Here is a 57,671-nt window from a genome sequence, read left to right as displayed (position 1 = left end):
GAGATAAAGATCACCGCTGTGCCCGCCGCCCGCAGCTGACCGATGATGCGATACAGCTCGCGTATCTCTCGCTGCGACAAGGCCGCGGTCGGTTCATCCATGATCACGACTTGCGCGCGCTGCGACAAGGCACGGGCGATTTCCACGAAATGGCGCTGAGCGACGCTCAGATCCTTGACGCGTGCACGTACCGGCAGATCGACTTCCAGCCGCGCAAACAGTTGCTCAGCCTCGGCATCGATACGGCGCCAATCGATGCGCGGCGGCACACCGCACAACGGTTGCCGTCCGATACAGATATTCTCCGCCACGGTCAGTTCTTCGAACATGACGGTTTCCTGATGCACGGCAGTGATGCCGGCCTGCATCGCTGCCTGGGCAGTAGCGAACGATACCGGTTTGCCGTCGAGCGTAATCGTGCCTTCGTCGGGTTGATGAATCCCGGTAAGTATCTTGACCAACGTGGATTTGCCTGCACCGTTCTCGCCGAGCAAGGCCATCACCTCGCCCGGACGTACGGAAAACCCGACATCCTTGAGCGCCACGATTCCTTGAAAGCGCTTACCGACACCGGACAACTCAAGCACTGGCGCCCCCGCTTGTGCGGCGACAGGACGCAGCGCCGAGTCTGCCGGGATCGGCGACGAGTGAAACATAGTGCCTTGCGCAGGCAAAACAGAAGAAGACATGGCGACTCAGTCGTAAAAAATTTGAAAAATAAAACCGTCAATATCTGCAGAAAAGAAACGATGCCGACAGAGAACCGGGCTCACTGCAGCATCGCCTCACCTCAGAGAAATCAGAAAATTTTTGCAAATTTGTCGACGTTACTGGCGTCGTAGGTGAAAGGTGGTGCCAACGCCGCTTCACCTGCGGCATCGAGCTTGATCGAACCCATGCGACCAACGCTGATGCTTTCGCCATCCTTGCCTTGCGCCTTACCCTTGACGAACTGGTACGCGGCATAGGTAGCAGCATAGCCAAGATCAATCGGATTCCAGATGGCGAAGCTCTTCACTGCGCCGCTCTTGACGTGACCAGCCATTTCGGATGGCAAGCCGAGTCCGGTGACATAGACCTTGCCGACCAGTTTTTCATCGACGACTGCCTTGCCGGCGGCATTAATGCCTACTGTGGTGGGCGCGATGATCGCCTTCAGATTAGGATTGCTGCGCAACAGCCCGATGGCTTCCCGATAGCTCTTGTCGGACTGATCGTCGCCGTACACAGTCGCAATCAGTTTGATCTTGGCGAACTCAGGCTTTGCGAGCGCTTTCTTCATTTCGCCGATCCAGATATTTTGATTGGTGGCCTGCGCCGTAGCCGACAAGATTGCGACTTCGCCTGCCCCACCGATGGCATCCGAAGCCATTTGAATCTGTTTGACGCCGATCAGCTCTGCATTGGAGGGGTTAAGTTGCATCAGGCGACCGCCCTTCGCAATGCCGCTGTCGAAAGACAAGACCTTGATGCCGCGTTGCATGGCCTTCTTGGTGATCGGCACCAGGGCGTTGGCGTCGTTGGCGGAAATCACGATAGCGTCAACCTTCTGGCTGATCAGGGAATTGACGATCTCGATCTGGCCTTCAGCAGTGGGGGTAGTCGGCCCGGTGTAAATGATGTCGACATCGCCCAACTGCTTGGCGGCTTCCTTCGCACCTTCGTGTGCGGCGTCGAAAAAGCCATTGCCCAGACTCTTGACGACCATGGCGATGCGTACCTTGTCGGCCGCCGCGGCCGGCAGCGCGAAACCGATCGTGGCACTCAATACCAGCGTCAGCGCCAATGCCGCCGAGCGTGTGCGCGAAGCGGCTGCGCCTGTTTTCTGCTTGATCATGCGGTGTCTCCTTGTTGTTGTAGCTTTATAGCTGTTGTTGTTGGGCCTGCGTGCGGGATGCGCGATCGGCCTTTGCTGCTGTTGCGATACCGGGCTGTGCTGCGTTTTTTTGCAGCCAAGCTTCCCGGCAGACTTCATCGGACAAACTCGGGCGGGGTGTCAATCTTCAAGAACCGGTTCCAGCTCCGATTCTGATTCCGGTTCAACGGCAGCTACCTTTACGCCGGCCTGCTCCATCATTTGCACGGCCGCATCGCTGACCCCGGTATCGGTAATCAGGCAACTGACACGATTCAGGCCACAAAGAATCAGTCCGGCTTTGCGCGAGAACTTCGAACTGTCGACCATGACAATCAATTGCTCGGCCTGACTGAGCAAACGCTTTTCAGCCTGGATCAGCAGCGGATCAACCTCCATCAGACCCAGCATCGACAGGCCATAGACGCCCATAAACATCTTTCCGGCGTAGTGATGCTGCGTAATGTCATTGTCGAAGGGACTCAGAATCACGTTTTGCTCGCGATAGACCTGACCGCCCGGGACGATGATTTGATTCTCGCTGGTGGTCAGTAAGCGCTCCGCCATCAGAAAAGAATTGGTCAGAATTTTGAGCTGCTTGTGCGCCAGAAATTCCGCCATCATGAAGGTGGTGGTGCCACCGTTGATGATGATCGTCTCACCGTCTTCGCACATGCTCGCCGCATGGCGGGCAATGGCGCGCTTCTCAGCGGGAAACCGATCGAGGCTGTTTTGAAAGGTTTCACCCGACAAAGCAAACGCATTGCGTTTTGGTGCCAGCCGTTCGGCGCCACCGCGAATGCGGTTGAGCATATTGCGCTCGGCCAGCCAGGAGATATCGCGCCGCACCGTCGCGGCCGAGGCATTGAGCCATTGGCACAACTGCTCGACGCTGGCATTGGAATGTTCCGTCAACAGACCCAACATCCGCTTGCGGCGTTTGTGGTTGATCATGCTTGTCTCCGTGATGTTGCACTGCGTGGCGCGATCACTGCCGCGGCATCGTATTCAGTGCTTTCGTTATGTGGCAAGACTAAGCCATGAGAGAAAAACAAGTCAATCAGCAATCAATCAACTTGATGATTACTTCACAAACAATCATAAAGTTGATTGGAGATCGATTGACTCTGATCGGTAGGTGTTTTCTACTTGAAAACATGCTGTAAAGGCGCGCAAGACATCAGGCTCTGAACCTGAGTTTGCTCTTGTTCGTTTTTTCCTTTACCTGTTTCAAGCTGTACCCAAAATCAAAACCGGAGACCACATGACTACCGCCGTTCTTCCCGACGCCACTGCCAACAATGCCGACACATCGTTTGCGCAAAAAAGCAAACTACGTATCGCCTCCGCCTGGGATGACGCCCACGCCGCCACACTCGATGAAGCCCATCTGCTGCTTTACCGGTCAAACCTGCTCGGTGCCGACAAGGCGATCACCAACTTCGGCGGCGGCAATACCTCGGCAAAAATCAGCATGCAGGATCCGCTCTCGGGTGAACAAGTCGAGGTACTTTGGGTAAAAGGTTCCGGTGGAGATCTCGGCAGCATCAAACTCGACGGTTTCTCGACGCTGTACATGGACAAGTTGCAAGCACTGCGTACCCGCTACCGGGGACTGGAGAATGAGGATGAAATGGTCGGCTATCTGCCGCATTGCACCTTCAATCTGAATCCCCGCGCCGCCAGCATCGACACGCCGCTGCATGCCTACATTCCACGCCGCCATGTCGATCATATGCATCCGGACGCAGTTATCGCCATTGCAGCTTGCAAAAACAGCAAGGCATTGACGGCTAGCGTGTTCAACGGCGAACTCGGCTGGCTGCCGTGGCAACGTCCGGGTTATGACCTCGGCCTGAAGCTGGAAAAGATGGCGCTTGAACAACCTGCACTCAAAGGCATCGTACTTGAAGGCCACGGTCTGTTCACCTGGGGCGACACCGCCAAAGATTGTTACGAGACCACGCTGGACATCATCCGACGCGCAGATGACTGGCTGAGCGATAACAGCAAGGCTGCGGCTTTCGGCGGCAAACGCCACAACGCCTTGCCGGCAAGTGATCGTGCCGCTCTGGCCGCGCGCCTGATGCCACTGTTGCGCGGGAAAATCAGTCAGCAGGAATTCAAACTGGGCCACTTCGACGACAGCGCAGCGGTACTGGAATTCGTCTGCAGCCGCGACCTTGCGCCACTGGCCGCGCTCGGCACATCCTGCCCTGATCACTTCCTGCGTACCAAGATTCGTCCTCTGGTGCTGGACTTCTCTCCCGACGCTCCGGATTTCGAGCGGCTGGTCGGCAGCCTCGATCAAGCGCTGGAAGATTACCGCCAGGACTACAGCGCTTACTATCAGCGCTGCCGCCGCGCCAACAGTCCGGCCATGCGCGATGCCAATCCCATCATCTATCTGATCCCCGGCGTCGGCATGCTGTCCTTCGCCAAAGACAAGGCAACGGCGCGCATCGCGGGTGAGTTTTATATCAACGCCATCAACGTCATGCGCGGCGCCAATAGTGTCGACAGCTACGTCGGCTTGCCAGAACAGGAAGCCTTCGACATCGAATACTGGTTGCTGGAAGAAGCCAAGCTGCAACGCATGCCCAAGCCGAAAAGTCTGGCCGGCCGCATCGCGCTGGTCACCGGCGGCGGCGGCGGCATCGGACAAGCTGTCGCGCGCCAGTTGCTGGCCGAAGGTGCTTGCGTCATGCTGACCGACATCGATCAATCAGCCATCGACAGCGCCTACCAAAGCCTGCTCAAGCAAGCCGGGCCTGACGCTATCGGCGTGGTGCGCGCCGACATCACCAACGAGCAAGACGTTGAAAATATCATCAACAACGTCTCTTTGCGCTTCGGCGGCATCGATCTACTGGTGTCAAATGCCGGCATCGCCTCCGCCTCACCGCTGGAAGACACCAGCCTGGAAGTCTGGCAGCGCAACATGTCGGTACTGGCGACCGGTTATTTTCTTGTCAGCCGGGCGGCCTTCCGCAGCATGACGGCCCAAGCCATGGGCGGCAGCATTGTCTACGTGGCGAGCAAAAATGGCCTGGTGGCGTCGGCAGGCGCATCGGCATATTGCACCGCCAAGGCAGCGGAAATCCATCTGGCGCGCTGCATTGCGCTCGAAGGTGCGCCTCACGGCATCCGCGTGAACGTGGTCAATCCCGATGCGGTGATTCGAGGATCCCGCATCTGGGATGGCAAATGGAAAGAAGAACGCGCCGCCTCAAACAAGATCGACTCCGATAACATCGAGGAATTCTATCGCCAGCGCAGCCTTCTCAAACGCAGCGTGCTTCCGGAAGACATCGCCGAAGCAGTGTATTTTTTCGTCAGCGAAAAATCTGCCAAGAGCACCGGCAATATTCTCAACGTCGATGCCGGGAACGCGGCGGCCTTTACGCGTTGATCATGCGAATGCCGATTGACAGCAACAGCTTCAACTGCAACCGCAGCGACGCATCACGGTCATAACAATAAAGCGCGGCGCACACTGAATGCGCCGCACCATTTATACGGAGACATCATGACTCACCTCATTTCCGACGATTTCGTCGGTCAGCAAAACGCCCGCTCGCTCGCTCAACTGCAAGCCGATTACGATGCCCTGGCAGGTGTACTGCAACGACGCGGCCGCGATATCGAAACGCTCACCGCACAAGCCGCCGGCTTTGCTGTGGCCTTGCCCAGCTGGGGTGTGGGTACCGGCGGCACGCGCTTTGCGCGCTTTCCCGGCATCGGTGAACCGCGCAACGTGTTTGAAAAAATTGACGATTGCGCCACCATCAACCAACTGACGCGCGCAACACCGGGCGTGTCGCTGCATTTCCCTTGGGACCGCACCACCGATCCACGCGCGCTCAAAGAAATCGCAAACAAACATGGCTTGTACTTCGACAGTGTTAACTCCAACACTTTCCAGAATGCGGCCGGACAAGCGCTCAGCTACAAGTACGGCAGCCTGACGGCGCAAGACCCGGCGGTACGTGCGCAAGCAGTCGCACACAATATCGATTGCGTCGAGCTGGGCAATACGCTGGGATCGAAGGGCCTCACCGTCTGGATCGGAGACGGTGCCAACTTCCCCGGCCAGCATAATTTGCGCGGCGCGCTGGAGCGCTATCTGGAAAGCATGCGCGCTATTTATACCGCTCTGCCTTCAGACTGGCTGATGTATATCGAACATAAACTGTTCGAACCGGCCTTCTACGCGACCACCATCGCCGACTGGGGCACCAGCTTTGCCTGCGCCACCGAACTCGGCCCGAAGGCAAAATGCCTGGTCGACCTCGGTCACCACGCACCAAACACCAACATCGAAATGATCGTGGCGCGCCTGACCCAGTTCGGCAAACTCGGTGGCTTCCATTTCAACGACAGCAAATACGGCGATGACGATCTGGATTCCGGCAGCATCAATCCGTTCCAACTTTTCCTGATCTTCAATGAATTGCGCGACGGCGCCGTGCGCGAGGGCGAAAATTTCAAACCTGCTTACATGCTGGATCAATCGCATAACGTCACCGATCCCATAGAAAGCCTGATGAGCAGCGCGGTGGAAGTGCAGCGTGCGTACATCCAGGCGGCGCTGATCGACGCCGAGGCATTGAATCATCATCAGAAAAACAACGACGCCCTGATGGCAGCGCAGACGCTCAAGCAAGCGTTCCGGACCGACGTCAGCCCCATCCTGGCCATGGCCCGGGTACGTGCAGGCGGCGCCGCCGATCCGGTAGCCTGCTATCGTGCCAGCGGCTATCGGGACCATAAGCGCGAAGAGCGTCCACCCGTCGCGGGAGCCAGCGGTAGCGGCATCGTCTGATCCGTCCGCCTTCAAAAAGAAAAAACGCCGGCACATCTGACCGGCGTTTTTTCTTTGAGCTACGACTTCATGTCTTGCGATGAATCAGGTGATGTCTAAGCGCACCACCAAAGCTATCGGAGCATGAACGACATCGCCGACAAACTGTTCAACACGCGCACCGCAAACTCCACCGTCGGCGCGTCGAACTTCAGCGTCACCGCGTCTACGCGCTCCACAATCGGCAGTTGGCAAAACAAGTCCGTCAGCGCCGTTGTCTGCACCTGCAGGCGGCAGGTGAGCGGAACTTCGATGCGGTATTTCGGCATCTGTTTTGAGCGCGCTGCCTGGACGGCTTCCTCCGCCGTCTTTTCCAGCAATACGCAAGCCTGCTGTTGCGACAAGGAGTCGCCGCTGTTGGCGCCGTGGGCTTTCTTGATTTCAGCAAAGCGCGCATGCGGAAACAAGGGCTGCGTCTCTTCCACAAAAGCATCATCGCCGCTGCCAAAAATGACCGGTACGCCATGTTCTCCCGCGAGCGCGCCATAGATGCCGGCTTCACCCAATTCCACGCCGTTGAACGCAACGCGTGAAAATGCGAAGCTGTTGATCGTGTGCGCCAGGATGCCACGCGTTTGCGAGCGCGAGTGATAGCCGACCATCATGACGGCATCGATACTGCCTTCCACACCGCTCATCATGCCCAGTACGCGCGGTTTGCCGAGCACCATGCGCGCAGCTGGATGCAGCAGATCCGGCAACAGATTGCGGAAAGTACCATGGGAATCGTTGACAACGATTTCCTGTGCACCGCCGGCAAGTGCGCCGCGAATGACGGCATTGGCTTCTTCAGTCATCTGACGACGGGCGCGCTCGTACTCACCGTTGCCGGGACGTGTCTGTTCAGGATGGAATACGCCGGCAATGCCTTCGATGTCGACGGAAATCAGTACGTTCATGCGTGCTCCATGGTGGCTAGTTCCGCCAGTAGTTCATTCAATGTCCGGCGCTGGTTTCCGTCCCGTCCCTTGACCGCTTCGGAAGTGAACAAGGCGTTAAGGATCGCTTGCTCGGTACTATCGGCAACCGCGTGGAACAGCGGATCCAGCAAGTTGTCATGCAGGCAGTTGAACTGCATGGCGGGCGATGCGGTGTCCGGCAAGTGCGGCACCGTCTGCGCAGTAGAAAACGCCAGCGCAATATCGCCGCTGCCATGGCCATAGACCGATCCGGTACGCGCCAGACCGGCGCCGGTGCGCGCAGCAAGGCGGCGCAGCTGGCGCGCGTCGAGCGGCGCATCCGTGGCGATCAGCATGATGATGGAGCCCTTCTCCGGTTCGGCATTCTTCTTTTGCATGCCTTTGAGCGTACGCCCCAGCGGCTCCCCTGCAATGATCAGATCAGCCAGTTTGCCAAAATTGGCCAGCACCAGCGCGCCGACGGTGTACTCGGCAGTGCCGATAACGACCTTGCGCGAGGCGCTGCCGATACCGCCCTTGAGCTCGAAGCAGGACATGCCGCGGCCGGCGCCGACGGCACCTTGAACGACCACATCCGACGCATTTTGCAATGCATGCAGGTAGTGCTGCTCTTCCACTGAGAACGCTTGCAGATCATTGAGATAGCCGTCGTTGCATTCGAACACCAAGGGATTCACGCTGGGAAGATTGCGGCCGATCTCAGGGTTGTCTGCCACCGCTGCCCGCGTCTGCGCAGTCGCGACGGCACCCACGGCAAAGGTATTGGTCAATGCAATCGGCGTCTCCAGCACGCCCAGCTCCTCCACCTGCATCAAACCGACACTCTTGCCGAAGCCGTTCAGGGTGACGGCAGCAGCCGGGATCTTCTCGCGAAACAGATCGCCGCCATGCGGGCGCACGACGGTCACGCCGGTCTGGATGCCGCCATAGTTCAACGTACAGTGGCCGACCGTGACGCCGGGTACATCGGCGATGCTGTTGCCTGCGCCGGCAGGCAGCTTGCCGATGTGAGGAGGATATTTGTTGCTCATTGCCTGGAAGGCGGACCTCGTCCGCGCTCTTTCTTATATCAGTTGATTACTTCTGGTCCAGTTTTGGATCCAGCGCATCGCGCAGACCATCACCGAGCAGATTGAACGCCAGCACAGTCAGGAAGATCGCCAGGCTCGGGAAGATCGCAATATGCGGCGACGTCATCATATCGGCGCGCGCTTCATTGAGCATGGCGCCCCACTCCGGCGTCGGCGGCTGAGCGCCCAGCCCGAGGAAGGACAAGCTTGCAGCCGTGATGATCGAGGTGCCGATACGCATCGTGAAATACACCACCACGGAAGAAATCGTGCCTGGGAAAATATGACGCAGAATGATCGTCATATCGTTGGCCCCGATACTGCGCACCGCTTCGATATAGGTCAGTTGCTTGAGCGACAGCGTATTGCCGCGCACCAGCCGCGCAAACGCCGGGATGCTGAAAATCGCCACCGCGATAATCACGTTGGTCATGCCGTTGCCGAGAATCGCCACGATGGCGATCGCCAGCAGGATGCCCGGAAAGGCAAACAGCACGTCGCAGATGCGCATGATGACGCGATCAGCCCAGCCTTCGTAGTAACCGGCTACCAGTCCGAGGAAGGTACCGACAATGGCGCCCACCGCCACCGACGAAAAGCCCACTGCCAGCGACAGCTGCGTGCCGACCAGAATGCGGCTGAAGATGTCATGGCCCAGCGAATCGACGCCGAACCAATGCTGCAGCGACGGCCCGGCATTGAGCGCGTCGTAGTCGAAATAGTTTTCTGCGTCGTAAGGCGAGATGTAAGGCGACAGAATCGCGATCACCACCAGGAACAACACGAAGCCACCGGCCACCAGCGCCAAAGGTTGCTTCTTGAACTTGCGCCAGAACTCGCTCCAGGGCGTACGGATAGGTTTGGACGCAGTTGCGCCCGTCGCTGCGGCGACGGTATTTGTGGCAGGTGTAGTAGAAGTCGACATGCTCTGCCTCACTTGTAACGGATGCTCGGATTGATGACCGCATACAGCACGTCAACAACCAGATTGATGAAAATGAATTCCAGCGAGAACAACAGAATCTCGGCCTGGATAATCGGATAGTCGCGCATCTCGACGGCGTCGATCAGCAAGCGTCCCATGCCGGGCCAGTTGAATACTTTTTCGACCACGATGGAGCCGCCCAGCAAGAAGCCGAACTGCAGGCCCATCATCGTCACCACCGGAATCAGCGCATTGCGCAGGCAATGCTTGGCGATCACGATACGCTCGTTCAGGCCTTTGGCGCGCGCGGTGCGGACGAAGTCTTCCTTCATGATTTCGATGAACGACGAGCGTGTAAAGCGCGCCATGATCGCTGCCACACCGGCGCCCAGCGTCAGCGACGGCAGGATGTAATGGCGCCAGCTGTCGGCGCCGACGGTCGGCAGCCAACCCAGCTGCACCGAGAACACTTCCATGGCCACCATGCCGAGGGCAAACGGCGGAAACGAGATGCCGGAAACCGCCAGCGTCATGCCGACGCGGTCAGGCCATTCGTTACGCCACACCGCTGAAAATACACCGATGAACAAACCGAAGATCACTGCCCAGACCATGCTGGTCACGGTCAGCCACAAGGTAGGCCAGAAACGCTCCATGATTTCCTGGCTGACCGGCAGCTTGCTGCGCAGCGAGGTGCCGAAATCGCCATGCGCGGCATTCACGAAGAAGCGCACAAATTGCTTGTGAATGGGCTGATCAAGACCGAGATCGGCACGAATCAGCGCCACGGTGGTCTCGTCGGCTTCAGGACCGGCGGCCAGTCGCGCCGGATCGCCGGGCAACAGGTGGACGAACAGGAACACCATCACCGCGACCAGCAACAAGGTCGGGATGAGGCCCAGAAGACGTTTTAGAACATAAGAAAACATGGCGCGTCCTGCAATGATTCAACAACTTGGAGAGCGATGGTCACGTGTCCTGCATGTGTCCATCGCTGAAAGATTCTGTACTGCGTGACTACTGATACAACAACAACCGTCGTCCCGGCGATGCGGGACGACGGCACAAGCGATTACTTCAGCTCGATGTCATCAAAGTTGAACGATGCATCAGGCATCACATACACGCCCTTCAGGTTCTTGCTGCGTGCATACAGGACTTTTTCCGTCACCAGGAAGGCCCATGGCGCATCCTTCCAGATTTCGGTTTGTGCATCCTTGTACAGCGCGGCCTTCTGTGCGCGGTCAGTGACGGTCAGCGCCTGAGCGATATCGCCATCAACCTTGTCGCTCTTGTAGTAAGCGGTGTTGTACAGCTTTGGCGGAAAGGCTTCGGAAGCCAACAACGGACGCAGGCCCCAGTCAGCTTCACCGGTGGACGACGACCAGCCGCTGTAGTACAGACGTACCGGCGCAGTATCCGGATTCTGTGCAGTTTCGACCTTCTCTACGCGTTGACCGGCTTCCAGCGCCTGCACCTTGACCTTGATGCCGACTTGCGCCAATTGCTGTTGCAGGAACTGGATGATCTTCAGCGCTGTAGTGTGGGTATAGGCAGACCACAATTCAGTTTCAAAACCATTTGGATAGCCTGCTTCAGCCAGCAGCGCCTTGGCCTTCTTCACGTCATACGGCCATGGACCGGTCTTGACAGCGTAGTCGACGCCTTGTGGCAACACGCCATCCATCGGCACTGCATAGCCGCTGAAAGCGACCTTGACCAGCGCATCCTTGTTGATTGCGTAGTTGATGGCCTGACGCACCTTGACGTTATCGAACGGCTTTTGCTTCACGTTCATCGACATGTAGCGCTGGATGATCGACGGGCCGCTGACGATGTCCAGTGCGCCCTTGCCCTTCAGCAGTTCAGCCTGCTCATACGGCAGCGGGAAAGTGAATTGCGCCTCACCGGTCTGCATCATGGCGGCGCGCGAGTTGTTGTCGACCACCGGTTTCCAAATCACTTCGTCAACCTTCGGATAGCCGGCCTTCCAGTAGCCGGAGAATTTCTCCGCCTTCATGTAGTCGGTTTGCTTCCATTCGACGAACTTGAAAGGACCTGTGCCGACCGGATGGAAAGCGATGTCCTTGTTGCCGTACTGCTTCAATGCCGTCGGCGAGATAATCACAGCCGATGGGTGAGCCAGAACGTTGATGAAGGCCGAGAACGGCTCTTTCAGGACGATCTTGACGGTGTAGTCGTTCAGCACTTCGGTGCGGGCGACGCGGTTGAACAGGTTGTAGCGTTTGAGCTTGTTGTCGGGATTGGTGACACGATCCATCACGGCTTTCACGGCATCTGCCTTGAACACAGTGCCGTCGTGGAACTTCACGCCCTGACGCAGACGAATGGTGTATTCCAGGCCGTCCTTGCTGACCAGATAGCCTTCAGCCAGCACGTTGACCAGCTTCAGGTCCTTGTCGAACGCGAACAGGCCTTGATAGAAGGACTTGGTCACGGCCAGCGACAAGGTGTCGTTGGCATCATACGGATCCATGGTCGTGAAGGTGGAAGCAACTGCGAGCGTAACGCTCTTGGCTGCCCATGCATGCACGGCGGCAAATTGCATGGTGGTGCCGATGGCGCCGAGCGCGAGCCATCGGATGACAGTTGTGCCGCGACGGGAAGATTGAGTAGTCATGGTTAGGCTCCTGAGTTTCTAAATGATCTAAGTGATTAATGAGGCGACGACAAACTAAAAAGCAGCAGAAATACGATGTGTTGCAACAAAATGGCCGGGGCCGACTTGCTTCAGAGGTTCGACCAGCGGATCGTCTCCGATGGCGCGAATGGGGCTTGGAATCTCATCATTTTGCAAACCTTTCTTCAGATGGCGCAGCTCGGGATCCGCCACCGGGACGGCGGCCATGAGCTTGCGCGTGTAAGGATGCTGAGGATTTTCAAAAATCGCGCGGCGCGGACCGATCTCGACAATCTGGCCCAGGTACATCACGGCAACGCGGTGGCTGATGCGTTCCACCACCGCCATGTCGTGCGAAATAAAGATAAACGAAATGCCCAGTTCAGCCTGCAGATCCAGCATCAGGTTGACGATCTGCGCCTGGATGGATACGTCCAGCGCGGATACCGATTCGTCGGCGATGACGATCTTCGGATTCAGCGCCAGTGCGCGTGCGATACAGATGCGCTGGCGTTGGCCGCCGGAGAATTCGTGCGGATAGCGCTGCGCATGTTCCGGCAGCAAACCGACGCGGGTGAGCAATGCATCGACACGTTCCTGCGCGCCCTCTTTCATGCCGTGCACCAACATCGGCTCCATGATGGAATAGCCGACCGTCATGCGCGGATCGAGCGAGGCGAACGGATCCTGAAAAATGAACTGGATGTCGCGGCGCAGCTCGCGCAACTCTTTGCGCGGCAGCTCCGCCAGATTGCGGCCGCCGAATTCGACCTTGCCGCCACTGATCTCGACCAGACGCAACAGGGAACGGCCGGTGGTCGACTTGCCGCAGCCTGACTCGCCGACGATCGCCAGCGTCTCGCCGGAATACAGATCAAAGCTGACGCGCTCGACGGCGTGGACGCGCTGTTTGACACGACCGAAGATGCCGCTCTTGACGTCAAAACGTGTAGTCAGGTCGGTGACCTTGAGAATAGGCTGACGCTGCTGAGCGATTTCCGATGCGGCCTGCAATTCTTCTGCGATGGCTTCCGGCTTGGCTTCGGCACTGGCGGCGATACCGAATCGCGACGGCGTGTCGGTGCCCTTCATCGCCCCCAGGCGCGGCACCGCTGCCAGCAAGCCTTGCGTGTAAGGATGTGCAGGCGCAGCGAAGATGCTGCGCACGTCGTTTTCTTCCACTTTGTCGCCGCGGCACATGACGACGACGCGGTCGGCGATTTCCGCCACGACGCCCATGTCATGGGTGATAAAGACCACCGCCATGTGCATTTCTTTCTGCAGGGAGCGGATCAGTTGCAGGATCTGCGCCTGGATCGTCACATCCAGCGCCGTGGTCGGCTCATCGGCGATCAGCAGCGACGGCTTGCAGGACAAGGCCATGGCGATCATCACGCGCTGGCGCATGCCACCCGACAATTGATGCGGGTGACGGCCGAGCACGCGCTTGGCTTCCGGGATGCGTACCATTTCCAGCATGCGCAGCGCTTCTGCACTGGCGGCGCTGTGGCTCATGTTCTGATGCAGGCGAATCGATTCGGCGATCTGCTCACCGACGGTGAAGACCGGATTGAGCGAGGTCATCGGCTCCTGAAAAATCATCGCGATCTCTGCGCCACGAATGCTGCGCATGGTTGACTGCGGCGCCTTGACCAGATCCAGCGTGCTATCGCCACCATTACTGCGACGCTGGAATTGCATGCTGCCGGACACGATACGGCCGCCGCCATGTTCGATCAGGCGCATGATCGCCAGCGACGACACGGACTTGCCGGAACCCGACTCGCCGACGATGGCCAGTGTTTCGCCCTTGTCGACGTGGAAGGACAAACCACGCACGGCTTCCACCGTCCGCTCGGAACCGGTGAAGGTGACGCCGAGATTGTCGACGGTCAGCACGCGTTTTGCGGCCTGCGAATTCATAGAATTCAGCGATGATTGATCTTGCGTTGCCATTTCTGTTGCGTCCTTCACTACTTGTAGATTGCCGTGACAGGCGTGTCGCCGCCACGGGCATAACCGCGATACATACCTTCGGTGTTGAACGTCAACGCCACGTTGCCGTCAGCGTCAACGGCGATCAGGCCGCCCCGCCCTTCATAGGCCGGCAGCACGTCCATGACGACTTGCTCCATGGCTTCTTGCAGCGTCGCGCCGGCATATGCCATGCGTGCCGCCACATCGTAAGCGGCAACGGTGCGCATGAATACCTCGCCGGTGCCGGTGGCCGAGATGGCGGCCGTCGCATTGGCGGCGTAGCAGCCTGCGCCGATCAATGGCGTATCGCCGACACGGCCGACTTGCTTGTTGGTGATACCGCCGGTGGACGTCGCTGCGGCGACGTTGCCATGCATGTCGAGCGCAACCGCGCCGACCGTGCCGAACTTGTTGTCGGGATCGATGGGATCGACAGCGCCAGCCAAACCAGCGCTGTGCGCCGATTCCTTGAAGGTGAACGACGCCGCGTCGTGATCCAGCATCATGCCGCTCTGCTCGCGCACGCGCAGCCATTGCTGATGGCGCGCTTCGGTCTGGTAATACGTCGGGTCGACGATATCCAGTCCCTGCTGACGCGCAAAGGCATCGGCGCCGCAACCGGCCAGCAGCACGTGTGCACTCTTTTCCATCACAGCGCGCGCCGCGACCACAGGATTGCGCACGCAGGTAACGTTGGCGACAGCACCCGCTTTCAAGGTGGCGCCGTCCATGATGGCTGCATCAAGTTCATGCGTGCCGGCGCGCGTGTAGACCGCGCCCTTGCCGGCGTTGAACAGCGGACAATCTTCCAGCAGGCGCACCGCCTCGGTCACCGCATCCAGCGCCGATCCGCCCGCCGTCAATACGGCCTGCGCCGATGTCAGAATCGCTTTGAGTTCACGATGGTAATTCGCTTCATCCGCCTCGCTCAGCGCGCTGCGCGTGATAGTCCCTGCGCCGCCGTGTATGGCAATGACTGGAGTGTTCATGCTTTGTTTGTTCCTGATGCAGCGATCTTTTTGACCGCATTGCTTTTAACTGCGTTGTTCTTGATCGCCTTGCCGCTTGCGCGTGCCAAGCTCTTGCCTTGTTCGTACTGTTCCGCCTGGTATAACCAGGGCAAAACGAATTCTGTCATTTCGGATGCCGCCTGCACCGAGCGCTTGGCGCGATGCGCAACGGCGTCGCACAGGGCTTGAATCAGCACCAGCGCCGCAGCATCGGAAGTCGGCGACATCTGTCTTTCGGTCTGCGAATAAATCGTCACGTCGGCCAGCGGCACCAGCGGCGAATGCGGCAGATCGGTAAAAGCGATCAGCTTGGCGCCCTTCTCGACAGCACGGCGTGCCAGCCGCACCGTGTCGGTGGCGTAGCGCGGATACGCCATGGCGATGACCACATCGCGCTCGTCCAGCTTGAAGAACTGCCGGCCAGTCTGCGACGGGCCGCCCGGATGCACACCGGACAAGACGGTACGGCAGAACGGCTCCAGCGCATGCACCATGATCCCGGCCAGGAAAGCACTGGCGCCGAAGCCGATGACGAAAATACGCTCGGCTTTCAGAATCATCTCCACCGCCTGGTCGCAATGCTCTGCGACCAGCGCCTGGCGTGTCGCTTCGATGTTGCGGATGTCGTTGTTCAAGGCGGCGTAAATGATTTCCGCGCTGGTGGCGCTCTTCTGGACTTCATGACGCATCTTTTCCACCGGCGCCAGCGAAGAAGCAAAATCGGCGACCAGTGCATTGCGAAACGGCGCATAACCGTCAAAACCCAGCGCATGCGCAAAGCGGTTTGCGGTCGCCAGCGAAATCCCCGCCGCTTCCGACAGCTCGTCGATGGTCATGGTGGCGGCACGGAAAGTGTTCGCCAGCACGTAGTCGGCGGTCTTGCGATGCGCCTTCGACAGATTCGGATACAGCTTGCCCAGCACGCGCGCTACTGCGCCGCCGCCCTGCAAGGATGTGTTTTTTGAATTGTGCATACGACGTTGCGATGAAACCCGGTTCGTGAAACTGAAGTAAAACGGAAGTTAGCTAGAAACGACTCCGCCTCAAAAAATGTAAATATATTTTCATTATTTTGAAAAGTAAAGAAAAAATCCTTTCAAAAATGAAAGTAAAAACAGATGCACCTTTATCACGCGAGCGCAAGGTGAAAATGCACCTCAATAGAGAGGAAATTGGCTGCACTGCACCAAAGCGGAATGCGCCAATTCACGACGGGTACGCCGCGAGAGTCACGTTGAAGATCGCAGAAATCAGGATGATTTTTTGGAGGAAGCAGGCACGTCCAGTCACCGCATTTTTGCTGCAGCGAAGCAGAAACGGCGGATGAAACGCCGGTGAGATGTCGGAATGGGGAGAAAAAAGAAATGCAGTCCGCGATGCGCTATTTCAGCAACAGTGCGGACAGCATGGATGAAACTGGACAGCAGCTCAACGCGGCACGATTTCCCGTAGTTCGATCAGATTGCCGAACGGGTCTGCCGTATAGATACGGATGAAACCGGGAATCGGCGCGTCTTCCTGCACCGGGAAACCGCCCGCCTTGAGTTCAGCCAGCATCGGTGCCAGCTTGTCGACGATCAGCCCGGGATGGGCATTGAGCGCCGGTTGAAACTCTTTGTCGACGCCCAGATGCAGCTGCAACACGCCGCACTGAAACCACAAACCACCACGTGCCTGCAAGGCCGCAGGCTTAGGCAACTCGGGCATGCCGAGAATAGTGCCGAAAAAGCGCCGGGCGGCGTCTTCGCCACCGACGGGCATGGCGAGTTGGATGTGATCGATAGCGGTGACTGGCATGAGTATCCTCTGGCTGGCTTGGCTTGCGCTGAGCAGGTATCCGCAGATACGAACATCTGCAGATGTGCAGCGCGACGTGCGGAGGATTCTATCCCTTCGCTACGAACGGCGCTGGCGGTGCCAAAAAACGCTGACTAAATGCTGAATGACGCTGACTAAACGCTGAATGAGCGCTGCCCCGGCACACCTGGACAACGTCGGGAAATGGCGAACCTGCGCGCGATGCCGTATCCTCTCGGCTATATACCTATCTCTGCCGCAATCGTTCCAGACCGCATCAACCGATATCCATCATGAACATCCGCTTTCTCGAAACCTTCGTCTGGCTGGCCAAGCTGAAAAATTTTCGCCTGACCGCCGAGCGCTTGCACACGACACAGGCGGCGGTGTCCAGCCGCATCGCCACGCTGGAGCAGGATTTCGGCGTGCGTCTGTTCGACCGCGGCGCGCGCGAAGTGACGCTGACCACCGATGGCAGCAAGGCGCTGGTGTATGCCGAACGCATGGTCAAGCTGATGCGCGAGATGAAGGACGATATGTCGGACAAGCAGGTCTACGCCGGCGTGATCCGTATCGGCGTGATCGAATCGATCGTGCATAGCTGGTTTCCGGACTTCATCGGGCGCGTGCACAAGATGTTTCCGCGTCTGCAAATCGAAATCGCCAGCGACACCACCATTCATCTGCGCGAACAGTTCAGCAAAGGTGCGCTGGACATCGTGCTGCAGGCCGAACCGGTCATCGGCACGCACATCACCAATCTCAACCTGTGCGAATTTCCGATGCGCTGGGTTGGCAGTCCCAAGCTCAACATCGGCAGCGAGACCCTGAGCCTGTCCGATCTGGCGACCTTTCCCATCATCAGCTTTGCGCGCAACTCGGGACCGCATGCGGCGATTGAGCGCATCTTTTCCGACAGCGAGCGCGGTGCGCTGCATATCAATTGCATCGCTTCGGTGGCCACAATGATCCGGCTGGTGACTGACGGCTTCGGCGTGGCGGCGGTGCCGCCTGCGATCATCCAGCGCGAACTGAATGAAGAAATCCTGCACACGCTGCGCGTCGATGTGGAGTTTCCGGCGCTGGTGATGCTGGCCTGCTTCCGCTCCGACAACGAGAACCCGCTGACCGAAACAGTGGCCCGTATTGCGCAGGAAACCGCCGCCGACTTCGCACTCAATTGGGGACACGAGATTGCACGTTTGCCATCGCAGGCGCAATAGAACTCCTCGAAGCGTCAATGCCGGCAAGGCTCAGGCGTATTTGCAGAGGCTTGCAACTGAGCACCATAAACGCGCAGCGACCGGCCCACTTTTGCTCATAAGATTTTCCAATCATTCGCGCCAACAATTTCTTGTTGGACAGCGTCAGACCTACTGCGCATACTGAATTTACACAAGATCAGTAGATCGTTCATGGCCCCGGATGCAAACTCCGGCGCAAAAACAAACGACAGATTTCCGCCAGGCATTTTTCCAGCTTCGATTTCCATCCCAACATTCCCGACGTACGGAGTGTTCTCGTGCTGTGAGAATGACTGTGGCCGCTCAATCAATCTCAAAGCAGGAGAAGGCAAGCATGACCAATTCAACCTCAGCACTCGACTCCCTACCGCGCTCGGACGCCAACGCCGCCGTGGACCTGGAAGTCACCTACAAGAAAATCGCCTGGCGATTGATCCCCTTCCTGGTTTTTCTGTTCGTACTGGCATGGATCGACCGCGTCAACGTCGGTTTCGCCAAGCTGCAGATGCTGCAGGACTTGCAATTCTCCGAAGCGATCTACGGCCTCGGCGCCGGCATCTTCTTCATCGGCTACTTTCTGTTTGAAGTCCCGAGCAATCTGCTGCTGGAAAAAATCGGCGCCCGCAAGACGCTGGCGCGCATCACCATCCTCTGGGGCCTGGCCTCGATGGCGATGGCGTATGTAACCTCGCCGACTTCCTTTTACATCCTGCGCTTTTTGCTGGGTGTGTTCGAAGCCGGCTTCTTCCCGGGCGTGGTGCTGTATCTGACCTACTGGTTTCCGGCGCAACGCCGCGCCCGCGTAAACGGCCTGTTCATGACGTCGTTCGCGATTGCCGGCGCCGTCGGCGGTCCGATCGCCGGCACTATCATGAGTCAGATGGAAGGCGTTGGTCATCTGGCCAACTGGCAATGGCTGTTCATCCTCGAAGGCATTCCGTCGCTGATCGCCGGTATCTTCGTGCTGATGTACCTGCCGGAAAAACCAGCCAACGCAAAATGGTTGTCGACTGCGGAACAGCAAGCCGTCACCCATGCGCTGATCGCAGAGAACAAGTCCGCCGGCAAGCATCTGTCCTTCAAGGATGCCTGTAGCAACTACCGTGTCTGGCTGTGTGCCGCCGTGTACTTCTGCGTGGTCAGCGGCAATGCCACCATCGCTTTCTGGACACCATCGATCATCAAGGAAATCGGCATCAAGGGTAACCTGCAGATCGGCCTGATCTCCGCCATCCCTTTCATCGCCGGCACATTGGCCATGATCTGGAACGGCATCCACTCCGACAAGACCGGCGAACGCCGCATGCATAGCGCCATCGCCACCCTGATCGCCAGCATCGGCCTGATCCTGACCGGCCTGACGCTGGGCAACGCAGTCATGGCGCTGTGCGCACTGACACTGGCGGCAATCGGTATCCTGGCCGCCTTCCCGGTGTTCTGGTCAATCCCTGCTGCCTTCCTGGCGAGCACGGCTGCAGCAGGCGGCATCGCGCTGATCAACTCAATCGGCAACCTGGCAGGCTTCGTCGCGCCGTACATGATCGGTGCACTCAAGACCAGCACCGGCTCGCTATCCTCCGGCCTGTACTTTGTTGCTGCGCTGGAGTTTACCGCGAGCTTCCTGGTGATCGTCTTCATCAAGAAAGTCTGATCTCTGATATTGCAAATCAAGTTTCCCCGCGCCGCCATCCTTCGCTGTTCGTTTCTGCAATTCGTTCCTGCGCGGCGGCGCACCTTTTTTCTCCGTACCTGAAGTGGCCTTATGAAACTCTCATTCCAAACTGAATCAACATCGCTGAACGTCGACATCCATACGCTGATCATCGCCGGCTGGGCCGGTCGCGACATCGCCGCCATCGAACATCACATCGAAGAACTGGCTGCCCTCGGCATCCAGCGTCCAAGCGCCGTCCCGCTGTATTACCGCGTGTCGAGCAACCAGCTGACGCAATCGTCGGCGGTGCAAGTGCTGGGCGGGGAATCGTCGGGTGAAGTGGAAACTTTCGTCTTCAATGCCGGCGGAGAACTGTACGTCAGCATCGCGTCGGATCACACCGACCGCAAACTCGAAGCACACAGCGTGGCCTTCTCCAAACAAGCCTGCGTCAAACCCGTGGCCTCTGCCGCATGGAAGCTGGCCGACGTCGCCGACTACTGGGACGAGCTGGTGATCCGTTCGTGGATCAAGGAAGACGGCAAGGAAGTGCTGTATCAGGAAGGCACGCTGGCCAGCCTGCGCACGCCGCAAGATCTGATCGCGCGCTTCACCGACGGCAAGCAGATCCTGCCGGAAGGCTGCGGCATGACCTGCGGCACGGTCGGCGCCATCGGCGGCATTCGTCCTGCGACGTCGTTCACGATGGAGTTGTTCGATCCGCGTCGTCAACGCGCGTTGCGTCATTCGTATGAAGCCGAAATCCTCGCCGAAGTCGCTTGATTCCGACTCACTCTTCCGACTCATTCTCCCCTGATCAAGACATGATTCCAAGCCTGCATCAACAAAGCGAAGAACTGCGCAACAACAACAGCTCCTCGCTTGAACTGACTGAGCTCGCACTGCAACGCGCCGCTGCCGCCGATGGCGAAGGCGCGCGCGTTTTTACGCGTCTGTACGCCGACTCCGCACGCGCTGCCGCAACGGCTTCCGACACGCTGCGCAACGCAGGTATCGTGCGCTCGCCGATTGAGGGTCTGCCGGTGTCGATCAAGGATTTGTTCGACGTCGCCGGTGAAACCACGCAGGCCGGCTCGGTCGCCTTGCGCGGCTATCCGGTCGCCACCGAAAGCGCTGTCGTCGTCAAACGCCTGATCGCTGCCGGCGCCGTGATTGTCGGCCGTACCAACATGACCGAATTTGCCTATTCCGGCCTCGGCATCAATCCGCACTACGGCACGCCGCGCAATCCATGGCAGCGCGAAGTTGGTGGCGTCGATGGTGGACGCATTCCCGGCGGCTCGTCATCGGGTGCAGCAATTTCCGTCACCGACGGCATGGCGGTGGCCGGTGTCGGCTCGGACACCGGCGGCTCGATTCGTATCCCGGCGGCATTCTGCGGCATCACCGGCTTCAAGCCGACCGCACGCCGCGTATCGATGCAGGGCGTGTTGCCACTGTCCGAAAATCTCGACTCCATCGGCGCCATGGCGCCAACCGTCCTGTGCTGCGCCATGATGGACGCGGTGTTATCAGGCGAAGAGTTCGTCGCGCCGGTGGCGCATCCGTTGCGCGGCTTGCGCCTGCTCTACCCGACCAACATCGTGCGCGACGGCATGGATGAACATGTCGCCGCCAGCATGCAGGCAGCCATTGGAAAATTGTCCGCAGCCGGCGCCGTGATCGTCGAACAAGAGGTACCGGCCTTCAATGAACTGGCGGCCATCAATGCCAAGGGCGGCTTCACCGCCGCCGAAGCATGGACCTGGCACCGCCAACTGATCGCCGAACGCAAGGATCATTACGACCAGCGCGTGGTCTCGCGCATCATGCGCGGCAAGGATATGAGCGCCGCCGACCTGCTCGACGTGCTGCACAGCCGCCGCAAGTGGATCGCGAAGGTTGAACAACAGCTTGCTGGTTACGATGCCCTGCTGATGCCGACCGTACCGATCATCGCGCCGAAGATCGCCGACTTGCAGGCCAGCGACGATGCCTACTACGCCGCCAATGGTTTGATCCTGCGCAATCCGACCCTGATCAATTTCCTCGATGGCTGTGCGGTGTCCCTGCCTTGTCATGCGGCAGGAACAGCACCGGTCGGCCTGGGGCTCGCGGCTGCCGGTGGCAATGATCGCCGTTTGTTGTCGATTGCTTTGGCGGTGGAGACGTTGCTGAAGCAGTGAGGCTGATGATTTAATCTGAAATATGGCGTCACCATAAAAATGGCTTGCAGCGATGCAAGCCATTTTTTATTTCAGGATTAACAGTTTCGCCTGATGATGTTTGCAGCAAAGACGCGGTTGTCGCACGACGGACAGCCGCTGCCATTGGAAATCTGTCTCGGCCACAGTGTCGTTCCCGCGCAGACGCAGCGATGCATGGTTGCCGACTTGTAAAGAAAAATACATCCCCTTGCGCACCTGCAGTTCAACGGCTATATTACGCACGTCGAAAAAGGCAGACTTGGTGTGGTCCAGCCCAGGTCCTTCTGAAAGCTGAAGCTCTGTCCATGCCCGTGCATGAGTCCCACGACGAATATCAACGCCATCAAGGCGTTCTTTGTTCGTCCGTGCGGTTCTCAAAGACAACGAACCGTCCTGGTCGAATGACCACTAAGGAGTTTTCATGCACGATGCTTTTATCTACGATGTCGCCATTGCCGGCGGCGGTCCTGTTGGTCTATTTTTGGCTTGCGAGTTACGCCTTGCCGGTCTCTCCGTGTTGGTGCTGGAGCAAGCCGAAGATCTACATTCTCTGTTGAAACAGCTCCCTTTCGGGATGCGCGGCCTGTCCATCCCTACCGTCGAATCCTTTTATCGGCGCGGCTTGTTGGACGATATCAAAGCGCAGCAAGATGCCGCCGGCGCTTCGGCTCCATCACGCCGTGGCAACGCGGGCGCTGCGCACTGGATGCAACAGCCGCGTCTTTCAGGCGGCCATTTTGCCGGTATCCAGTTCTACCGCGACAACATCGACGACTCAAAGTGGCCCTATCGTTTGCCGGGGCAGACCGACGCGATCTTGGTCAGCAATATGGCGCATATCGAATCCGTATTGGCAGCCCGGGCCGACGCCATGGGCGTAGAGATCAGGCGTGGCTTTGCAGTAGAAGCCTTCGAGCAATCAGAGGAAGAGGTGAGCGTTCGCGCTGGCGGCCAGGCTTTTCGTGCGCGCTGGCTGATCGGATGCGATGGCGGCCGCAGTACCGTGCGCAAGCTTGCCGACATGGAGTTTGCCGGCACGGAGCCTGAGTTCACCGGCTATTCGGCAGAAATCGAGATGACCGATCCGGACAAACTTTCTCCGGGCCGTCATTACACTGCCACGGGCATGTACACCTACCAATCGCCGGGCACTATCGCCATGGTTGATTTTGACGGCGGTGCTTGCCATCGGACTCAGCCGATGACGCGGGAGCACGTGCAGTCGGTGTTGCGACGTGTGTCCGGCACCGACGTCACCGTCACGGCACTCAAGCTTGCGAGCACCTGGACCGACCGCGCCTTTCAGGCGACGGCCTATCGCAAGGGGCGTGTACTACTCGCTGGCGACGCAGCGCATATCCATTCACCATTGGGTGGCCAGGGCCTCAACCTCGGGTTGGGTGACGCAATGAATCTCGGCTGGAAACTGGCGGCCACCATCCGCGGCAATGCCCCGGACGATTTGCTCGACAGCTATCACTCGGAGCGGCATCCGGTGGGCGCGCAAATACTTGACTGGTCGCGCGCTCAGGTTGGGCTGATGCGGCCGAGCCGAAGTTCGCGCGCGCTCGAAGCAATCGTCCGGGATCTGATCGAAACACGCGATGGCGCGACCTATTTTGCCGAGCGTGTGTGGGGGCTGTCGCTGCGCTACGATCTTGGTCACAGTCATCCGCTGGTCGGCCGCAGCGTGCCTGAATTCGAGCTGGCCGACGGCTCCCGACCGGGCGATCTTCTCCGCACCGGGAAAGGTCTCTTGCTGGACTTTGGCGCAGGCAAACCTCTGCAAGAGGTGGCGCGTCGATGGAATGGCAGCGTCACTTATATCGCCGGCGACGCGAAAGATAAGCTCGGTGTCTCTGCCGCGCTGGTACGTCCTGACGGCGTCGTGGCGTGGGTGTGGGTGTGGGCCAGCACCAATGACACAGGAACCGCTCCGGAATCACTTGCTCAGGCCGCTTCACGATGGTTTTGTGAAGTATGAAAGCCCACTTGAAAACAGCGACGCGAAGAACTCGCCTGCTATTCAGAAAAATTTAGCACTGGTTTTCAAGCCAGATACAATATTGCGCGCTCTGATACGTCTTCAACTATCTCAGCCATCAGCCCCCGCGCTTGTCCTCCTAAGAAAGAAAACATGACTACCGCAACCGCATCTCCACCGAATCAATTCTCTCGCTATCAAAAATTTGTCGTCGGCATGCTGGCCTTCCTGCAATTTGCCGTGATTCTCGACTTCATGCTCATGTCGCCATTGGGCGCCGTGATCATGCCTGCCATGCAGATTGCACCGAGCCAGTTTGGTCTGGTGGTGTCAGCCTATGCCTTCAGCGCCGGCATCTCGGGCCTGCTCACGGCGGGCTTTGCAGACCGTTTTGACCGCAAGCGCCTGTTGCTCTTCTTTTACACCGGCTTCATTCTGGGCACGCTGTGGTGCGGCCTGGCGCAAAGCTTTGAAAGCCTGCTGGCGGCGCGCATCGTCACCGGCCTGTTTGGCGGCGTGATCGGTTCCATCGTGCTGGCGATTTCGACTGACCTGTTCCCGCTGAGCATGCGCGGCCGCGTGATGGGCATGATCCAGACTGCTTTCGCCGCCAGCCAGGTGCTGGGGATTCCGATCGGTTTGTACCTGTCGAATCGCTGGAACTGGCATATCCCTTTCATTGCAATGGCTGCGATGGGCGCCGTCGGTGGAGTGGTCGTGATGTGGAAAATGCAACCTGTCACCGATCACCTGAAGATACCTAGCGAACACAGCGCGTGGATGCATCTGTTCCATACCGTGACCGAGTCGCGCTATCTGATGGCGTTTGCCACGACTGCCCTGCTGATGACCGGTGGTTTCATGCTGATGCCGTTCAGCAGCGCGTATCTGGTGGCTAACCTGGGCATCGATCTGCACCATCTGCCATCGGTCTATCTGATCACCGGTTTGTTCACGATATTTATCGGGCCGATGATCGGCAAGGCGGCGGACAAGGTCGGCAAATTCCGCGTGTTCATGTTCGGTACCGGCTTGTCGATTGTGATGGTGCTGATTTACACCCATCTGGGCCGCGTGACGCTGCCGGTGGTGATCTTGGTCAATGTGGTGCTGTTTGTGGGGATTTTCTCGCGCATGATTCCGTTCCAGGCGCTGGTGTCGTCGGTGCCTGCAGCAAATCAGCGCGGATCGTTCAATGCGATCAGCGCATCCATCCAGCAATTGTCGGGTGGACTGGCATCCGTGGTTGCGGGCCACATCGTCGCCTTCGGGACAGATGGTCAGTTGCAAAACTTCGACGTCATCGGCTATGTCGTCGTCGGTACGTCGCTGGTGGCATTGACGCTGGTATGGCGTCTGAATCGCGGCATCCAGCAACGGGCCGCGCTTGCAGCCATTGCTGCCGACGCCAAAGCGGCTAACGCTGCCCCTTGACCATATCCGACTTTAACTGCGCGGCGCTGCTCTCTTCTTTGGCCCGCGCCGCTGTCTCGATACACTCCAGCAGCGTTGCCACAGCGATGCTGGGTGTCGGCGCGATACGCTGCAGCACGCCGATTTCCCGAAAAAATCCGGTTCCTCCCAGCGGCAAAACGCGTAGTTTTCTGATCGATGCTCCGGCAGCGAGATCGTAGGGAATGATCGCTACGCCCAGCCCTTTCCTGACCATTTCGATGATGACCATGGGCTCGTCCAACTCCATGGTGTCGTTCACCTGCAGACGCGTGCGCTTGAGATAGCGATCCACCAATTGCCCGCCATACGAGCGACGGCTGTAGCGTAGAAAAGGATGCGCCGCCAGCAAAGCCTTGATCGAGGTCTCCTGCGCCGACAACGGCGCAATGGCGACATAGGTTTCGCGCAGCATGGTGCTCCACGTCAATCCCTTGGTCATCTTCAGATTGGGGCGAATCATGATCGCCAGCGATAAGTCATTGCTGTCGATTTGCGACATCAATTGCACAGACGTGCCCGGTACGACATTGACCTCGACCAGCGGCAGCTTCTTGCGAAAATCCGCGAGCGCTGCCGGCAGCAAACCCAACTGAACGGTAGAGATCGCGCCGATGTCGATCTTGCCTCGGGTAGCAGCCACCTCGGTCTGCCCCTTCATGGATTCAAACAGCCGGATGATTTCTTCCGACGTTCGCAGTAATTGTTTGCCGTGGTCGCTGACGGTGACGGACTTCCCCACGCGGGTGAATAGCTCGCAGTTCAATTCTTCTTCCAGCCGCCTGATTTGCATGCTGACGGCAGACTGCGTCAAACCCAGCCGCGCCCCGGCAGTAGAGAACGATCCAAGCTGTGCTGCAGCGATAAAGGTCTTCAGATAGCGAATCATGCTTATGAAAAATTTGAATTAACAGGATCAAAATTGATAATTTTACATCACAAATTTGTGTATATAGACTGCGTTAAATCCCTGACTACCAAAGGGTCTTGCAGGCACATATCGGCACATACCCGCTCCAGCGGCCTGTTTGCACTTCACTCACAGACATTTATTCAGGAAGGAAACCAACATGACATCGACATCGCTATTTCACCTCGCATTCCCCGTCAAGGATATCGCTGAAGCACGTGCGTTCTATGGCGAGCTGCTCGGCTGTCCGGAAGGCCGCAGCTCTGACAAATGGGTGGATTTCAATTTCTATGGCCATCAATTGGTGGCACATCTGGCGCCGGAAGAAACCGGTTTCAGCGTCAGCAATTCGGTAGACGACCATGATGTCCCCTCCCGCCATTTCGGCGCGATCCTGTCCTTGCCAGAATGGGAAGCCCTCGCCGCGCGGCTGAAGTCTGCCGGCATCAAGTTCATCATCGAACCGTACATCCGCTTCAAAGGCGAAGTCGGCGAGCAAGCCACCATGTTCTTTCTCGATCCATCCGGCAACGCGCTGGAATTCAAATCGTTCGCCAATATGGATTACATCTTCGCGAAGTAATCCGCTCGCCACACACCACATCAGGGGGAAGAAATGAAGAAACTCTTATTGGCATTAGTCCATGTCGGCGCTCTTGTCGGCCTGCAAACCGTGCATTACAGCCATGCAGCGCAAGGCGATGAACTGAACGGCACACTAAAGAAAATAAAGGAAAAAGGCGTCATCGTGCTAGGCGTGCGCGACTCCACCAAACCGTTTTCTTACCTGAACGACAAGCAGGACTACGAAGGCTACGCGGTCGACCTGTGCCTCTCCATCGCCAAGACCATCCAGCGCAAACTTGGCATGTCGCAACTGACCATCTCGATGGTGCCGGTAACCTCGTCCAGCCGCATCCCCCTGATTCAGAACGGTACGGTCGACATTGAATGCGGCAACACCACCAACACGGCCGAGCGCCAGAACATCGTGGAGTTTTCGCCAACCTATTACGTCAGTGGTTCACGCCTGCTGAGCAAGCGCGCCAGCAATATCCAATCGCTGGCCGACCTGCGCGGCAAAAAGCTGGCAATCAACAGCGGCACCACGCATATCAAAATGGTCACGATGCTCAACGATGAACAAAAGCTGGGCATCGACATCATCGCCTCACGCGATACCGCCGAGGGAATGCTGGCGGTGGAAACCGGCCGGGCCGTCGCCTTCATGAACGACGATATCGTACTAGCCTCGCTGGCCGGCGGCAGCAAGATCAAAAACGAGCTGGTGGTCGGCAAGGACGCGCTGTCGGTCGAACCTTTCGGCCTGATCTATCGCAAGAATGATCCCGCGTTCAAACAGGTGGTCGACGGCAGCATCGCCAACATTTTCAAATCCGGCGACATCAACAAGATCTATGCAAAGTGGTTTCAGTCACCGTCGCTGCCACATGGACAAAACCTGAACTGGCCCATGAGCCCGGAAACCCAGGCGGCAATCGCCAAAATCAGCAACTCGCCCAATCCGGCGGACTATGCGCCGCTGCCGAAGGAACAATTGTCGCTAGTCAGGAAGAAGTAAAACATTGCAGTAGGAGAGCAAAAGCACTTCGCAGACAAAGGTAGACGCACAAGCAAAAGCGCCCAATCAGGGCGCTTTTGCTTATTAAAAAAGAAGAGAAAGACCAGCCGCGAGACTAGAACTCATTTCATAAATAGGCGTGAGATGCGTTCTTTCCAGAAAGGGCACTGGCAAGGCGTGCGACGCGTCGCGTGGTGGTGCCACGCGCAAGGAGTGCAACGCGGCCAGCGCCCTTTCTGGAGAGAACCCGGAGGGAGCGTCCTGTTTGGGCGAATTGCTGCGTTACGAATCGGGGTCAAGACGTCCAGTCTTGACCCCGATTCGCGCCTTGCACTTCATCCCAAACAGGGCAAGCTCGCATTCACGCCTATTTATGAAATGAGTTCTACAACTTGCCGGCCGCGACGTCGGCATCAACAACCTCTCGCGCCACGGTAATGGCATGCTCTTCCGCTTCCGACGAGCTGTTGCCGCGAAATTCGGCACAAGTAGCTCTGCGGAAAGGCACCGGGTTATCGTTGCGATGCAACTGGTAACCACCAACCCAGGAGCCGTCGCGCTGCTCATGGCTGCTGGCGCGAATGAAATAACCCTGATGCTCCACCGCATCGCCATCGAGCATCGCGTCGATCAGTGCGCGTGCAAATGCAGCGCCCGCAGCTTGTGCAGCACCGACGTTGGCAAACGGCGCACCCTTGATATGTGGATAAATGTCTTCACCGATATGCACTGCGCAGGCGATACCGCCCTTTTCCGAATGAATGCTGTCGAGCACGGTGATGTGTTTGCCACGATAGTCCAATCCGTACTGCGCCATGGTCTCACCTGAAAATTATAAGAAGAATTAGGGCATCGTAGCACAGGCACCCGTCATGTCAGGCAGACAACTCCGGTCGGCACAAATCGATGCTCCGCCCGGTAAGCCTTGACGCAATGTATTGCGCCATAGCAACCCTTGCTAGGAGCGCGCGCGGCCTGTCATATAATGGCGACCCTACGGCGGAAACAGGCCGATCTATATATGAACCAAAACACAATGACGCAGCCCGGCGCGCCGTCACACAGCACGTATGGCATCAGACTGGAATCGGTCACGCTCAAACGCGGCGATCGCGTGGTCTTCGAACAATTGACGCTGCACTTGACGCAATCGCGCATCGGCCTGATCGGTGACAACGGCGCCGGCAAGAGCAGCCTGTTTCGCCTTATCTGCGGACTGGATCAGCCGCAGACCGGCCGCGTGACCGTGCATGGCAGCGACACCGCCCATGCAGCTGATCGCCGTACCCTGCCGCGCAAGGTCGGCTTGATGTTTCAGAACCCTGACGATCAGATCATCTTCCCGACGGTCGCCGAAGAACTGGCTTTCAGCCTGACTGCGGCCGGAACAGAAAAGAAGCAGGCACGCGAACAGGCGCTTGCCTTTCTGGCGGAACGGCATCGCGCCAACTGGGCGCCGCGCGCCATCGGTGAACTGAGCCAGGGGCAGCGCCAGCAAGTCTGCCTCATGGCACTGCAAATCACGCATCCGACGACGCTGCTGCTGGATGAACCCTATTCCAGCCTCGACATACCGAGTCAGTTGCGCCTGTCTGCTCAGATTCGCGCAACCGATCAGCAGATCATTCTTTCCACCCATTTGCTGGAACACGTGCAGGACTTCGAGCGCGTCTTGTGGCTCGACAATGGCGTCTTGCGTGGTGATGGGCCGGGGCGCGAAGTCTGCGCAGCTTACGCCGCGGATGTCCGCGAGCGATGCGTCGCCGATATGATCGTCCAGGACACCGCCGTCACGGACGGTGCCCTGCTGAAACAAGTTGCCGATGCGTAGCCTGTATTCCACACGCCGCACCTGGCTGCACGGCGTGCCTGCCTGGGTCAAGCTGTTGGCGCTGTCCGTCGGCGGCACGGTGCTGATGTTGACCGGTGTGCTCGTTCAACTTGCTGTTGCGGCAATGATCGTGCTGGCGCTGTTGCTTTCGCTAGGCCCGGCAGGATGGCGGCAATGGCGTATGCTGCGCGGTCTGTTGATCGCGTGCACGCTGATTGCCGGATTCCACTGGCTGGCAGGCGATCCCGCTGTCGGTGTGATCAGTGCCTTGCGTATCATGGCGGCATCGATGCTGGCGTTGATGCTGACCATCACGACGCGCTTCGACGATTTGCTCACGGTGCTGGAAACGATATTGTCGCCGTTGCGCCGCTTCGGCGTGCCGGTAGAACGCATCGCGCTGGGTATCGGCCTGACGCTGCGTTTTGCTGAAAATTTTTACGCACAGTGGCAGCGTCTCGACGATGCGCATCGTGCCCGCACCGGCCGCGGCGGCGGCTTGCGCCTGCTGGCGCCGCTGGCTATCCGCGCGCTGCAAACCGCCGAACGCGTGGCCGATGCACTGGTCGCCCGTCTTGGCGGCTAGACATTAAAACCCGCAATCCACTGAATCCTTTGCATTCCGTGAATCCCGATAACCGATTTTCTTTCAATGAGTGACCCTTCCATGACAACAACCGGCACCATGACATCTACTCGCTCGCTTTCATACATCGCCCTGTTCGCCGCCGTCATCGCGGTGTTCGGCCTGATTCCTAAAATCGATCTGCCGTTCGGCGTACCGATCACGCTGCAATCCCTGGGCATCATGCTGGTCGGCTGTCTGCTGGGCCCGAAGCGGGCGTTCTATACCATTGGACTATTCCTGGTCGCGGTGGCACTGGGCCTGCCGTTGCTGTCGGGTGGCCGCGGCGGTATTGGCGTGTTCGTAGCGCCGTCAGCCGGTTTCCTGCTCGGTTGGTGGGTCGGTGCGGTGGTGTGCGGTCTGTGCATGCGCCAGTTCATGCGCCGGATGCCGGACGCCAAAGGCAAGAGTCTGCTGATTGCGGCTTTCTTGTCGTCGGTTATCGGCGGTATTCTGGCGATGTATCTGTTCGGCATCCTTGGCCTGATGCTGGCTGCACATCTGACACTGGTACAAGCCTCGCTGGCAGTGCTGGCCTTTATTCCCGGCGACCTGGTGAAGTGCGTGATCTGCGCAGTGCTGGTACAAAGCGTGGTGCGCGGCATGCCGGCATGGCGTCTGGATCGCGATTGATTTCACTACGATCAAACTTCGATACCGTCCACGCGCCACTGGCGCACTGGGCGGCAACGACACCGCACGCCATCGCGATTGACGATGGCGTGACGCGCCTCAATTTTGCAGAGCTCTTCCGGCAAGTCACAGCGCGCGCAGAGACACTGAAGCAATCTCATCCGGAGGCAGTCTGCTGGGTTGACGACGTTAGCGATACGAATAACGCAGTGCCTTTGCTGCTGAGTTTTCTTTCCATTATTTCTGCCAACCTTACTGCCGCTGTCAGCGATCCCGACTGGCCGCCGTCCGTGCGTGAGCAAATCTTTGCACGCGTGGCCGCCGGTGTGGGTGCCGAGACAGCGCCTGACCTCGCCACCGCTTCTACGCCTTTCTACATCGGCTTCACCTCCGGCAGCAGCGGCTTGCCCAAGGGCTTCCGCCGCAATCATGGCTCGTGGACCAGCAGCTTCGACATCTCACTGGAATCGTTCGGTCCGGGTGCCGGGGCGACGATACTGGTGCCGGGGCGCTTGTCGCATTCGACCTTCTTGTTCGGCGCTTTGCTCGGACTGTGGAGCGGTGCAGGCATTCGGTTGCAGTCGCGCTTTTCGCCGACGGCGGCGCTCGACACCCTCGCTGGCAAGGGTGTTGAAGGCGCCGGCGCCATGGTCGCCGTGCCGAGCCAGTTGATCCTGATGCTGGATCTGGCGCAACGCCGCGCCTTGGCGCCGATGCCGGACGTGCAGCTGCTGATGATCGGCGGCGCACCGTGGACGCGTGCCCGCACGCCGGAGCTGCAGGCCCTGTTCCCACGTGCGCGCATCATTGAATTCTATGGCGCGTCGGAAACCAGCTTTATCGCCTGGACCGACAGCGAGAGCACCCTTCCCGATCACGTCGTCGGCAAGCCGTTCAGCAATGTCGACGTGCGTATTGATGCTTCCCAACCCAACACGCCCGGATTGATTTACGTGCGCAGTCCGATGGTCTTCAAGGACTACGTCACGCTCAATGAACAATCCGATCAGCCCGCCTTGCTGCGCGACGGCGACTGGTTGTCGGTGCGCGATGTCGGCCATCTCGATGAGCAAGGCCGGCTGCATTTGCTCGGACGGCAACAGCGCATGCTGCTGGCGCAAGGCAAGAATCTGTTTCCGGAAGAAGTGGAAAGCGTGCTCGCAGCCCATCCCGCCGTACATGCCGCCTCGGTACAAGGCATCCCCGATGCTGTGCGCGGCGTGCAGGTCGCAGCGCTGCTGGAACTGAACGAAGCCGTCAGCGCCGATGCATTGAGCGCATGGTGCCGCGAGCGGCTGGAGCCTTACAAGATTCCACGCCGCTTCTACGTCTGCGCCGACTGGCCGTTGACGCCCAGCGGCAAAAGCGATCACAAACAACTGGCGCTGCGCCTGAGTGCGGCCGATGCATCCTCGCCTTCGTCTTCGTTACGACCGTTATGAGCACCATGAATACAATGCACGACGCCGTCATCCTCGGCTGGGGCCGCAGCGCGGTTACGCCAGTCGGTGGCGCGCTGTCGTCATTGCAGCCGCATGAGATCGGCGCGCCGGTCATGCTGGGCATCCTGCAACGTTTCGGCATTCCGCTCTCCGCCATTGATGCTGTGATTGCCGGCAACGCCATGGGCGCAGGCGGTAACCCGGCGCGCATGTTGGCGCTGGCCGCAGGCTGCGCAGATCGCATTCCGGCCCTCTCGGTCGACAGTCAGTGTTGCGCCGGTCTTGATGCTGTTGCGTTAGCCAACGGCATGCTGGCGGCAGGCAACGCCGATGTTGTGATCGCCGGTGGCGTCGAAGCATGGAGTCGTGCGCCGATACGTCAACATCGTCCACGCCATCCCGGCGAGCCGGCAATTGAATACGGCAGTCCCGCCTTCGCACCTGATCCGGCGCGGGATCCCGATATGCTGCTGGCCGCTGCGCGCCATGCACTTGCCGCCGGCATCACGCGCGAGCAACAAGATGACTGGGCATTGCAAAGCCATGCACGCGCGGTCGCTGCACACCTCCATGTGCAAGACGAAATCATCGCCATCGGTGCAGCCACTTGCGACAGTTATCCACGCGCACTTGATCAGCGCCACCTCACGCGCATGCCGGTTGCCGCGATCTCCGATGACGAGCGCGTCGATGCTGCAACCCGGCAAGCTCATGCCATCAGCCGCATCGCCATTTCACCGAGCGCCGATGGTGCGGCGTTTGTCATCATCGCCACACGTGACGCCGCACGCCGCCTGAACCTGCGTCCGCAATTTACATGGCGCGCAGGCGTCAGCGTCGGCGCTTTGCCCGAAACGCCGATGCTGGCCGCCATCGATGCCACGCAGGCGGTGCTGGCGCGGACTGCGAACAAGATCGGGGCTATGTGGGGAGTGGAATTGCACGACGCCTTCGCCGCGCAGGCCATCGCGTTCTGCGAAACATTGCATCTGTCGCCTGCGCAGCTCAATCGCCACGGCGGCGGACTTGGGCGCGGACATCCTATCGGGGCGTCAGGCGCGATCAGTCTGGTGCGATTGCTGGCCGACATGCATCATGCGGCGCCCGATGGCGCGTTGGGTCTGGCGACTATCGCCGCGGCCGGAGGTCTCGCTACAGCGGCGATTATTGAGCGCTGCTAAGTTTTATATTTCAGTCGTCCCAGCGCCATGAAGACAGTCAATACGACGCTGGGGTCCTGACTTTCGTCAGGACGACAGGTATACCGAATACCGCCAAGACTAACGCAGCGTCCTGAAAAACTCTTCCGGCTTCAGACGCTCTGTCCTTACCGTATTTTCCGGCGCATCCGGATCGGCATATCCCAAGGCGATCCCACAGACGATGTGATGTTCGTCACCCAGCTCCAGCGTCGAGCGGATCAAACCCGGATACGAGGCCAGCGCGCCGATGGCGCAACTGCCAAGGCCATGCGCAGCAGCCGCCAGCATGAGGCCATACAGACACATCCCCAGATCCATGTAACAACCGCTGCCCATGCGCGCATCGATGGTCACCAGCAAGGCGACCGGCGCATTGAAGAAATTAAAATTGCGTTCGAACTGGCGGTCGCGTCCGGCCCGATCATCGCGCCCGGTCTGCAAGGCGCCGTACAACTCCTTGGCAGCCGCGACCTGACGTCGGCGCAGGGACTGCGGCATCGGCTGTGGAAAATAGCTGTAATCTTCCGGTTCCTGCTTACCCGTCCGGAAAGCGTCCACCAACGCCGCCGACAATCGCGCACGTGCCTCGCCTTCCAGCGAGATGAATTCGCCTGGTTGCAGATTGGCGCCACTGGGCGCGCGGCGCGCCATGGACAGCAATTCGGCCAGCATGCCGTCAGGCAAGGGGCGGTCGAGAAAGCCTCGGGTGGAATTGCGGGAATGAAGTAAGTCAGAAAACGACAAAAGAGAATCGGTCATAGAATCGGGTACGACAGTGCGTCTGCGCGGCGGTATGACAACGATACAGCGGCACATAGGACTAAAATGGCTTAAGTGGACGTCAATATAGCCTATCGCACCGGGTAGCGGCCAAATCCCGGCAGCGATGACACGGGCATAGCAATTCCAAATTGACAACCTTTCATTTTGGAAACAAGCCAAACTTCCTGCCGTCGTCAATTTTTCATTAGAATGCGCATTTGGCTCAGCTTTCAGGAGCCTCATCGGTGGCTTGCCCCGATGCATCGTCAACGTACCGACGCACCGACTCGCCGATTCATCGATTTCCAGATTCCAGTACCTCACCTGCATGGCAACTAAAAAAACATCCCCGTCTGAATACAGCGAATCATCCATCCGCGTCCTGAAAGGACTGGAACCGGTCAAGCAACGTCCGGGCATGTACACCCGGACCGAGAATCCCCTGCACATCCTCCAGGAAGTCATCGACAATGCCTCGGATGAAGCGCTGGGCGGTCACGGCAAGAACATCATGGTCACGCTCAATCCCGACGGCAGCGTCAGCGTCGAGGATGACGGCCGTGGCATCCCGGTCGGCATGCATCCGGAAGAAGGCGTGCCGACGGTCGAAATCGTCTTTACCCGCCTGCACGCCGGCGGCAAGTTCGATAAGGGCAGCGGCGGCGCCTATGCCTTCTCGGGCGGTCTGCACGGTGTTGGCGTATCGGTCACCAACGCGCTGGCTTCGCGCCTTGAAATCACGGTCTGGCGTGAAGCTGGCGTACATACGCTGGCCTTCTCCGACGGCGATCTGATCGAGAAGCTGAAGTCGCGTCCAATGACGCGGGAGGACAAGAAGTCCGGTACCCGCGTAACGGTCTGGCCGAATCCCAAATACTTCGACTCGCCAACGATTTCGCAGCAAGAACTGCAACGCCTGTTGCGCTCCAAGGCAGTGCTGCTGCCGGGCGTGAAGGTATCGCTCGTCAATGGCAAAACCGGCGACGTGCAAAGCTGGCAATACGATCAAGGCCTGCGTGGCTATCTGATGGAATCGCTGGCGCAATCGACCAGCGCCGATCCATTGATCCCGCTGTTTGAAGGCGAGCAATACGCCGGCGCCGATGCCGAAGGTTTTGCTGAAGGCGAAGGCGCAGCATGGGTGGTGGCATGGACGGAAGAAGGCAACGTGGTACGTGAATCCTACGTCAACCTGATCCCGACCTCAGCCGGCGGTACGCATGAGTCCGGTCTGCGCGAAGGTCTGTTCTCGGCAGTGAAGAGCTTCGTCGAAATGCACTCGCTGCTGCCCAAGGGCGTCAAGCTGTTGCCGGAAGACGTGTTCGCACGCGTCTCTTTCGTGCTGTCGGCCAAGGTGCTCGATCCGCAATTCCAGGGCCAGATCAAGGAACGCCTGAATTCGCGCGATGCCGTGCGTCTGGTGTCGACCTTCTCGCGTCCGGCGCTGGAGCTGTGGCTGAACCAGCACGTCGAATACGGCAAGAAGCTGGCTGACCTCGTGATCAAGCAGGCGCAAAGCCGTCTGCGTTCGGCACAAAAAGTCGAGAAGAAAAAATCTTCCGGCGTGGCCGTGTTACCGGGCAAACTGACCGATTGCGAATCCAACGACATCACACGCAATGAAATCTTTCTGGTCGAGGGCGACTCCGCCGGCGGCTCGGCAAAGATGGGCCGCGACAAAGAGTTTCAGGCGATCCTCCCATTGCGCGGCAAGGTGCTGAACGCTTGGGAAACCGAGCGCGACCGTCTGTTTGCCAACAATGAAATCCACGATATCGCCGTCGCCATTGGCGTCGATCCGCATGGCCACACCGACACACCAGACCTGACCGGACTGCGCTACGGCAAAATCTGCATCCTCTCCGATGCGGACGTTGACGGCTCACACATTCAGGTGTTGTTGCTGACGCTGTTCTTCAAGCATTTCCCCAAACTGATCGACCACGGCCACATCTGTATCGCACGTCCGCCGCTGTATCGCGTCGACGCGCCGGCGCGCGGCAAGAAGCCGGTGCAAAAGCTGTACGCACTCGACGACGGTGAACTGGAAGCGATCGAAGACAAGCTGCGCAAGGACGGTCTGAAAGAAGGCGCATGGAGCATATCGCGCTTCAAAGGCCTGGGTGAAATGAACGCGGAACAGTTGTGGGAAACCACCATGAACCCCGACACCCGCCGCCTGCTGCCGGTCTCTTTGGGCGAACTCGACCATATCGCTTCGGAAGCGCGCTTCACCATGCTCATGGGCAAGGGCGAAGCCGCCTCGCGCCGTGCCTGGATCGAAGAGCACGGCAACGAAGCGGAAGCGGACATTTAAGACAGCAAAATGCGCATCCGCAACGACATCATGCAACCAGGTCTCTGGCGCCGCTTCCTTTCGGGAGCGTTGCCGGTTGCTGTTGCGACCGCTGCGTTGTGCATGTCGTTGACCACAGCGCCTGCGCATGCCGATGTCTACGGTTACATCGACGCCGACGGTATGGCGCACGTGTCGACGGAGAAGCTCGATGACCGCTATCAGTTGTTCATGCGTGGCGACGCCACCTTCGACTCGAACAAAATCGCAAAAGGAATCCCCGGCGTTGACGTGAAACAGAACATGTCCTCGCCGCTGATGAAGCTGATGCTGCAGCATCCGAATCTGAAAAAGTATGAAACCATGCTGGATCAGAGTGCGAAGGAATTCTCGGTCGAGCCAGCCTTGCTGAAAGCGATCATGGCGGCTGAATCCGGTTTCAACCCGACCGCCGTCTCGCCCAAAGGCGCCATCGGCCTGATGCAGATCATGCCGGAGACCGCCGAGCGTTATGGCGTCCAGGGCGATCGTCGCAAGACTATCCAGCAAAAGCTGACCGATCCGAAGATCAACATCCGTCTGGCCGCGCGTTATCTGCGCGACTTGCAGGCGCTTTTCCCAAAGCGGCTGGAACTGGCGATTGCCTCCTACAATGCCGGCGAACGCGCCGTGCAGAAGTACAACAACCAGATCCCGCCCTATCCGGAAACTCGCAATTACGTGCAACTGGTGGCGCAGTTCTATCGGTTGTACCAGCCGGGCGGCAACGCCACCAACAACGCAGGCAATGCCGGTGATAACGCGGAAAAACCGCGCCGCATCGAAATCATCTTGCCGGGCCGCCGCAGCATGCCGCCACCGACTTCCATCGAATAATTCACACAACGACATCAACGCAACCCAGCCACATGACTGAACAAGCCAATCTGTTTGAACAAGCCGCACCATCCGACGGCGAATCGCTGACGCTGTCGACCTTCGCCGAGCGCGCCTATCTCGACTACGCCATTTCGGTGGTCAAGGGACGCGCCCTGCCCGACGTCGCTGATGGCCAGAAGCCGGTGCAGCGCCGCATCCTGTACGCGATGAACGAACTCGGCCTGAACGCCACCGCCAAGCCGCGCAAATCGGCCGCCGTGGTCGGTGACGTGCTCGGTAAGCTGCACCCGCACGGCGACCAGTCGGTGTATGACGCGCTGGTGCGTATGGCACAAGACTTCTCGCTGCGCTATCCGCTGATCGACGGTCAGGGCAACTTCGGCTCGCGCGATGGCGACGGCGCTGCGGCGATGCGCTACACGGAAGCCCGTCTGACGCCAATCAGCAAGCTGCTGCTCGATGAAATCGGCATGGGCACGGTCGACTTCCAGCCGAACTATGACGGATCGACCGAAGAACCGAAACTGCTCCCGGCACGCCTGCCCTTCCTGCTGCTGAACGGCGCATCAGGCATCGCGGTCGGCATGGCGACTGAAATCCCGTCGCATAACCTGCGTGAAGTCGCGCGGGCCGCGGTCGCGATGATCCGCAATCCCAAGATCACACACGAAGAACTGATGACCCATGTCACCGGGCCAGACTTCCCGGGCGGCGGCCAGATCATCACACCGCCGTCGACGATTGCCGAGATCTACCAAAGCGGCCGTGGCAGCCTCAAGGTGCGTGCACGCTGGAAGATCGAAGACATGGCGCGCGGACAGTGGCAAGCGGTCATCACAGAATTGCCGCCGGGCGTGTCGTCGCAGAAGGTGCTGGAAGAAGTCGAAGAACTGACCAATCCCAAGATCAAGCTCGGCAAGAAAACCCTCACGCCGGAACAGCAGGCACAGAAGCAAAGCATCCTGGCGATGCTGGATGCGGTGCGCGACGAATCGGGCCGTGAAGCGGCAGTGCGCCTGGTGTTCGAGCCGAAGTCCAAGAATCAGGATCAGACCGAGTTCATGAACACGCTGCTGGCTCAGACGTCTCTGGAAACCAGCTCGTCGATCAACCTCGTGATGATCGGCGGCGACGGACGCCCACGCCAGAAAGGTCTGGGCGACATCCTCAGCGAATGGATCAGCTTCCGCTTTGAAACCATCACCCGCCGCACGCAGTTCAAATTGCAAAAAGTCGAGGATCGCATCCACATCCTCGAAGGCCGCGAAGCGATCCTGCTGAATATCGATAAAGTCATCAAGATTATCCGCGAATCGGATGAGCCGAAGCCGGCGTTGATTGAAGCTTTCAAGCTCTCAGACCGCCAGGCTGAAGACATCCTGGAAATCCGCCTGCGCCAACTGGCGCGTCTGGAGACCATCAAGATTCAGCAAGAACTGGCCGAGCTGCGTAACGAGAAATCGACGCTGCAAGACCTGCTGGAAAATCCTTCATCGATGAAGCGCCTGGTCATCAAGGAAATCGAAGCTGACGAAAAGCAATTCGGCGACGATCGCCGCACCGTGATCGAAGTGGCGGAAAAAGCCGTGGTCGAACAAAAGATCATCGACGAACCCGTCACCGTCATCATTTCGCAAAAAGGCTGGGTGCGCGCACGCAGCGGCCACGGCCACGACGCAACGCAATTCACCTTCAAGGCCGGTGACGGCCTGTATGGTGCTTTCGAGTGCCGCACGGTCGACAACCTGCTGGGCTTCGGCTCCAACGGCCGCGTCTACACGGTTGGCGTCAACTCACTGCCGAACGCACGCGGCGACGGCGTACCGATTACGACGCTGGTCGACCTCGGCAGCAGTAGTGGCCAAGGAAGCAACCTGCTGCACTACTTCGCAGGCCCCCTCGATACGCAAATGCTGCTGGCATCCGATGCCGGGTACGGCTTCACCGCCAAGCTTGGCGACATGCTCAGCCGCGTCAAGGGCGGCAAAGCCTTCATCACGCTGGACGAAGGCGACCTGCCACTGGCGCCACGTCCGATGCCAGTCGGCGCCAGCGCGATTGCCTGCCTGTCGGGACAAGGACGTCTGCTGGTGTTTGGTCTGGATGAAATCAAGACCCTGTCGAGCGGTGGCCGCGGCGTGATCCTGATGGAACTGGAAAAGAACGAAAAGCTGCTCGCCGCACAAGCCATCACCCAAAAGGGTGTACTGGTCTCCGGCACCGGCCGTGGCGGCAAGGACCAGAGTGTATCGCTGTCAGCCGTGGCGCTGGGTCTGCACATCGGCAAGCGCGCACGCAAGGGCAAGGCGCTGGAGTCGAAGTTGAAAGCGACGACGCTGGCGGCGATTTAACAAGCTCGTCTTCCAAAATAAAAGGGGCAGCTCAGGGGCTGCCCCTTTTATTTTCTTTAGCGTACTTTCATCATTGGTTTTTTTTGAATGGGAAAGACTGCTGTTTCAAAAAACCATCCGGCATGTAATCACCGACAACGCCATATTTTTCAGGAAATTTCTTGATCGATTTCACAGCCGTACCAAGAAAATAGTCAATGAATGAAAAATGCGCCGCATAGTTCCTGTCGATCGCCTCATCATCCGATGCATGGTGCCAATGATGGAAATCCGGCGTTACGAAAATATACTTCAACGGGCCCCACGGCAAATGCACATTCGAGTGATTGAAGACTGCCTGGAAACCGACAATGATGATGTACGTGCTCACGACGGATTGATTGAATCCCAGAACGAACAATGGCCCCAGCACGACCACGCGGGTCAGAATCAATTCCAGCATGTGCTGACGCGACCCTGCCAGCCAGTCCATCATCTTGACGCTGTGGTGCACAGCGTGGAAGCGCCACAAGAAAGGCACCTCATGGTAAGCACGATGTACGCCGTACTCCATCAAATCTGCGACCAGAACGCATAAGAACAGTTGCAGCCAGAAGTTGATGCTGGCAACCGCCTGCTGAAAGTCGGCATGCACCAGCCAGCCGAATACCCGGTGGATCAAAAAATTGACGACCAGCAGCACTAAGCCAACAATGAAATGGTTGACCGCAAAGTGGACCATGTCGGTCTGCCATTCTTTGCGAAACACGACTTGATTTTTATAGAGCGGGAACAACTTCTCAATCAAGACGAAAACAATGGTCGATCCCAACAAATCGAGAATGAACCAGTCCATCCCGATATAAGGTGTATGCGACGGGAAATCCCCGACGGGTACACGCGAGCCACCCAACGCAACTGCCGCCACCACCAGCACCATTGCCGCAGCATTGAATGTGCGCTGGCGACCGAGCACCAGATTGCCCACTGAGAGCGCACCAGCGATCAACAAGGAGAAAAACAGAACTCTGCGCATCACATCAACAGAATAGACTTGCCTTAACTCAGGCGTTGTCAGGTACTGAGGAAAGTGAAACGCCAGCACCCCCAGCAAACTCAACAAACCGAGAGTAATGGCAATGACGGAACTAACCATTCCTCTTCTTGGACTCAACTCCCCATCTGTCAGCAGCAACTTCCCGGTATCACTGACGACCGTCTTTGCGAATCCCGCTGGTTTTTCCACTACATTCCGAAGTATTTTCTTATTTGCATCAAGCTGATTATTATTCATTTGAATGGCGATGGCTGTGAAAATGCTGCGATTATAGCTAAACCGGCGACATGCGTATCTCGCTGCATTTCCAATTCGCAAATGAAAAAAGGGATGTCATTTAATACGACATCCCTTTTTTATCAATCAGCCGCCATTACCTGCCGATCTGGTGCCCGATCACGCCGCCCACTGCCGCACCACCCGCCGTGCCAATACCACTACCATCTGTCAGCACTGCACCCGCTACTGCGCCAATACCCGCACCTACTGCCGTGTTCTTGTCGCGACGCGACATATTGCTGCAGCCGCCCAGCACTGTCAGAGCACATACCGTGATGGAGATGACTGTAATTTTATGAATTGTTCTCATGATGACGCCTCTGTAAAAAATAGGGATGCTGCAACGAAAGCCGGTTGCTTAATGTGCCTTGATGTCCTGTCGTGAACAGGACATTTTTTTAGATGCATTATTCCCGAATAGTTTCGAGTGTCAGCTAGTTGTAAACAATCTCTTACAGTTGTTACAAGCGCGAGCGATGCCTGCAAAATTTCCTGGCTAAATACATTACGCCTGCTGGCGTGCCGGTGCCCGCGACATGCCCGACACCATCAGCAACAAAGCCAGCACGCAAGCGACAGCACCCGCCAGGAACGCCGATCCATAGCCGAAGAAGCCGATCAGTACACCCACCACCGGGCCGGTCAATCCTGCTGCCAGATCAATGAAGGCCATGAAGGTCGCGACGGCCAGACCCCGTGAATGCGCCGGTACGCGCGCCATGGCTTGCACGCCCATCGATGGAAACACCAGCGAGAAACCGATGCCGGTCAGCAGCGTGCCAAGCCCCGCCATGATCGGATCATGCGATTGCCACAACAGTAATTGGCCTACCAGTTCAATCGCCACCGAGACCGCGCCGACCTTGGCGCCGCCGATGCGATCCGGCAGATGTGCAAAGAACAGGCGTACGCCCACATAACCCGCCGAGAAGCCAAGGATCGCGATACCTGCACCCGACCAGTTGTTGGTGGCATAGAGCAGCACCAGGAAGCTGGTGATGATCGCAAAGGGCATCGCACTCAAGGCCAATGCCAGACCGAAGCGCCAGATCAGGCGCAACACTTCCGACATCGCCACACCACCGCCCTTGCTGCCGAGCGCAGGCAAACCGCGCAACATCGCCGCAATGGCCAGGCCGACCATCGGCAACAACATCGTGGTCAGCGCCACGCCGGTGAAACCGAAGCGCTGCTGGATGGCGATGCCGACCGGTGCGCCCAGCCCCAGAGCGGCGAACATGGCAATGCCCTGCCACGCCATCACCTTGCCGGTGCGTTGCATGCCGACGCGGCCGATGCCCCAGGTCATGGTGCCGGTCAGAAACAGGCTTTCCGCCGGCCCCATCAGCAAGCGACCGATAAAGAGCACGACAAGGCTGGTGCCCGCATCGGCAATCATGGTCGAGGCCAGATACAGCAAGCCGGCAACAGAGGCCATCGGCAAGCCGATCGACACCGCGCGCTTGGGACCGTGGCGATCACAATATGAACCTGAAAATTTGCGTGAAAAGATGGTCGAGAAGGATTGAATCCCCACCACCCAGCCGACTGTCAACGCGCTGAAGCCAAGCACGCCGTTGACGTGCAGGGGCAAGGCCGGCAGCGGAATGCCGATGCAAAGAAAACTGGTAAAGACGATCGCCACCAAAGGCAGCAAGCCCTCGCTGGTGGTCTCGGTGGACGCATCCGTGGATTTGTTGGTTGTTGTGGTCATGATGTTATTGATCCCATGTAGAGGTAAACGAACAAGCGAACGAACGCGTGCCACGCAACATGGCGGCTGGCTTGTCGTCGAGGGAAAATAATGCAGCGATTACCGTCACTGCAGCGGTAGTAGAAACTGCTGCAGAAGGTACTGATGTGGGCAAGGCAAGCCCGCCCGAGGGAAGTAAGTGTGTCGTCAATTTTTCACCATAGCGTTATACACGTGCACGGCGACATGAATCGCTGCCTGAAACCTTCAGGCACGGCACGTGAATGACGCGTTGGTTGACGTTAACGCTTACGTAACGAGGCAGGAGGCTTGTCAGAGAAAGCTAATTCAAGGCCGATTTAGCTTACCTCACGAAGTTCTGATTCGTTATTTGCGGCCGATTATACAGAATAGTTTTTATTCTTGTCTAATCCGCGGGAACCTTGTTGCCTGCTTCACAAGATATGCGACAAGACATGCGACAAAACACGCGTAAACGACAAAGCCCGCGCGAGGCGGGCTTTGTCAGACGTCGGCATGGACAATCACCGACGTTGCTTCTACAGCTGGAACAGCTACTTCTACAACGGTACAACCACTTCTGCTGCAATTACACAACTACTTCTACAGCTACAGATACAACAGATACAGATACAACGGGTACTTCTACAGCAACATCAACTACTCAGAGACTTTAACTACGCGCGGCAATCAGGCCGCGGTGCGTTCCAGGCGATGCACGTTGTCGGCGTTGATTTCGATCTTGCGTGGCTTCAGTGCTTCAGGCACTTCGCGCACCAGTTCGATGCTCAGCAGACCGTTTTCCATCTGTGCGCCGACGACCTTGATATGGTTCGCGAGCTGGAAGCGTTGTTCAAAATCACGTGCTGCGATACCGCGATGCAGGAAGGTCGGCGAGCCTTCTTCCTTCTGTTTGCGACCGACGATTTTCAGTGTGTCGTTTTCGGCCTCGATGTCGATTTCAGCATTGCTGAAACCGGCCACGGCCATGGTAATCCGGTATTTGTCGTCGGCGACCAGTTCGATGTTGTACGGTGGATAGCTCGGTTGCGAATCCGCGCGCTGCGCGTTGTCAAACAGTTGAGCCAGGCGATCGAAACCAATTGCGGAGCGATAGAGTGGGGAGAAATCGTAAGTACGCATAACAGTATCCTTTTGAAAAGAAGCGATAGATAAACAAGAAACAAACGCGAACCTCCATTGAGCATTCGCTGGAGCCGGCAGGACATTTCCTGCTGCCTTGTTACCGATATACGACCAGACTTTTTCTTTTCAAGAGGTTTTTTATCAAGCTTTTTTCGGCGATGTTTTTTGTATTTTTTTTAACAATGCCCCTTGTTTTATCGACCGTCGTTTTTCATTGCCGCAACCACCGTGCGCAAAACTGCCTGCGCCCGACTGTCCCGAACATTGGTATGCAACATCACTTGCGCAAGAGGCAAAGACGGCAGCTTCATGCTCTTGCCGACATCGATGGCGCCGGCCGGTTTGACGCGATAGAGCAACGCCGTCACCGCCAGCCCCGCCGTCACGGCAGCCGCGACGGCATGCACGCCACCGCCGATAAATACTTCCTGCCAGGGAATGCCGGCGTCTTCCAGCCGCCTCACCGCCAACTCACGCACGCCACAGGTATGCGAGAACGTTGCCAGCCGAAGCGGCTCGTCCGCGCGAGGCTGCCATTGCGGCGCCGCGAACCAGCCCATGCGTTCTTCCTGGATCAGTTCGCCATCGCTGCGCTCGCCATCACGGCGCACGATGACGGCATCCAGTTCGCCACGGTCGTACATGGCGAGCAAATCGCGCGAGGCGCCGATGCGCACCTCGACGATCACGCCCGGATCAAAGGCATTGACTTGGGCCAGAACGGCCGGGAAACCATCACCCGCGACGTGATCGCTGACGCCAAGACTGAGGCGCGCAGTCGCGTTCTCCATGCGCCCCAGCGCCCTCTCGTGGGCTGCCAGCAAGCCGCGTGCGGCATCAAGGAAGCCGATACCGTCCGACGACAAGCGAACCTGGCGCGGCGTGCGCTCAAGCAGGCGGCGGCCGAGCCTGTCCTCCAGCCTCTTCAGCTTGAGGCTGATGGCAGATTGCGTCGTGTATAAGGCCTCCGCTGCGCGCGTAAAACTTTGCAAATCAGCAACAAGGACGAAGGCCTGGACGGCATCAAGATCAAGCGGGCGTTGGGTCGGTTCCATTTTCGGGCCTATTTTAGTTACTCATGATTCACGGCCAATCATTTCAATTTAATATCATTGAAATACCCATTGATGTATTTTTAAAATGATACGCTTGTTCTAAGATGCCTGCATATCCACTGCAATCCACCCGTGGCTTACCGTTGAAATTCCGTTGATTCATACTCTTTGAAGGAGCACATCATGCCTTTTGTCCGAGTCCATATCCGCCGCGGCGAAACCCGCGAATACCGCAAAGCCATTCTCGATAATATCTACGAAGCGATGCTGGAAACCTTCAATGTCCCCAAGGATGACAAGTTCATGGTAGTGGACGAATACGATCCGGACAATTTCGTGTTCGACAAAACCTATCTGAACATCGCGCGCAGCGACAAATTCGTGCTGATCCAGATCACGGCCAACAACACGCGCACGATCGAACAAAAGAAGGCGCTCTACGCGCGCATCGTCGAGCGCCTGGGCGAAGACCCGGGAATACGCTCTGAAGATGTCTTCATCAGCCTGGTGGAAGTGCTGAAGGAAAACTGGTCCTTCGGCAATGGTCTTGCGCAGTACGCGCTGTAAGCAGAGCCAACAGCAAAAAGCACCTGAAGCGCCGTAGCCTGATAGCATGGCAGGTCTAATAACCTGCCATGTGCATCCGACTCCTTCATGCCCTCTTCCTCGTCGAATAACTCGAACAGATCGTCCTCCGGGCGCAAGCACCTGCGGCCGTATCTTCGCAATATTGCTTTGGTCCTCGCGCTTATCAGCGCAGGCTGTGCGGCGGCAAGCAAGTACTACGATCCCGACAAGCCCAATCGCACGCCATCAGGCTTCCGCAATAACTATCCGCAAGAGCCGCGCGCCTCGTTGCTGAAATGGCAGTGGGAACGCATCACGCAAGGCGTACCGAAAGCACCGGCCAATCACTATCAGTTCCCGATGGCCACGCCCGAGATCGCCTGGCTGCAATCCAACAAGACGGCGTCAAGCGTGACCTGGATCAGTCATGCAACAGCATTGCTGCAAATCGACGGCATGAACGTCATCACCGATCCGATGTTTTCCGATCGTGCCTCGCCCTTCAGCTTTATCGGCCCCAAACGAAAAGTGCCGCTCAACATCACGCTGGCGCAGTTGCCGCACATCGACGTGGTGGTGATTTCGCATAACCACTACGACCATCTGGATCAGGCCAGTGTTGAACAATTGAATCAACAGGCCGGCGGACCGCCCTTGTTTCTGGTGCCGCTGGGTGTGAAGGATTGGATGGCGGGTATCGGCATCACCAACGTGCGCGAGATGGATTGGTGGGACAAGACGGTCGTGGGCAAACTTGATGTCCATTTCGTCCCGGCGCAACATTGGTCAGCACGCGGGTTGATGGATCGGTCAGAGACCTTGTGGGGCGGCTGGGTGATCAAGACTGGTGAAGGTGCGCCGCGTCCGTTCTCGGTTTTCTTTGCCGGCGACACCGGTTATTCAAAGGACTTTCAAGACATCGGCCGCCGGTTTGGTAGCTTCGACCTGGCGCTGATTCCTATTGGCGCTTATGCGCCGCGCTGGTTCATGAAGGGCCAACACGTCGATCCTGAAGAAGCCGTGTTGATTCACAAGGACGTGCATGCGAAACGTTCCATCGGCATCCATTGGGGCACGTTTGAACTGGCTGATGAGCCGATTGACGAGCCACCAAAATTGCTCACAGAAGCGGCGAAAAAAGCGGGATTACCCGAAGATGAATTTACCGTACTGAAGCACGGTGAAACACTCAGGCTGAATTAAATCCCAACGGAAAAATGGGCAAAAAAAATCGCAGAGAAATTTCTTTCTCTGCGATTTTTTATATCTGCATTTTTCACCTGCAGACAGATCAGTCAACGATGAAGAGTTTGGCGCCCGTTGCCGTCGAGGAACGATGCGCCTCCGCATTGTCGGCCACCTGATAACTCATGCCCGCCGTGAGCAAAAAGGTGCGGCCGTCTTCCAGCTCTGTGTGCAGTTCACCTTCCATGCACAACAAGACGTGGCCCTTTTTGCACCAGTGATCCGCCAGGTACCCAGGCGTGTATTCCACCATGCGCACGCGGATAGGGCCGAACTGGCGCGTACGCCAGGTAGCCATGCCGCTGTCGCCCTTGTGTTCAGTACGCTCGACCGTGTTCCAGTCGGTGGTACCGAACGGCAGGTTGCCGATTTCCATTACAGCTTGGCGGCGATGAGCTTGCCCAGACGTTCGATACCGGCACGGATTTTTTCCGGAGGCACAGTGACGAAGCTCAGACGCAGCGTGTTGTGTTGTGGCTCGTTGGCGTAGAACGGCGCGCCTGGCACGAAAGCCACGTGCTGTTCGACTGCTTCTTTCAGCAGTGCGCCACTGTCGATATGCGCAGGCAGCGTGACCCAGATGAACATGCCGCCTTCCGGTTTGGTCCAGCTGGTGCCGGCCGGGAAGTAAGTTTGCAGCGCGTCCAGCATGGCCTGACATTGGTCAGCGTACAGCTTGCGGATGGTCGGGATATGCGTTTGCAGGAAGCCGTCCTTGACTGCTTCGTACACCACCATTTGTGTCAGCTGTGCAGTATGCAGGTCGGCGGCTTGCTTGGCTTGTTCCATCTTGCGGATCAGCGGCACCGGTGCCACGACGTAACCCAGGCGGATACCTGGCGTCAGCACCTTGGAGAACGAACCCATGTAGATCACGCCGGACGGATTCATGTTCAGCATCTTCGGCAGCGGATCGTTGCGATAGCTCAGCGCGCCGTACGGATCATCTTCGATCAGCGGCAGGCCGATGCGGGCACAGGCTTCCACCAGCGCCAGACGGCGATCCAATGGCAGCGTACGGCCGGTTGGATTCTGGAAGTTCGGCAGCGAGTACAGCAGACGCGCGCCCTTGCCCATTTCTTCGACAGCCGAAGGAATCAGGCCTTGCTCGTCGCTCGGCACCGAGATGAAATCCGGACCGTAGATCGAAAATGCCTGCAATGCGCCCAGATAGCTCGGCGTTTCGACCAGCACTTTGCTGCCTTCGTCGATCAGCACTTTGCCCAGCAGATCCAGACCTTGTTGCGAACCGGACACCATCAGCACTTGTTCCGGCAGGATCTTGGCGCCGTCTGTCGACAGCGAATCGGCAACCCATTCACGCAGCGGGCCGTAACCGTCGGTCGGGCCGTATTGCAGCGCGATCTTGCCTTGATTCGTCAATACGGTATCGAAAGCCGCTTTCATGCGCTCGACCGGGAAGGTCGCCGGCGACGGCAGACCGCCTGCGAACGAAGTGATTTCCGGACGCATGGTGATCTTCAGGATTTCGCGGATGGCGGAGCTTTGCAACTGCTGCGAACGTTTGGAAAAATTCCACTGAAGTGGATTGGGGTTTTCGATTTTCATATTGCCTGCCAAAAATTGGGTAACGTATTGGGTAACGTATTAGGAACGTAAATGAGAAAGCCTGAACCGGTCATCGACCGGTCCGGCAAATCCCAAAGTAAATTCAGTTGCTCAGGAGAGTTCGGCAATCATTTCGATCTCGACGCACGCACCCATCGGGATCTGTGCGACACCGAACGCCGAACGCGCATGCTTGCCTTGCTCGCCGAATAATTCGCCGATCAGCTCGGATGCGCCGTTGGTCACCAGATGTTGTTCCGTAAAATCGCCGGTCGAGTTGACCAGGCTCATCAGCTTGACGATACGCTTGACCCGAGTCAGGTCGCCGCCACAAGCTGCTTGCAATGTCGCCAGCAAATCAATCGCTACCGCACGGGCTGCCAGCTTGCCCTCTTCCGTCGTGATGTTCTTGCCGAACTGACCAACCCAGACCTTGCCGTCCTTCTTGGCCAGATGGCCGGACAGGAATACGGTGTTGCCTGCTTGCGCGTACATGACGTAGGCGGCAGCTGGTGCTGCGACAGCTGGCAATTCGATATTCAGGGCTTTGAGTTTTTCGTAGACGGACATGCGGTGCTCCTGTTTGCTGTGGCTGAAATGTCCGGCATCAATATCCGTATTATCGGTATTGATGCCCGGCAAGCCAGCACGTTTAAGGTAAAAAACTGAGAAAACAACTGTAATCCGCCATTATCGCAAATATCGCGACTTTGTGACGGACATCCTCACTAAAACCGTTGTCAGGACTGAAGTAGCGCGGAATTAACGTTTGATCGCCATGCGTTTGCCAATTGCCACAACGGCAATAACCGCCGTGGCAAACATCAGGTTACTCGCATCCAACGGTTCGCCAACGATTACCGCTGCGCCTACCAATGTCATGAAAGGCTGCAGCAACTGCACTTGACCAACTCGCGCAATGCCGCCGAGCGCAAGCCCCTTGTACCAGAAGAAAAATCCGATGAACATCGAGAAAAACGACACATAGGCAAACGACCCCCATGCCCGTGGCGAAGCGTCCACACCGTAGTGCCAGCCGAGCCAGACGGTCACCGGCAACAGCACCGGCAGCGACAGCACCAGTGCCCAGCAAATCACTTGCTGGCCACCCATGCTCTGCGACAGACGGCCGCCTTCGGCATAGCCCATCGCGGCGGCGAACACTGCCGCGAACAAGGCCAGGTCGGCGAGATGAAAACTGCCTCCCCCCTGACGTAACGCAAAGGCAATCACGATGATGCTGCCGATCAATGCAGCGATCCAGAAGCCGAGAGAAGGACGCTCGCCAAAACGCAAGGCACCAAACAAAGCCGTCGCCAAGGGCAACAAGCCGACCACCACTGCGCCATGCGCAGCAGGTACATAGTGCATGGCGATCGACGAGAACAAAGGAAAACCAACCACCACACCCAGCGCCGTGATCAGCAGGCCGCGCACCTGCAACATGGTCGGCCGTGGCGCCTTGAGATGCCACAGCATGCCGATGGCGCAGATCGCCGCCACCACCGCACGGCCGAAGGCGACAAAAGCCGGATTCAGCTCCGCCACGGCGATGCGGGTAAACGGCAGTGTCAGACTGAAGATGGCAACGCCAATAAAACCCAGCCACATGCCCTTCGATTCAAGACTTGTCGCGCCCATTGTTTTTGCGGTCATCGGTTTCCTTTTTGTTTTGCGTTGATGACGATTATTAAAAGCTTAAAGCCAGATCGCCACTGCAGAATAAATCGTCAGCGCCACCATCACACCGCTGAAAATCGCTCGCCACAACGGCTGCGTCAGGTAGCGCCGCAGTACCGCACCAGCGCCTGCCCACACACTCACGCATGGCAAATTCACCACGCTGAACACCAGACAATAAATCGCGATCGCCAGCCATACTGGTTGGATCAGCGGCAAGAAGGCCGATGCGCCCGTGATCGCCATCACCCATGCTTTCGGATTGGCGAACTGGAATAAGGCCGCACCGACGAAAGACATCGGTCGCACGTCAGCGCGCACGTCCTGATTGAAACTCATGCTGCGCAGTTTCCACGCCAGATACAGCAAATAGCCGGAGCCGGCGATCTTGAGCAGCACGTGGACCGCAGGCACGGCGACGACCAGGCTGCCGATGCCGGCGGCGCAAATTGCCAGCAGCACCGCAAAACCAAAAGTGATGCCCAGCATGTGCGGAATTGATCGCACAAAACCGAACCACACGCCCGACGACGTCAGCATGATGTTGTTCGGCCCCGGCGTGATCGACGTGACGAAGGCAAACGAGGCCAGCGGCAACAATGCTTCCATCTCAATATCCTCCCTGCCGCGCAGTCTGACCGAAGCGTACGAATCTCCCCAGTCGCTTACGAAGAGCAGCGCGCATCGCCAGGCAGCGTGTCTTCAGCCACAACTGCAAGGTCAGCTCTGAACGATGCTCCAGATAGATTTCGCTGGCGATGGCGGCTTCAATCACCACCATCTTGCCAGGCTGCAGAATGAGCGCATCTCCGGCGCTGAGCCAAAAATCTTCTGTACGTCCTTCCTGCGTAATCCAGACATGACCGCGACGCACCAGCAGCAGACGGCTACGTTCGAACTTGCCGGTCGCCAGCGTGCCGCTGCCGAGATGCAGATGATGGTGTTGTTGTGTCAGCTTAGTCATGCCACCCTCCTGTTGTCTGCCAATGCTTGCTGTTGTTGTTCTTCTGCGTCCGGACGGCAGAGGATCTGCGCAAACATGTCGTGATCCACGTTACCGCCCGACAGCGTCAGGCCGATGCGTTGCCCCTGCAGGCGATGGCGGATCTGCATTGCTGCTGCCAATGCCGCAGCACCCGCGCCTTCGGCAACGTTATGCGTCGCGGTGAAATACAGTTTCATGGCGTCGGCCACTTCGTTGTCGCTGACCGCGATCACTTCATCGACCTGATCCAGGATCACCGCCAGCGAAGCATCGTCCGGCACGCGGCAAGCCATGCCGTCGGCGATCAAGGTACTCACCGGCGACTCAATCTTGCTGCGGCTTTCAAACGATAATTTGTAAGCTTGCGCATGCGCCGACACCACGCCGATGACGCGGGTGCGCACATTCAATGCGCGACGTGCAGCGGCAGCCGCGCAAATACCCGAGCCCTGACCGATCGGCACGAACAGCACATCCAAGTCCGGCTGCGCGCGTAGCAGCTCCATCCAATAGGTCGACACGCCGGCCACGAGATCACGGTGAAACGACGGGATCATGTGCAATGCATCGCGCTCGGCCAGCATGGCAGCGTGCTCACGGCTCTCTTGAAATTCCTTGCCGTGCTCGATGAGTTCAACACCCAGCGCCTGCATGGCGGCATTCTTTTCCTTGCTGTTGCCTTCCGGGACAACGATCGTCGCGGCGATGCCATAGCGGCGCGCAGCAAAGCCAACCGACTGGCCATGGTTACCGCGTGTGGCGGAAATCACACCACGCACGCGCCGCGCTTGCGGCAGTTGCGCCAGTGTCTGCAGATACACCAGGCCGCCGCGAATCTTGAAGGCGCCGGTCGGCGTATGATTTTCATGTTTGACCCAGGCTTCGGTGCCAAGCGCGACGTTGAGCAACGGCCAGGAATATTGCGGTGTGGCCGGCATGGCGGCATACACGGCTTTGGCGGCTTGTTCGATATCGAGGTGGGTTGGCAACAAGTCATTCATGATTCATCTCCTGCTTCTGGTATCTGTATCTGTCTGCGGCGCTTGCAACAAGCGTTGTAGTCACTTCATCAACTGTCGTCTGTTCACTACGCACGAAGTGCTATGCGCTGATTGACTCCTGTTATGACATGGGTCTATCCTAATCGACATTACCAGTACAGTACCAGTACACTTAAACAAATAATCTCAAACATTGTCACGGCAAAATGACCAATACAGCTACCCGAATCAAGCCTGTCACCTCATCCGCGCCTTCCGGCAATGCGCCTACGACGCTCCCTCTGTTGTCGCGCGAAAGCGGCGATTCGCTGGTGGATCAAATCGTACGAACCGTACAGTCACGCATTGATGACAAGCTGCTGCGCACCGGTGCACGCATGCCCTCCATAAGGCAGTTTGCGGATTTGCACAGCGTTTCGCGATTTACCGTGGTGGAAGCCTATGACCGCCTGGTGGCCCAAGGCTTTCTGGAATCGCGGCGCGGTTCGGGGTTTTATGTGCGAGAGCGTTCACCTGTCGCTGGTACTGCGCCGACCGGTACAGTTTTGCCGCTGCGCAGCAATAGTGGCCAATTCGGCAATGAACATGGCATGGCTGACAACGGTTCTTCCCAGCCGCAGCAACTCGATGTGGTATGGCTGGTACGCAACATGTTCCGCCAGATGCCGCCGCAAAAGATGCCTGGTGGAGGATTGCTGCCTCCGGACTGGCTCGACGGCGACCTGATCGGCAACGGTCTGCGTTCGGTGGGCCGGCAAAACATGTCGCTGCTGACCTATGGCACGCCGCAAGGTTTTTTACCGCTGCGCCAGCAACTGCAACTAAAACTGGCGGAGCTGGAAATCACCGCCGCGCCCGAGCAAATCGTCATGACATCCGGTGTGACCCAAGGTCTGGATATCGTTGCGCGCCATTTTCTGCGCCCTGGCGATGTGATCTTCGTCGATGATCCGGCATGGTTTTTGATGTTCGGCTCGTTCGCAGCGATGGGGGCGAAAGTGGTCGGCATCCCGCGCCTTACCGATGGGCCCGATATCGCAAAGCTGGCCGAACTGGCGGCGCTGCATAAGCCACGTCTCTATGTGATCAATTCAGTACTGCATAACCCGACCTCCACGTCCTTGTCGGCTGCCAAGGCATTCCAGATTCTGAGGTTGGCGGAGGAACACGATTTCACCATCGTGGAAGATGACATCTACTGCGACATGCATCCCGGCGCAGGTGTGCAGGCGGCCACGCGCATCGCGGCGCTGGATCAGTTGCAGCGGGTGATTTACCTCGGTGGATTTTCCAAGACGTTGTCAGCCAACCTGCGCGTCGGCTTCATCGCGACATCACCGGAACTGGCGCGCCACTTGTCCGACCGCAAGATGCTGTCGACGCTAACCACCAGCGAAATCGGCGAGCGCGTGATCTACAAGATTCTGTCTGAAGGTCACTACCGCAAACATGCCGAGCGCTTGCGCAATCGCCTCAACGGCGTACGCGACAAGGTGGTGCGACAACTTGAGAAAATCGGGCTGGACACCGGTCTGGCGACAGGTAGCGGCATGTTCATCTGGACCGATGCCAAACGAGACACCAATGTACTGACCGAGAAAGCGATGGCGCAGGGATTCTTGCTGGCGCCTGGCAGCCTGTTCTCGCCGAATCAGCTTCCGTCGACCAGGATGCGCATCAATGTCGCCAGCATGAGCGACCCCGGCATCTGGCGTTTTATGGATGAAGAGCTAGGCAGGTGAAAAATCCGCTACCTGTTTGAATCAGGTAGCGGACAACGTGTCGTCAGGCCAGATGGATACGCGCAATTTCCTGATTGGACGCATTGTAAAACGCATAGTCCGTCGTTCCCGGGAAGTAGACGTAGTGGTCCGATCCATTGGCTGCGATCTGCAAACTCTCGGTGTTGCTCATCTTGACGGTGAGAATATGCGAAGTAGCGCCGCTGGCGATCCCCATGTTGATGACGTCGGTAGCGGTGATCACAATGTTGGTGCCGGAGCCGCTGGTCATGTCCAGTGTCGTAATACCGGTGACCTTGTTGGAAAAATTGGCCAGCGTGATCGAGCTGCCCAGGTCTTCAAAGTGCAAGGTCGTGGTTCCGGCGCCACCACTGATGGTGGAAATATTCGACGTCCCCGTACTCTGGTTGACCATATCGCTCTGTGCGCCCAGCGCGCTATGAGAACCGGCGCTGACGTTGATCGTATTGGCGCCGCTACCGGTTGTGACACTGTTCGTACCGCCCATCTGGACATTGTAGATGTCCGTACCGCTGCTGGCGCCGCCACCCGACAGGGAATTGGTATTGGTAGTTCCCAGCGCCGTCAGCGTGTTGGCGTTGGTGTCACCGATCAGTGTACTGTTGACGTTGGCGCTGCCGGTCAGGTTTTCGATGTTGGCATAGGTATCGCCCGCCGCATCGCCGCCAGTACCTACGTGTGTCGCCAGATTGGCAGTGATCGCGGTGGTGGTGGAGTACTGATAGCTGACCGTATCGATACCGGCGCCGCCGTCGAATCTGTTGAGACTGCCGTCAGCCACGAAGGTGTCGTTGCCGCCACCGCCAATCGCATTCTGGATATTGGTGTAGGTATCGCCGTTCGCAAATGAAGTCACTCCATTCACAGCGTCACCGCCGACGTGATTGAACAAGTCAACCAGTACGCCGACGTTTGACCGCGCATAACTGACCGTATCACCATTAGCGCCGTGACCACTGCCGTTGAAGGCATTGGCAGCGGAACTAGCGAAGAAGGTATCGTCTAAGTTGCTGCCGATGATATTGGCGATGCCGATAAATTTGTCGCCCGTCGCATAGCCACCGCTGGTGCCTGCCCCAGTCGTATTGGACAAATCTACAGTCACCCCTGCAGTCGAAGGCAGATAACTGACCGTATCACTGCCGCCTGCGCCACCGTCAAAAATGTTGGCGATATTGTTCGCGACGAAGGTATCGTTGAAGCTGCTGCCGATCAGATTGTCGATCAGACTCAATTTGTCACCGGCGGCATCACCGCCGGAGGTGCCGGTGCCATCGGCGTAATTCAGATCCACTGTTACGCCGACGGCGGAGCCCGCATAGCTGGCATAGGTATTGGCGTGATTGGCGGCAGTACCGGCCAATGTGTCGCCGCCGCCCAAACCGGTCAGTACAGTCTTGTTTGCTCCAGCGCCTGTCAGCACGTCGGCTGAGGTACTGCCGATGATATTTTCGATATTGGCGTAGGTATCGCCTTGCGCATAACCTCCTGAGCCTGCAGATCCGTTGCTCAGATTGACGGTGACGCCCGACGTCGAACGCGCATAACTGACTGTGTCGGACCCTGCACCTCCATCAAGGCTGTTCGCTTGATTGTTCGCAACGAAAGTATCGTCGAAGGCGCTACCGATCAGATTGTCGATGAAGCTCAACTTGTCGCCATTTGCATCCGCACCGCTGGTGCCTGTGCCATCGGTGAAGTTAAGATCGATGGTCACGCCCAAGGTGCCACTGCTAACTGGAGAAGTTGCATAGCTGGCATAAGTATTAGCGCGATTGGCTGTGAAACCAGTCAGTGTGTCGCCGCCACCGCCGCCGGTCAGTACTGTCACGCCTGTCGCCGCGCCGGTCAGTATGTCGCCCGCGCTGCCCCCGATAACATTTTCAATGCTGGTGTAGGTATCGCCCTGAGCAAACCCGCCGACACCTGCCGCACCGGAACTGAGATTAACTGTCACTGACACAGTGGAGGCTGAGTAACTGACGGTATCGGATCCGATACCACCGTCGAAGTTGTTTGCCACACCATTGGCGACGAAAGTGTCGTTGCCTGCACTGCCGGTAATATCCTGGATGTTGACGAAACGGTCTCCTGCCGCATAGCCGCCAGAAGTGCCGGTGCCGTCGGTGTAATTCAAATCGACAGTCACAGCGGCATTCGACGATGCATAGCTCACACGGTTGTGTGAGCCGGTTACGCTGGTGCCGCCGTCAAAATAGTTGGATGCCAGACTTGCCACAAAAGTATCGTCGGAAGCGCTACCAGTAATATCCTGAATATTGCTCAGGCGGTCGCCAGCCGCATAGCCACCGGAAGTACCGGTACCGTCGGTGAAGTTCAGGTCGACCGTGACGCCCGCATTCGACGCTGCATAGCTCACGCGATTGTGCGAAGTCGCTGTACTCGTGCCGCCATCAAGATAGTTGGCAGCCGCACTGGCAACAAATGTATCGTCGCTGCTGCTGCCGGTCAGATCCTGAATATTGACGAAGGTATCGCCGGCTGCATAACCGCTGCTGGTACCGAGGCCGGTCGTAGAGTTCAGGTCGACCGTGACGCCTGCATTCGATGCCGCGTAGCTCACACGATTGTGCGACGTCGCCGTGCTAACGCCACCGTCGAAATTATTACTGGCCAAGCTGGCAACAAAGATGTCGTCAGACGCACTACCAGTCAAATCCTGAATGTTGACGAAGGTATCACCGGCTGCATAACCGCCACTGGTGCCGACGCCGGTTGTAGAGTTCAAGTCAACGGTGACGCCTGCATCCGATGCTGCGTAGCTCACGCGATTGTGGGACGTCGCCGTGCTGGTACCCCCATCGAAGTTATTGTTGGCCGCACTCGCTACGAATGTATCATCCGACGAACTACCGGTCAGATCCTGAATATTGCTCAGATGGTCGCCGGTCGCGTACCCTCCACTGGTGCCGGTACCATCGGTATAGTTCAGATCAACGGCAACGCCGGCAGTCGACGACGCATAGCTCACACGATTGTGCGACGTCGCCGTGCTAGTGCCACCGTCAAGATAGTTGGCCGCTGCACTGGCGACAAACGTGTCGTCGCTTGAGCTACCGGTCAAATCCTGAATGTTCACAAAGCGGTCGCCTGCCGCATAACCGCCACTGGTACCAGCCCCGGTGGTATTGCTCAAATCAACAATAACGCCAACATTCGATGTCGCGTAGCTCACACGGTTATGCGAGCTTACTGTGCTGATGCCGCCGTCAAAATAATTAGAAACATTGTTTGCAACAAAGGTGTCGTCGCTCGCACTGCCAGTAAGATCCTGAATATTAATGAAGGTATCACCCGTTGCGTAACCGCCAGAGGTTCCGGTTCCATCCGTGTAGTTCAAATCCACCGTCACACCCACATTCGACGATGCGTAGCTTACGCGGTTATGCGAAGTCGCCGTACTGCTACCCCCATCAAAGTTATTGGAGGCCGTGCTGGCCACAAATGTGTCGTCACTTGCACTGCCGGTCAGATCCTGAATATTGCTAAGACGATCA

At 57.9% G+C, this 57,671-nt stretch carries 50 protein-coding genes and 1 pseudogene (1 of these 51 running past the window's edge); 21 read left to right on the top strand and 30 right to left on the bottom strand.

Annotated features, from left to right (window positions below; translation table 11 throughout):
* The 3 genes from PQR63_RS18920 to PQR63_RS18910 form a co-directional block, all read right to left on the bottom strand.
* On the bottom strand, positions 1 to 689 hold the start of the coding sequence (locus PQR63_RS18920) for a sugar ABC transporter ATP-binding protein (RefSeq protein WP_408169509.1). Its footprint begins 1,060 nt before the window's first position; the window shows 689 of its 1,749 coding nt (coding positions 1-689); it begins with the start codon at positions 687 to 689; its stop codon lies off the left edge, out of view.
* A 110-nt stretch (positions 690 to 799) separates the two neighbouring features.
* A complete protein-coding gene (gene rhaS / locus PQR63_RS18915; RefSeq protein ID WP_408169508.1) occupies positions 800 to 1,837 on the bottom strand; it encodes a rhamnose ABC transporter substrate-binding protein in 1,038 nt (345 codons plus the stop codon).
* Between the two features lie 159 nt (positions 1,838 to 1,996).
* Positions 1,997 to 2,809 carry a DeoR/GlpR family DNA-binding transcription regulator gene (locus PQR63_RS18910; RefSeq protein WP_408169507.1) on the bottom strand — a complete coding sequence of 271 codons (813 nt, stop codon included), beginning with the start codon at positions 2,807 to 2,809 and terminating at the stop codon, positions 1,997 to 1,999.
* A 310-nt stretch (positions 2,810 to 3,119) separates the two neighbouring features.
* Here PQR63_RS18910 and PQR63_RS18905 point away from each other — a divergent pair, with 310 nt between their 5' ends.
* Positions 3,120 to 5,267: a bifunctional rhamnulose-1-phosphate aldolase/short-chain dehydrogenase gene (locus tag PQR63_RS18905; RefSeq protein WP_408169506.1), complete on the top strand. Its 2,148-nt coding sequence runs from the start codon at positions 3,120 to 3,122 to the stop codon at positions 5,265 to 5,267.
* Positions 5,268 to 5,384: 117 nt separating this feature from the next.
* Positions 5,385 to 6,680, top strand: coding sequence for an L-rhamnose catabolism isomerase (rhaI, locus tag PQR63_RS18900; protein WP_408169505.1), 1,296 nt, complete (start codon positions 5,385 to 5,387; stop codon positions 6,678 to 6,680).
* A 113-nt stretch (positions 6,681 to 6,793) separates the two neighbouring features.
* Here the strand turns inward: rhaI and PQR63_RS18895 are convergent, their stop codons facing one another.
* The 9 genes from PQR63_RS18895 to PQR63_RS18855 all read right to left on the bottom strand — a co-directional run bounded on the left by PQR63_RS18895 (position 6,794) and on the right by PQR63_RS18855 (position 17,059).
* Positions 6,794 to 7,618, bottom strand: a complete 825-nt coding sequence (locus tag PQR63_RS18895) for a M55 family metallopeptidase (protein ID WP_408169504.1) — start codon at positions 7,616 to 7,618, stop codon at positions 6,794 to 6,796.
* Positions 7,615 to 8,670 carry a DmpA family aminopeptidase gene (locus tag PQR63_RS18890; protein WP_408169503.1) on the bottom strand — a complete coding sequence of 352 codons (1,056 nt, stop codon included), beginning with the start codon at positions 8,668 to 8,670 and terminating at the stop codon, positions 7,615 to 7,617. The genes PQR63_RS18895 and PQR63_RS18890 overlap by 4 nt, the downstream gene beginning before the upstream one ends.
* Positions 8,671 to 8,716: 46 nt before the next feature.
* Positions 8,717 to 9,634, bottom strand: a complete 918-nt coding sequence (gene gsiD / locus PQR63_RS18885; protein ID WP_408169502.1) for a glutathione ABC transporter permease GsiD — start codon at positions 9,632 to 9,634, stop codon at positions 8,717 to 8,719.
* An 8-nt stretch (positions 9,635 to 9,642) separates the two neighbouring features.
* Entirely contained in the window at positions 9,643 to 10,563 is a 921-nt protein-coding gene (gene gsiC, locus PQR63_RS18880) for a glutathione ABC transporter permease GsiC (RefSeq protein ID WP_094564650.1), read from the bottom strand.
* A gap of 143 nt (positions 10,564 to 10,706) precedes the next feature.
* Positions 10,707 to 12,275, bottom strand: coding sequence for a glutathione ABC transporter substrate-binding protein GsiB (gene gsiB / locus PQR63_RS18875; RefSeq protein ID WP_408169501.1), 1,569 nt, complete (start codon positions 12,273 to 12,275; stop codon positions 10,707 to 10,709).
* A gap of 54 nt (positions 12,276 to 12,329) precedes the next feature.
* Positions 12,330 to 14,198 (bottom strand): dipeptide ABC transporter ATP-binding protein, encoded by a 1,869-nt coding sequence (locus PQR63_RS18870; protein ID WP_408169500.1) that lies wholly within the window; start codon positions 14,196 to 14,198, stop codon positions 12,330 to 12,332.
* A 50-nt stretch (positions 14,199 to 14,248) separates the two neighbouring features.
* On the bottom strand, positions 14,249 to 15,241 hold the full coding sequence (locus PQR63_RS18865; protein WP_408169499.1) for an isoaspartyl peptidase/L-asparaginase family protein: 993 nt from the start codon (positions 15,239 to 15,241) through the stop codon (positions 14,249 to 14,251).
* Positions 15,238 to 16,236 carry a MurR/RpiR family transcriptional regulator gene (locus PQR63_RS18860; protein ID WP_408169498.1) on the bottom strand — a complete coding sequence of 333 codons (999 nt, stop codon included), beginning with the start codon at positions 16,234 to 16,236 and terminating at the stop codon, positions 15,238 to 15,240. Before PQR63_RS18860 ends, PQR63_RS18865 begins: the two co-directional genes overlap by 4 nt.
* Before the next feature lie 454 nt (positions 16,237 to 16,690).
* Positions 16,691 to 17,059: a VOC family protein gene (locus tag PQR63_RS18855; RefSeq protein WP_408169497.1), complete on the bottom strand. Its 369-nt coding sequence runs from the start codon at positions 17,057 to 17,059 to the stop codon at positions 16,691 to 16,693.
* A 293-nt stretch (positions 17,060 to 17,352) separates the two neighbouring features.
* Between PQR63_RS18855 and PQR63_RS18850 the strand changes: the two genes are divergently transcribed.
* Entirely contained in the window at positions 17,353 to 18,282 is a 930-nt protein-coding gene (locus PQR63_RS18850; RefSeq protein WP_050475884.1) for a LysR family transcriptional regulator, read from the top strand.
* 95 nt (positions 18,283 to 18,377) lie between these two features.
* On the opposite strand, the gene PQR63_RS18845 is transcribed toward PQR63_RS18850, so the two are convergent.
* Positions 18,378 to 18,551, bottom strand: a complete 174-nt coding sequence (locus tag PQR63_RS18845; RefSeq protein ID WP_157739293.1) for a hypothetical protein — start codon at positions 18,549 to 18,551, stop codon at positions 18,378 to 18,380.
* An 86-nt stretch (positions 18,552 to 18,637) separates the two neighbouring features.
* Here PQR63_RS18845 and PQR63_RS18840 point away from each other — a divergent pair, with 86 nt between their 5' ends.
* The 3 genes from PQR63_RS18840 to PQR63_RS18830 all read left to right on the top strand — a co-directional run bounded on the left by PQR63_RS18840 (position 18,638) and on the right by PQR63_RS18830 (position 22,143).
* Positions 18,638 to 19,954 carry an MFS transporter gene (locus PQR63_RS18840; RefSeq protein ID WP_408169496.1) on the top strand — a complete coding sequence of 439 codons (1,317 nt, stop codon included), beginning with the start codon at positions 18,638 to 18,640 and terminating at the stop codon, positions 19,952 to 19,954.
* Between the two features lie 111 nt (positions 19,955 to 20,065).
* On the top strand, positions 20,066 to 20,740 hold the full coding sequence (locus PQR63_RS18835) for a DUF2848 domain-containing protein (RefSeq protein WP_408169495.1): 675 nt from the start codon (positions 20,066 to 20,068) through the stop codon (positions 20,738 to 20,740).
* A 41-nt stretch (positions 20,741 to 20,781) separates the two neighbouring features.
* Positions 20,782 to 22,143: an amidase gene (locus PQR63_RS18830; protein WP_408169494.1), complete on the top strand. Its 1,362-nt coding sequence runs from the start codon at positions 20,782 to 20,784 to the stop codon at positions 22,141 to 22,143.
* A gap of 66 nt (positions 22,144 to 22,209) precedes the next feature.
* Here PQR63_RS18830 and PQR63_RS18825 read toward each other — a convergent pair whose 3' ends face one another.
* Positions 22,210 to 22,548 (bottom strand): hypothetical protein, encoded by a 339-nt coding sequence (locus tag PQR63_RS18825; RefSeq protein ID WP_408169493.1) that lies wholly within the window; start codon positions 22,546 to 22,548, stop codon positions 22,210 to 22,212.
* Positions 22,549 to 22,585: 37 nt separating this feature from the next.
* Between PQR63_RS18825 and PQR63_RS18820 the strand changes: the two genes are divergently transcribed.
* A complete protein-coding gene (locus PQR63_RS18820; protein WP_408169492.1) occupies positions 22,586 to 24,148 on the top strand; it encodes an FAD-dependent monooxygenase in 1,563 nt (520 codons plus the stop codon).
* 69 nt (positions 24,149 to 24,217) lie between these two features.
* Positions 24,218 to 25,582 (top strand): annotated as a pseudogene (locus PQR63_RS18815) (MFS transporter); the annotation flags it as partial.
* Here PQR63_RS18815 and PQR63_RS18810 read toward each other — a convergent pair.
* The gene (locus tag PQR63_RS18810) at positions 25,566 to 26,489 is read right to left on the bottom strand and encodes a LysR family transcriptional regulator (RefSeq protein ID WP_408169491.1); all 924 of its coding nucleotides are present in this window, start codon (positions 26,487 to 26,489) and stop codon (positions 25,566 to 25,568) included. The pseudogene PQR63_RS18815 and the gene PQR63_RS18810 overlap by 17 nt on opposite strands.
* Positions 26,490 to 26,670: 181 nt before the next feature.
* Between PQR63_RS18810 and PQR63_RS18805 the strand changes: the two genes are divergently transcribed.
* The gene (locus PQR63_RS18805; protein WP_408169490.1) at positions 26,671 to 27,093 is read left to right on the top strand and encodes a VOC family protein; all 423 of its coding nucleotides are present in this window, start codon (positions 26,671 to 26,673) and stop codon (positions 27,091 to 27,093) included.
* A 33-nt stretch (positions 27,094 to 27,126) separates the two neighbouring features.
* Complete coding sequence (locus PQR63_RS18800; protein ID WP_408169489.1) at positions 27,127 to 28,092, top strand: amino acid ABC transporter substrate-binding protein; 966 nt, start codon at positions 27,127 to 27,129, stop codon at positions 28,090 to 28,092.
* A gap of 385 nt (positions 28,093 to 28,477) precedes the next feature.
* Here PQR63_RS18800 and PQR63_RS18795 read toward each other — a convergent pair whose 3' ends face one another.
* Positions 28,478 to 28,909: a hypothetical protein gene (locus PQR63_RS18795; protein ID WP_408169488.1), complete on the bottom strand. Its 432-nt coding sequence runs from the start codon at positions 28,907 to 28,909 to the stop codon at positions 28,478 to 28,480.
* Between the two features lie 204 nt (positions 28,910 to 29,113).
* On the opposite strand from PQR63_RS18795, the gene PQR63_RS18790 reads away from it, so the two are divergent.
* The 5 genes from PQR63_RS18790 to PQR63_RS18770 all read left to right on the top strand — a co-directional run bounded on the left by PQR63_RS18790 (position 29,114) and on the right by PQR63_RS18770 (position 33,804).
* Positions 29,114 to 29,923 carry an energy-coupling factor ABC transporter ATP-binding protein gene (locus PQR63_RS18790; protein ID WP_408169487.1) on the top strand — a complete coding sequence of 270 codons (810 nt, stop codon included), beginning with the start codon at positions 29,114 to 29,116 and terminating at the stop codon, positions 29,921 to 29,923.
* Entirely contained in the window at positions 29,916 to 30,509 is a 594-nt protein-coding gene (locus tag PQR63_RS18785) for an energy-coupling factor transporter transmembrane component T family protein (protein ID WP_408169486.1), read from the top strand. The genes PQR63_RS18790 and PQR63_RS18785 overlap by 8 nt, the downstream gene beginning before the upstream one ends.
* Before the next feature lie 81 nt (positions 30,510 to 30,590).
* Positions 30,591 to 31,181, top strand: a complete 591-nt coding sequence (locus PQR63_RS18780; protein ID WP_408169586.1) for a biotin transporter BioY — start codon at positions 30,591 to 30,593, stop codon at positions 31,179 to 31,181.
* Positions 31,178 to 32,623 carry an AMP-binding protein gene (locus PQR63_RS18775; protein ID WP_408169485.1) on the top strand — a complete coding sequence of 482 codons (1,446 nt, stop codon included), beginning with the start codon at positions 31,178 to 31,180 and terminating at the stop codon, positions 32,621 to 32,623. Before PQR63_RS18780 ends, PQR63_RS18775 begins: the two co-directional genes overlap by 4 nt.
* A gap of 5 nt (positions 32,624 to 32,628) precedes the next feature.
* Positions 32,629 to 33,804, top strand: a complete 1,176-nt coding sequence (locus PQR63_RS18770; protein WP_408169484.1) for an acetyl-CoA C-acyltransferase — start codon at positions 32,629 to 32,631, stop codon at positions 33,802 to 33,804.
* 99 nt (positions 33,805 to 33,903) lie between these two features.
* On the opposite strand, the gene PQR63_RS18765 is transcribed toward PQR63_RS18770, so the two are convergent.
* Positions 33,904 to 34,584: a nitroreductase gene (locus PQR63_RS18765; RefSeq protein WP_408169483.1), complete on the bottom strand. Its 681-nt coding sequence runs from the start codon at positions 34,582 to 34,584 to the stop codon at positions 33,904 to 33,906.
* A gap of 331 nt (positions 34,585 to 34,915) precedes the next feature.
* Between PQR63_RS18765 and PQR63_RS18760 the strand changes: the two genes are divergently transcribed.
* Genes PQR63_RS18760 through parC form a run of 3 tightly spaced genes read left to right on the top strand, consistent with a single transcriptional unit; the run spans position 34,916 to position 40,113 of the window.
* Positions 34,916 to 36,904, top strand: coding sequence for a DNA topoisomerase IV subunit B (locus tag PQR63_RS18760; RefSeq protein WP_408169482.1), 1,989 nt, complete (start codon positions 34,916 to 34,918; stop codon positions 36,902 to 36,904).
* 9 nt (positions 36,905 to 36,913) lie between these two features.
* A complete protein-coding gene (locus PQR63_RS18755) occupies positions 36,914 to 37,759 on the top strand; it encodes a lytic transglycosylase domain-containing protein (RefSeq protein ID WP_408169481.1) in 846 nt (281 codons plus the stop codon).
* Positions 37,760 to 37,791: 32 nt separating this feature from the next.
* Positions 37,792 to 40,113 (top strand): DNA topoisomerase IV subunit A, encoded by a 2,322-nt coding sequence (gene parC, locus PQR63_RS18750; RefSeq protein ID WP_408169480.1) that lies wholly within the window; start codon positions 37,792 to 37,794, stop codon positions 40,111 to 40,113.
* A 70-nt stretch (positions 40,114 to 40,183) separates the two neighbouring features.
* Here parC and PQR63_RS18745 read toward each other — a convergent pair whose 3' ends face one another.
* From PQR63_RS18745 to PQR63_RS18725, 5 genes are all read right to left on the bottom strand, one after another.
* Complete coding sequence (locus tag PQR63_RS18745) at positions 40,184 to 41,386, bottom strand: sterol desaturase family protein (RefSeq protein WP_408169479.1); 1,203 nt, start codon at positions 41,384 to 41,386, stop codon at positions 40,184 to 40,186.
* Positions 41,387 to 41,522: 136 nt separating this feature from the next.
* On the bottom strand, positions 41,523 to 41,738 hold the full coding sequence (locus PQR63_RS18740) for a YMGG-like glycine zipper-containing protein (RefSeq protein WP_408169478.1): 216 nt from the start codon (positions 41,736 to 41,738) through the stop codon (positions 41,523 to 41,525).
* 195 nt (positions 41,739 to 41,933) lie between these two features.
* Positions 41,934 to 43,142 carry an MFS transporter gene (locus PQR63_RS18735; protein WP_408169477.1) on the bottom strand — a complete coding sequence of 403 codons (1,209 nt, stop codon included), beginning with the start codon at positions 43,140 to 43,142 and terminating at the stop codon, positions 41,934 to 41,936.
* Positions 43,143 to 43,832: 690 nt separating this feature from the next.
* Complete coding sequence (locus tag PQR63_RS18730) at positions 43,833 to 44,285, bottom strand: Hsp20 family protein (protein ID WP_094564678.1); 453 nt, start codon at positions 44,283 to 44,285, stop codon at positions 43,833 to 43,835.
* 197 nt (positions 44,286 to 44,482) lie between these two features.
* Positions 44,483 to 45,343, bottom strand: coding sequence for a LysR family transcriptional regulator (locus PQR63_RS18725; RefSeq protein WP_408169476.1), 861 nt, complete (start codon positions 45,341 to 45,343; stop codon positions 44,483 to 44,485).
* A gap of 183 nt (positions 45,344 to 45,526) precedes the next feature.
* On the opposite strand from PQR63_RS18725, the gene PQR63_RS18720 reads away from it, so the two are divergent.
* Together PQR63_RS18720 and PQR63_RS18715 are read left to right on the top strand one after the other, a co-directional pair.
* On the top strand, positions 45,527 to 45,910 hold the full coding sequence (locus tag PQR63_RS18720) for a tautomerase family protein (protein WP_408169475.1): 384 nt from the start codon (positions 45,527 to 45,529) through the stop codon (positions 45,908 to 45,910).
* A gap of 168 nt (positions 45,911 to 46,078) precedes the next feature.
* Positions 46,079 to 47,113 carry an MBL fold metallo-hydrolase gene (locus tag PQR63_RS18715; protein WP_408169474.1) on the top strand — a complete coding sequence of 345 codons (1,035 nt, stop codon included), beginning with the start codon at positions 46,079 to 46,081 and terminating at the stop codon, positions 47,111 to 47,113.
* A gap of 88 nt (positions 47,114 to 47,201) precedes the next feature.
* Here the strand turns inward: PQR63_RS18715 and PQR63_RS18710 are convergent, their stop codons facing one another.
* The 7 genes from PQR63_RS18710 to PQR63_RS18680 all read right to left on the bottom strand — a co-directional run bounded on the left by PQR63_RS18710 (position 47,202) and on the right by PQR63_RS18680 (position 52,390).
* Positions 47,202 to 47,531 (bottom strand): DHCW motif cupin fold protein, encoded by a 330-nt coding sequence (locus PQR63_RS18710; RefSeq protein ID WP_408169473.1) that lies wholly within the window; start codon positions 47,529 to 47,531, stop codon positions 47,202 to 47,204.
* Entirely contained in the window at positions 47,531 to 48,724 is a 1,194-nt protein-coding gene (locus tag PQR63_RS18705; RefSeq protein ID WP_408169472.1) for an aminotransferase-like domain-containing protein, read from the bottom strand. Before PQR63_RS18705 ends, PQR63_RS18710 begins: the two co-directional genes overlap by 1 nt.
* A gap of 111 nt (positions 48,725 to 48,835) precedes the next feature.
* Positions 48,836 to 49,294, bottom strand: a complete 459-nt coding sequence (locus PQR63_RS18700; protein WP_094566196.1) for a RidA family protein — start codon at positions 49,292 to 49,294, stop codon at positions 48,836 to 48,838.
* A 192-nt stretch (positions 49,295 to 49,486) separates the two neighbouring features.
* Positions 49,487 to 50,380 (bottom strand): DMT family transporter, encoded by an 894-nt coding sequence (locus PQR63_RS18695; protein WP_408169471.1) that lies wholly within the window; start codon positions 50,378 to 50,380, stop codon positions 49,487 to 49,489.
* Positions 50,381 to 50,422: 42 nt separating this feature from the next.
* Positions 50,423 to 51,013 (bottom strand): LysE family translocator, encoded by a 591-nt coding sequence (locus PQR63_RS18690; RefSeq protein ID WP_408169470.1) that lies wholly within the window; start codon positions 51,011 to 51,013, stop codon positions 50,423 to 50,425.
* Position 51,014: 1 nt separating this feature from the next.
* A complete protein-coding gene (locus PQR63_RS18685; protein WP_408169469.1) occupies positions 51,015 to 51,368 on the bottom strand; it encodes a DUF2917 domain-containing protein in 354 nt (117 codons plus the stop codon).
* Entirely contained in the window at positions 51,365 to 52,390 is a 1,026-nt protein-coding gene (locus PQR63_RS18680; RefSeq protein WP_408169468.1) for a threonine dehydratase, read from the bottom strand. The genes PQR63_RS18685 and PQR63_RS18680 overlap by 4 nt, the downstream gene beginning before the upstream one ends.
* Positions 52,391 to 52,596: 206 nt before the next feature.
* On the opposite strand from PQR63_RS18680, the gene PQR63_RS18675 reads away from it, so the two are divergent.
* Positions 52,597 to 54,132 carry an aminotransferase-like domain-containing protein gene (locus PQR63_RS18675; RefSeq protein ID WP_408169467.1) on the top strand — a complete coding sequence of 512 codons (1,536 nt, stop codon included), beginning with the start codon at positions 52,597 to 52,599 and terminating at the stop codon, positions 54,130 to 54,132.
* Between the two features lie 43 nt (positions 54,133 to 54,175).
* On the opposite strand, the gene PQR63_RS18670 is transcribed toward PQR63_RS18675, so the two are convergent.
* The coding region (locus PQR63_RS18670) for a beta strand repeat-containing protein (protein ID WP_408169466.1) at positions 54,176 to 57,671 on the bottom strand (3,496 nt) is incomplete at its 5' end.

It is taken from the genome of Herbaspirillum rhizosphaerae (assembly GCF_046025915.1).
GTDB lineage: Bacteria > Pseudomonadota > Gammaproteobacteria > Burkholderiales > Burkholderiaceae_D > Herbaspirillum > Herbaspirillum rhizosphaerae_A.
This window is presented reverse-complemented; position numbering and strand designations above follow the sequence as displayed.

What these genes read in the sequence shown, in the direction of transcription:
- PQR63_RS18785 (WP_408169486.1), top strand. Translation starts at nt 29,916, where the DNA reads ATGCGTAGCCTGTATTCCACACGCCGCACCTGGCTGCACGGCGTGCCT.
- rhaS (WP_408169508.1), bottom strand. Translation starts at nt 1,837, where the DNA reads ATGATCAAGCAGAAAACAGGCGCAGCCGCTTCGCGCACACGCTCGGCG.
- PQR63_RS18795 (WP_408169488.1), bottom strand. Translation starts at nt 28,909, where the DNA reads ATGGCGCAGTACGGATTGGACTATCGTGGCAAACACATCACCGTGCTC.
- gsiC (WP_094564650.1), bottom strand. Translation starts at nt 10,563, where the DNA reads ATGTTTTCTTATGTTCTAAAACGTCTTCTGGGCCTCATCCCGACCTTG.
- PQR63_RS18865 (WP_408169499.1), bottom strand. Translation starts at nt 15,241, where the DNA reads ATGAACACTCCAGTCATTGCCATACACGGCGGCGCAGGGACTATCACG.
- PQR63_RS18680 (WP_408169468.1), bottom strand. Translation starts at nt 52,390, where the DNA reads ATGAATGACTTGTTGCCAACCCACCTCGATATCGAACAAGCCGCCAAA.
- PQR63_RS18755 (WP_408169481.1), top strand. Translation starts at nt 36,914, where the DNA reads ATGCGCATCCGCAACGACATCATGCAACCAGGTCTCTGGCGCCGCTTC.
- PQR63_RS18710 (WP_408169473.1), bottom strand. Translation starts at nt 47,531, where the DNA reads ATGGAAATCGGCAACCTGCCGTTCGGTACCACCGACTGGAACACGGTC.
- PQR63_RS18705 (WP_408169472.1), bottom strand. Translation starts at nt 48,724, where the DNA reads ATGAAAATCGAAAACCCCAATCCACTTCAGTGGAATTTTTCCAAACGT.
- PQR63_RS18695 (WP_408169471.1), bottom strand. Translation starts at nt 50,380, where the DNA reads ATGACCGCAAAAACAATGGGCGCGACAAGTCTTGAATCGAAGGGCATG.
- PQR63_RS18730 (WP_094564678.1), bottom strand. Translation starts at nt 44,285, where the DNA reads ATGCGTACTTACGATTTCTCCCCACTCTATCGCTCCGCAATTGGTTTC.
- PQR63_RS18770 (WP_408169484.1), top strand. Translation starts at nt 32,629, where the DNA reads ATGAATACAATGCACGACGCCGTCATCCTCGGCTGGGGCCGCAGCGCG.
- PQR63_RS18810 (WP_408169491.1), bottom strand. Translation starts at nt 26,489, where the DNA reads ATGATTCGCTATCTGAAGACCTTTATCGCTGCAGCACAGCTTGGATCG.
- PQR63_RS18895 (WP_408169504.1), bottom strand. Translation starts at nt 7,618, where the DNA reads ATGAACGTACTGATTTCCGTCGACATCGAAGGCATTGCCGGCGTATTC.
- PQR63_RS18735 (WP_408169477.1), bottom strand. Translation starts at nt 43,142, where the DNA reads ATGACCACAACAACCAACAAATCCACGGATGCGTCCACCGAGACCACC.
- rhaI (WP_408169505.1), top strand. Translation starts at nt 5,385, where the DNA reads ATGACTCACCTCATTTCCGACGATTTCGTCGGTCAGCAAAACGCCCGC.
- PQR63_RS18850 (WP_050475884.1), top strand. Translation starts at nt 17,353, where the DNA reads ATGAACATCCGCTTTCTCGAAACCTTCGTCTGGCTGGCCAAGCTGAAA.
- PQR63_RS18685 (WP_408169469.1), bottom strand. Translation starts at nt 51,368, where the DNA reads ATGACTAAGCTGACACAACAACACCATCATCTGCATCTCGGCAGCGGC.
- PQR63_RS18820 (WP_408169492.1), top strand. Translation starts at nt 22,586, where the DNA reads ATGCACGATGCTTTTATCTACGATGTCGCCATTGCCGGCGGCGGTCCT.
- PQR63_RS18840 (WP_408169496.1), top strand. Translation starts at nt 18,638, where the DNA reads ATGACCAATTCAACCTCAGCACTCGACTCCCTACCGCGCTCGGACGCC.
- PQR63_RS18790 (WP_408169487.1), top strand. Translation starts at nt 29,114, where the DNA reads ATGAACCAAAACACAATGACGCAGCCCGGCGCGCCGTCACACAGCACG.
- PQR63_RS18910 (WP_408169507.1), bottom strand. Translation starts at nt 2,809, where the DNA reads ATGATCAACCACAAACGCCGCAAGCGGATGTTGGGTCTGTTGACGGAA.
- PQR63_RS18800 (WP_408169489.1), top strand. Translation starts at nt 27,127, where the DNA reads ATGAAGAAACTCTTATTGGCATTAGTCCATGTCGGCGCTCTTGTCGGC.
- PQR63_RS18845 (WP_157739293.1), bottom strand. Translation starts at nt 18,551, where the DNA reads ATGGAAATCGAAGCTGGAAAAATGCCTGGCGGAAATCTGTCGTTTGTT.
- PQR63_RS18805 (WP_408169490.1), top strand. Translation starts at nt 26,671, where the DNA reads ATGACATCGACATCGCTATTTCACCTCGCATTCCCCGTCAAGGATATC.
- PQR63_RS18780 (WP_408169586.1), top strand. Translation starts at nt 30,591, where the DNA reads ATGACAACAACCGGCACCATGACATCTACTCGCTCGCTTTCATACATC.
- PQR63_RS18890 (WP_408169503.1), bottom strand. Translation starts at nt 8,670, where the DNA reads ATGAGCAACAAATATCCTCCTCACATCGGCAAGCTGCCTGCCGGCGCA.
- gsiB (WP_408169501.1), bottom strand. Translation starts at nt 12,275, where the DNA reads ATGACTACTCAATCTTCCCGTCGCGGCACAACTGTCATCCGATGGCTC.
- PQR63_RS18870 (WP_408169500.1), bottom strand. Translation starts at nt 14,198, where the DNA reads ATGAATTCGCAGGCCGCAAAACGCGTGCTGACCGTCGACAATCTCGGC.
- PQR63_RS18740 (WP_408169478.1), bottom strand. Translation starts at nt 41,738, where the DNA reads ATGAGAACAATTCATAAAATTACAGTCATCTCCATCACGGTATGTGCT.
- PQR63_RS18745 (WP_408169479.1), bottom strand. Translation starts at nt 41,386, where the DNA reads ATGAATAATAATCAGCTTGATGCAAATAAGAAAATACTTCGGAATGTA.
- PQR63_RS18905 (WP_408169506.1), top strand. Translation starts at nt 3,120, where the DNA reads ATGACTACCGCCGTTCTTCCCGACGCCACTGCCAACAATGCCGACACA.
- PQR63_RS18700 (WP_094566196.1), bottom strand. Translation starts at nt 49,294, where the DNA reads ATGTCCGTCTACGAAAAACTCAAAGCCCTGAATATCGAATTGCCAGCT.
- PQR63_RS18720 (WP_408169475.1), top strand. Translation starts at nt 45,527, where the DNA reads ATGCCTTTTGTCCGAGTCCATATCCGCCGCGGCGAAACCCGCGAATAC.
- PQR63_RS18765 (WP_408169483.1), bottom strand. Translation starts at nt 34,584, where the DNA reads ATGACCGATTCTCTTTTGTCGTTTTCTGACTTACTTCATTCCCGCAAT.
- gsiD (WP_408169502.1), bottom strand. Translation starts at nt 9,634, where the DNA reads ATGTCGACTTCTACTACACCTGCCACAAATACCGTCGCCGCAGCGACG.
- PQR63_RS18675 (WP_408169467.1), top strand. Translation starts at nt 52,597, where the DNA reads ATGACCAATACAGCTACCCGAATCAAGCCTGTCACCTCATCCGCGCCT.
- PQR63_RS18860 (WP_408169498.1), bottom strand. Translation starts at nt 16,236, where the DNA reads ATGCACAATTCAAAAAACACATCCTTGCAGGGCGGCGGCGCAGTAGCG.
- PQR63_RS18725 (WP_408169476.1), bottom strand. Translation starts at nt 45,343, where the DNA reads ATGGAACCGACCCAACGCCCGCTTGATCTTGATGCCGTCCAGGCCTTC.
- PQR63_RS18690 (WP_408169470.1), bottom strand. Translation starts at nt 51,013, where the DNA reads ATGGAAGCATTGTTGCCGCTGGCCTCGTTTGCCTTCGTCACGTCGATC.
- parC (WP_408169480.1), top strand. Translation starts at nt 37,792, where the DNA reads ATGACTGAACAAGCCAATCTGTTTGAACAAGCCGCACCATCCGACGGC.
- PQR63_RS18830 (WP_408169494.1), top strand. Translation starts at nt 20,782, where the DNA reads ATGATTCCAAGCCTGCATCAACAAAGCGAAGAACTGCGCAACAACAAC.
- PQR63_RS18760 (WP_408169482.1), top strand. Translation starts at nt 34,916, where the DNA reads ATGGCAACTAAAAAAACATCCCCGTCTGAATACAGCGAATCATCCATC.
- PQR63_RS18855 (WP_408169497.1), bottom strand. Translation starts at nt 17,059, where the DNA reads ATGCCAGTCACCGCTATCGATCACATCCAACTCGCCATGCCCGTCGGT.
- PQR63_RS18835 (WP_408169495.1), top strand. Translation starts at nt 20,066, where the DNA reads ATGAAACTCTCATTCCAAACTGAATCAACATCGCTGAACGTCGACATC.